Origin of the sequence: Vibrio sp. 10N.286.45.E10, from assembly GCF_002874195.2 — a bacterium.
Classification (GTDB): Bacteria; Pseudomonadota; Gammaproteobacteria; order Enterobacterales; family Vibrionaceae; genus Vibrio; species Vibrio crassostreae.
Map to the genome: position 1 here is coordinate 288,358 of NZ_MCWD02000002.1, position 57,671 is coordinate 346,028.

A 57,671-nucleotide genomic window follows, 5' to 3' on the forward strand; every position below is an offset into this window, starting at 1 on the left:
TGACTGGTTTGTCGACAAAATACGACCAGATATGATTGTAGACCGCATGTTGGTTAGGGAATGGCGCTAATGCTTTTGCCTCTTCTAGATTGCACCAACGGTACTCGGTATGCTCGTCATTCAGTTCAATCGCTTGGTTGGGCGGGCATAGCACTGCAAACACAGGGATTAGTTGAATCACATTCACGTGCGCCTCGTAAAACTGCTCTAGAAACTGCGCGTTATACAAAGCTTCTACTTCAATTTGGGTCTCTTCTTCAAACTCACGCACGATAGCCTGCCAGCCTGTTTCACCCGCTTCAATCGAACCTGCGACATGGCACCAAAACTCGCCCTTCACACGCTTCATTAGTAGCATTTTCATTTGTCCGTCGATCTCTGAAATAGCGACACCGGAGACAATGGAAGTATTGAGTGGAATCATAACGTTACCTTAGTTTTCATAAGAGGGCGGCAAGGCTAACACCCTTCGTTTGTTAAATTGTCTTCTATGATTAAAAACGAGAAGTTACTCATCAATTAATGGCGTTCAAGCCATAACTCATGAGTTCAGTGTTAACCGTCTCGCTTGGCTATCCAATAATAGAACCATTTCTTATTTGAGGCGCTTTTCGATAAAGAGTAGAATCGCCGCCTTGTACTGTGTTTAACGTCTCTAAACATACACAGTAGACTCACAACCATTTATCACCACGATATAAGTATTAATACGACTATGCACTCATCAAAACCAACGCACGACTCAGAAAACAGCCACACACCTGAGCATTGCTTCACTCGTTTTCAACAGCCGATCGAGTCATATTCGTTGCCTGAGCGTTTCACATTCCCGTTCTACTACGAACCACACCCACTGTGTGAAATCGCATCTCATCAGCTTCAACAGCATCTAGAAACACAAACCGACTGGCAACACGACTTCGGGCTGGATTCTGATGAAGGTCGCGGCAAAATGTTTGGTGTGTTGCTGGTTAAAAGCCCTGAAGGTGAGCTTGGTTACTTTTCTGCTTTCTCCGGAAAAATCGCAGACCAGAACCTATTGCCCCACTTTGTGCCACCAGTATTTGACATGCTAAGCAGCGACAGTTTTTTCCATCAAGATACTGCCGACATGATGGCTGTGAATGCAAAATTCAAAGCACTACAAGCTAACGCAGAATACCTTGAGTTGTGCGAGCAACTGGCGCAGAAAAAAACGCAAGCTGAGCAAGAAATTGAAGCTCAACGTCTATTGATTATTGAAGGCCGAAAAACGCGTAAAGTACAACGTGAACAAGGTAAAGAAAACCTTGATGAGCAAGCCTTCGAGCAATTGAACAATGAGTTAAACAAGGCCAGTGTTGCCGACAAGAACCAGCAGAAGTACCTAAAACTCAACTGGGAACAGACCCTGCAAGTATTGCAGGCTAAAGTTGATGTTTTCACAACTCAACTGGCTGAGCTAAAAGAGCAAAGAGCACACATTTCTCATCAGCTTCAACACAAGCTGTTTTCACAATACGCTTTCCAAAATGCGGAAGGAAACGTTGAAGACCTTAACCAGATCTTTGAAAACACGCCAAACAAGATACCACCAGCAGGCTCTGGCGAATGCGCTGCGCCTAAATTACTGCAATACGCGTACTTAAATGGTTACACACCATTGGCATTGGCTGAATTTTGGTGGGGTCGTTCACCGAAATCGGAAATCCGAAAGCACAAGAAATACTACGCCTCTTGCCAAAGTAAGTGTGTACCGATTTTAGGCCATATGATGAAAGGTCTAGAAGTCGATCCAAACCCATTGCTAGAGAACCCTGCTGAAGGCAAAGAGCTGGATATTCTGTTCCAAGATGAGCACATCGTTGTAATACACAAGCCGGCAGGTTTTCTATCCGTGCCGGGTAAAACCATCAAAGATTCCGCCTACACACGCGTTCAAGAAATGCATCCCGACGTTGAAGGACCATTTGTTATTCACCGCTTAGACATGGCAACCTCGGGTATTCTAATTTTCGCTCTCACACGACGTGCGAACAAGAGCTTGCAGAAGCAGTTCATTACTCGTGAAGTCGAGAAGCGATACGTGGCAATGATTGAAGGCGTTCTAGCAGAAGATGAAGGCTATGTTCGACTGCCATTGCGTGGTGATTTGTATGACCGCCCTCGTCAGATTGTCTGCTTCGAACACGGCAAGCCTGCAGAAACCAAATGGGAAGTGATTGAGCGAAACGAGCAAACCACTAAGGTCTACCTGCACCCTAAAACAGGGCGTACACACCAGTTGCGTGTTCACTGTTCACATGAAGAAGGCCTTAACATGCCTATCGTCGGTGATGGCCTATATGGCAATAAAGCCGACCGATTGCACTTACACGCGGAAAGACTTGCGCTGCACCACCCGGTGACCAAAGAGTGGATGGAGTTTCAGTTCGACGCCGAATTCTAAAATATCTCATGAATAACGAGTCTTAATGAAAGGAGCCACAACGCTTGTGGCTCCTACCTCTTTTGGGTATATATCCGCGCTTATTGCACTACATCAAGATTCACTTTGTTGTGAAGAGTAGCATGCCCACCTTCTTCTCTCCTTGAGGCCTTTGATATGTCATCAGCTGCTTTGAACTTACAACCTAACAAACTGACTTCCCCATTAATTGCGACTCAAGCACCAAGCTTGAAGCCACTTACACCCAAAAAGCCAGACTTGAACTCGGCAATGCTTAACTTAATTGAAGAAGTTAAAAACGAGCTCCCACTTTACGAATCGGAGACGTTTATCTGTGGCCCAAAAGGTAACTGCTCTGGTTGCTCTAAGAAACTACTAGAGATGGTCGACAGTGAGTTAATGTACTGGGAACATAGTATTTCAATTGGCCAAGGGCCAAATTTCGAAGAACTGCGCCGCTTTGGCAAGCTATGCAGCAGCGTAAGACGTGGTTTAGAAAGAAACGGCCTAGTAGAAAAACGCCTTAGAGGCAGGTAACCAGGCTAGGCCGCTAGGTTCGGTACTCAAACACGATTTAGGGCGTCCTCGATCGTGTTTGAGGTCTCGTGATACCTAGCCTTAGCGCATATTAACTCCACTTACCCAATTGGAGTTAAAACCATGAAATACACACATTTACTGTTCACATCCCTACTTTTCCTTTGCAGTTCAGCCATCGCTTCCGGCGTCGGATTCACTCAAGTCACCGTAAATGACGATCCTAATCGCCCGCTAAATACTGCCATTTGGTATCCCACAAGAGATACATCAGGCGTAGCCTTAATTGGCGATAACCCCGTCTTCATCGGCACACAAGTCATCAAATATGCAAACATTCAACCTGGCACTTTTCCAGTAATACTGCTGTCGCACGGCTACCGAGGAAACTGGCGCAATCAAAACTGGCTGGCGACCAAACTAGCGAGTCAAGGTTATATCGTAGCGGCCACTGACCATCCGGGAACCACCTCTTTCGACCACTCCCCAAAGCAAGCAGCAAAATGGTGGGAAAGACCACGAGATGTATCACGTATTCTGGACTACTTGTTATCCGAAGCCCCGTGGAAGCAGTCTGCTAGCGCCGACAATGTTAGCGCAATCGGGCATTCATTAGGTGGTTGGACGGTGATGCAACTGGCGGGAGCGAAAATGGATAGACCAACCTTTGAGGCGAATTGTCTCAACTACCCTAACCCACGAACTTGTGGGCTTGCTAAAGAGCTAGGGCTAGACAAAGTCCAAGATGAAGAGCCTGACCCAAAAGACCTTTCAGATCCTCGGATTCAACGTGTCGTTAGCCTTGACCTGGGGCTTGCTCGCAGCTTTTCAGCCAATAGCTTAAAAGGCATCAATGTACCAGCCTTGATACTGGCGGCCGGGATAGATATAGGAGATCTCCCCCAGGCATCGGAGTCTGGCTATATTGCTGAGCACATGCCACTGAACTCAAGACGCTACAAAGTCTATGAGAAAGCCACCCATTTCAGCTTCATTCAAAGCTGTAAACCCGGTGCTATAGCCATGCTGAATGAAGAAGTGCCAGGAGATGGCATTATTTGTAAAGATGGCATTGGTACATCACGCGACCAGCTACATCAATTGATCTTAAATGACATCATTAGCTTTCTGAATTGATAAACGGAAGCAAACACACTCAATCTAACACTTGTGGCGAACTTCGATACTCACTCGGAGTTTGCCCAGTTATCCTTGAAAACTCGCGATTGAAATTGGACTTGGTCTGAAAGCCGGAACTAAAGAAGATGTCAGTTATCGCTTCATCACTTTGCATCAGGAGAGTCTTAGCGTGTTCAATCCGATAGGCGTTAATCACCTTCGAAATGTTCTCTTGGTGAGTTTGATTAACCGCAGACGATATCTTGCGAGCAGGAATGCCTAGCTTTCGTGCCAAGCGATTGAGAGACAGATCAGGATCTTTAAATAATTGATGATCCCTCATTAATGCATCGAACTTAGCCATGATCTGCGCGGTTTCTTCAGCTTGGTCGTCATCTAAGCTGCTCGCTAGTGTGGTCGATGTATCGACCTCTTCTGGAGAGCGTTGTGACATAGAAGGTAAAGCCTGCACTTGCTTGGTTTTTTCTTCGGCAGGCGTGCTAATACTGACCACCATCACAGCGGACACAATGGCTGGAATAAGAACAAGGTAGCTAATCGATAAGATCAGATTGGTGTGCTGCGCATTCAACAGCAAGATATCGTAAGAGAGCACACTGTCGACCAAAGCGGAGAATAGTAGCATTACACCTGCAACCCGTTCAGCAACCAACACTTTCGAGATATCGGTTAGCCGCACTTGTTCCGGCACTCGCAGCGACGACTTCAGCAGCAAGACACCATAACCGAGATAGAGCAAGATCAGCAATACATCAAGAGTTCCCGCCCAGAGATGCACATAAAAAAGTGAGCCAACTAAAACAGCAATCGGACCTAGCCAATGCAAATGTGTACTGGATTGGCTTCGATGAGCTCCCGAGAAACAGAGCCAAGCCGCCACAGGAACACAGGCACCGAGAATGGGTTGTAAGAAGCGAAACAACTCAATATCAAACGTCCATCGCAGGCCTACTACCGTAACCATTAACGCGCACAGAATGATAAACCAAAATGGCTTTTGACTGGTTTGTGGGTAACGGCATCGAAGCAGCACACCTGTCATCAATAACAACAGCGCTGCGACAAATGGTAAAGGAATGGCAAGCATCAATAGTCCGTTTGAGTTCGAGAAAATATCACTCCGCTTCAAGCACTTCATTAGCGAAGTAACTGAGCGAACCAGTGATAGATATTGAATATCAATCTATGGTAAATCATTCCTCAGAGAGAAATCTAGAACGAAATCTTGATGGTGTTAAGCCAACGATTTTCATGAAGACTTTTCGAAAGCTGTTTACGTCCTCATAGCCAACTAGGTAACTGATCTGCTCAACCGATTTATGGGAGCTTTCCAATAACTCACATGCACTTTGAACACGCACATGTTGGATATAATTGATCGGCGTGTAGCTGGTCGCTTTGGTAAATTGACGAATAAAGGTTCTTCGCGTCATAAACGCTTCTTCAGCCAATTGATCAAGAGACAACGAAAGGTGATGGTTCCTTTGAATAAAACGCTGCACCGATACAATCTTGTCATTGCCGTGAGCATAGTTTGGCACAAAGCTCTGATAGTAGCGTTGTTCTCTCAACCCCGTATCAAGCACGAGGTATTTACCTAGATTACGAGTATTGGTCGGCGTTGTGTATTTGGTTAGGATAAACAGAGCCAAATCCATCCACGACATCAAACCACCAGCGGTCATCACATCCGCATCATCAATCAAGATTTTGTCGATATCGACTGCGATCTGTGGGTAAAGCTCCGTAAACTTCTGCTGTGCTTGCCAGTGCGTGGTCACGGTTCGCCCTTCTAACAAACCTGTTTTTGCCAAAATGAACACGCCTGCGCAAGCTGAGCAAAGTATCGCTCCCCTTTGGTGAGACTCAATCAGGTATTCAAGCAAGGTGTCATTCGGCTCTAGATAGTAACAACCATCTAAATTCGGTGGGAGTATGATGACATCGGCGTTTGATACGCTAACACTGTCATACGCTTGGATCTGAACGTTGAATTGAATCTTCTCAGTCGAAGGTTCAAGAGAATTTGCCATCTGCAGAAACTCTTTCACGCCAAACACAGCGCTCTGCAGAGAGCCTGGGTAATCGATAATTTCAACCTTTACTGATTTTGTCACTATTGCCATATAGTCTGTCATTTTTGACGTTCATTAAAAAACACAGAGTAGTCATAATAGCCCCACACCACAAGACATTAACAACAAAGGTATGGATTATGAGCAATACTGCACTACTACTTATTGATTTCCAAAACGACTACTTCCCTTCATACGAAGGTGCGAAATGGGCACTCTCTGAAACAGAAAAATCGGCAGAAAAAGGCGCGCAATTACTCAAGACATTCCGCAATAAAAAACTGCCAATCGTTCATGTGCGCCATGAGTTTCCAACCAACGAAGCACCCTTCTTCTTACCAAATTCTGATGGTGCTCAAATCCATAACAGCGTGGCTCCTCTAGAAGGTGAACCTGTTATCGTAAAGCATCAAATAAATAGCTTTAGAGATACTAAACTGAACAAGGTACTAAAAGATCAAGGCATTAAGAAACTGATCATCGTTGGCGCAATGAGCCACATGTGTATTGATGCTGTGACTCGTGCAGCAACCGATTTTGGCTATGAATGCCACGTAGCACATGATGCTTGTACTACGTTAGATATGGAATTCAACGGTGTTGAGGTTCCAGCTGCGCATGTCCATGCAGCTTTCATGGCTGCGCTTGGCTTTGGTTACTGCAATGTCGCAACGGCCAGTGAGCTTGAAAGTCTTCTTTAACAAGGAAGCCTAGATTTTCTAGTCTGTTCATTACACACACAAAAAAAGGCTCCTATTAAGGAGCCTTCTTATTAGAGCCTGTGATAGCTCAGTTTGGTCAATTATTACTAAGCTTGTGCCACTTGGCGTGCTGGGTGTTTGATAAACACAGCAACAACAGCCACGATAGCCAGTGCAAAACAGTAGTACGAGTTAGAAACAATCTCTAGCGGAGATAGGTTGAACACAGAACCTAATAGCAATACCTGAGCACCATAAGGCAACACACCTTGAATCACACAAGAGAAGATATCCAACAAACTTGCCGAACGACGCGGAGACACGTTGTTCTCTTCCGCCAGTTGGCGAGCCACACTACCAGATACAATGATCGCTACGGTGTTGTTTGCAGTACACATGTTAACCATTGATACCAAGCCAGCAATACCTAGCTCACTCGCACGGCCATTTGCTTGCTTAGAGTGTGAAGAACCAAACGCACGAATCAAACCGCTCACTAGGTTAGTCAGAAACGCTAATCCACCTTGGCGACGCATCAGCTCACTCAAACCACCAATCAGCATCGACAGTAAGAAGATCTCTTGCATGTTGCCAAAGCCTGCGTAGATGTCTTGAGCGTAATCCGTCAAGCCGTAGTTCTCAACAGAGCCAAAACTCACACCACCCGCCAGCAAGATACCGATCGTCAACACAACGAATACGTTCATGCCTGATACCGCAAGAATTAGGATAGTGATGTACGGCAGGACTTTCAGCCATTCAATTGGGCCTGTTTCAGGAACTTGAGTTGCCGTGCTGTTGAAAGCAAAGATAACAATCGCGATAAGTGCAGCAGGAAGTGCAATGCGGATGTTCTCTTTAAACTTTTCTCTCATCTCACAGCCTTGCGAGCGTGTCGCGGCAATCGTGGTATCAGAGATGATTGAAAGGTTGTCACCAAACATAGCGCCACTTAGCACCACACCAGCGGTTAGAGGAATGCTCATGCCAGCTGAGTCAGCAATGCCTAGTGCCACAGGGGCAACCGCAGCGATAGTACCCATAGATGTGCCCATTGCGGTCGCAATGAAAGCAGAAATAAGAAAGATACCCGGTAGGATCATGCTCGTCGGGATCGCCGACAAACCAAGGTTGACCGTTGCATCAACACCACCAGAAGCTTTAGCCACGGCCGCAAAAGCACCCGCCAGTAGGTAGATCATACACATTGCGATAATGTCTTTGTGACCTACTCCACTTAAGAACTGTTCGATAGCACGGTTCAATTTATCTTTGCTTAGCAACAACGCCAGCATCACTGCAGGCAAAGCCGCAATCGGAGCTGGAAGCTGATAGAAAGCAAAATCGACGCCTTGCAGTGACAAGTACGTACCTACGCCAATAAACAGCGCAAGGAACACGATCAGAGGGATAAGCGCAACTGCCGAAGGGGCAATTACCGCATTAGAATTTTTCGAATTGGACATGGAACGACAACGCTATAGAACAGGAAGGAGAGCAGACTAATGTCACACTTAGAACTTGTCAACGTCTAGACGTCTAAACGCCCAATTTAATGCAAAGTAATAAGAACCTTATTGAGCATCACATAATAGAAAAGGCTATTTACTCACCAGTAAATAGCCCTTCGAGAATAAATTGCCAATACGCAAAGCAGAGTTCTAGAGAGCTGCTTTCTTAATGAATAGAGCTTATAAATAGCTTAGCGCTTTTGTGTGAAAGTCACTTGGTACTCTCCGATACCATCATAAGCAACGGTTGTTAGCTCGTCGAAGTCAAGCTCAACCACACCACAGTAAGACCCTGTAATAATCGCCTCGCCCGCTTCAAAACTGATTCCACGCTTGGTCATCGTATCGATCAACCAGTAGACAGGGTTTTGAGCTAATGCGTTAGGGTGAGTGCCAGAAAATGCCTGAACTTTTCCAGCTTGGGCTATAGCCACTTCGACCTTAGCAGCAGTAAACGCTTTATCTTTCTCTATTTCAGGACCAAGAAACAGGCCTTGGTTTGCCAAGCAATCGGCTAAAACTTCGTAAAACTCCGCACCAATTCCATCGGCAAAGCGAGATTGAATTAACTCAAGTGCCATATGGCAAGAGCCAATTGCATCATTGATTTGTGCTTCACTGTAACCATTTAAGTTCGCAGGCAAAGGCTTAGTCAGTACAAAAGCGATTTCTGGTTCTACTCGGGCTACCTCTTTGCCTAGCACTGAGCTTGTGTCTGCGAACAATTCACAAACTTCACCTTGCTGTACGTTGTCAGTGAAAATAGGCGCTACGATAAATTTATTTTCTGCAAGAGGTAACAGACACTTCCAGCCCCCCACTCTATCTGCACGAATTTCAATCATTGATTCTTGAATGGCTAACGCATCATCTAAACTGGTTGGGCGATATTGTTCGATTAATCTTGGCGCTTTAGTTCCCGCGGTGCGACGGCTTAATAACTCTTTAGCCGCCTGCTCAAATACACTTGTCATAATATACCGTTTAAATTTAGAACGATTGGAAATAGGTTTAGGTAATTGCATCACTCATACGATGGTTTCACCGTAAAGTGTTCAAAGGCTTATTGTCACATGTACCGCAAGTAAACACATACCGCTAAGTCAATATATCAAAAGAAAAGCCAGCACCTGATGATCGGTTGACTGGCTTGTTGAATGTGTCATTGTTGAAGAAACGCTACTCGCCTTTTAACGTCTTCTTAAGATTTTGCATGAAATTTCTGAAGTGAGGCATGAAATCAATAAACAGAGGGTGTTTTCTATCTTGCATCATCAACGGTCCCAGTAAGCGAATACTTACACCTAGTCTCGTTGCGGATTGCTCATCTAGGCCACTGTCCTGCTTGATCTTCTCTACAATCGCGAACATGTTTTCTCTGTCTTCAATTTCAAACTGCATGGTTTGCAGTTCACGATCTTCCTTGATGTTCACTTCTTCGATAGTGATACGGTAGTGATTGTGTTTGCCTGTGATTGTTTGCATCGTCATTACTGTCTCCTAACTTGAATTTACGAACAATTAAGTTGACAATATCAACCATAAATACAATAGTTGACAGTGTCAACTATATTTCTAAGGATCGTTTATGTCTGATAACACATCGTTAGAGTCTATCTTTCGTTTAGTACACTCTTTGAAACGTCAAATGAGTGAACAGATTGAGAGCTTGGATTCTGAGATCGCACCCATGAACATTCGTGTCATGAAGATCATTACTAAGAAATCTCCATGTACGGCTATCGATATCGCGCACTACTTAAACCGCGATAAAGCGCAGGTCACGAGATTAGTTAATGCACTGATCAATCAAGAGCTTGTGAAGAAGTCTCCAAATCCAGAAGACAAGCGCAGCCAGTTATTGATTCTGACCAATAAGGGTCAAGAGGTCATGAGTAAAGTTTCGGATATAGATCGAGACATGCTGAAGAGAATGACCAAAGGCATGGCTGAAGATGAGTTAGAGCAATTCAGAAAAATTGCAAAAAAAATGGCGCAAAACTTAGAGAACTGATTTTCAAAATAAAACGAAAAAGCGCCATCGAATCAAATACTCGGTGGCGTTTTTTGTAGAATTTGGTTTTACCTACATATCAGTATGCCAAAATCGACTTTGAAAACGCTTTATCCTACTCGTTAAGAAATTAATCAGCAGACCATACATTCTTGAAGTCGGGCCATCCCCAGTTGGTGATGGCGACGTTTTTCAGAATCCCTTGGAAACGAACGGTCTGCAAGTGATGGAACATAGGCACTAACCAATAATCTGAGATCAGAGTAGACGCGATAGGTTCTAGCTCTGCCAAGTAATTAGGCAGTTCAACGGATGCTTTATGACTATCCAAGCGCTGTTTAAGCCAGTCGCTGTTCATCTCTCCTAAAGCAGAGTGCAAAACAGGATCGTTCATCATCCACGAAAATAGCGAAGACGGGGCATTATCATCGAGATTCAGGTTACACAGCACCAGATCCTCCTTTAACTCGCCACTCTGGGAGAGCAGCGCCAGTTCGCGAAAGCTGTAGGTATTGACCTCAACTTCCACGCCATATCGTTTGAGTATGTCGGATACGCAAATCGCACATCGGTACAACGCATAATAGTCATAAACCGCAATGCTCATTCTTTTCGGAAGTTGAGCCTCTTTCGAAGGCGTTCGATACAATTTCTGCCAACTTGGCAGTATGTTTTGAGCTAAAGAGACGCTAAACAAACCCTTGTTATGTTCCAACTGAGACAAAATCGCTTGTGGGTTGGTCAGTTCTGAAAGGTATTTGCGCTGCTCATTATTAAGCGGAGTTGCCGCTGAGTTCTGATTAAATAGGATAAACAGGCATCCATCCTCGACTCGGCTACGAAGGCCGTCTGTATCTGCAGAAACGAGTTCTACGTCACTTTTCCCTAACTGGTGAAAACAAGACGAATCTTCATAAGGCGATACGTGCATTTGGCTATCATCGAAACGAGCAGTGCCCGTCATTGATTCCTCAAACTGCCAAATGGTCACTTCATCGGTTAACGAGCGACAACCATAATAGTGCTCAAATGCGGCGAGTTTGATGCGTTCATTATTGGTTTCGACCACTTTGAATGGGCCAGTGCCTACTACCGTGTGAGGCACAGAGCTTAATGGTGACGGCTCACGGGTCACTTGCGCTGCGGGTTGCATTGAATACTTAACGCCAGCCAACAAGCCTGCGAAGCCGGTGTCAGCTTTAGTGAGTTGGAAGCTGATCCTTAACGGCTGCTCACTGTAAACCGAAGCAACATGAGCTAACTCTGTTTGATAGAAAGGTAAGGTTTGCAAGGCTGAAAACAGCGAGACTAACTGTTTAGCATCAACAGGTTGGCCATCGTGGAAGGTTAGTCCTGGGCGCAAATAGAAAGTCCAAACTAACTTCTCAGCATCATATTCCCAATGGTGCGCTAGCTCAGGCTTCAACTCGCCCTTACCATTACAAGTGACGAGGCAACTGAATACTTGTCTGATCAAAAATCGTTCGCTGCTGCGGTGAATATGGTGTGGAAACAGGTCTTCAAACTTACGTTTATAGGTTAATTGAACGTGCAGCAGCCCTTCGCGCATCGTCGCACCGGATGTTTCTTGGAGAAGAGAGCCAAACACTGCGCGGTCATTATCCAAAATAGAGAGCGCTTTTTCGTACTTGCCCTGCTCTATCAGCTTGCTGGCAACATGTTGAGTCAGTTGTTGATTGCTAAAGCGCAATGTCAGGTTAGAACGTTGATTCCTGCCGACTTTTGGCTCCCACACCACCCATTCAGCCTGATGCATCTTGCCGAGTAAGGTTCGTGCATGGCGCAAACTGGTAAACAGCTTGTCTGCCACCTCAGTCAAAGTCACCGAATGTGAGATGTTTGGCTCGAACGAATCCAGCCGAGTGTAGTAACGCATCATGTTTAGATCAGACAAATAATGAACCTTTTAGAAATAACCCTTCCTCATAAAGCCGATTATAAAACACATTTGTCTTTGAGTGACGATAAAAGTCAAAAACAGGAACACCCTATTAAAAACCCATCTGTTTATTACTTCCTATTAAACAACCATAATTAATGGGTCAGCAGGGAATGTTGAGTTCCCACCAAAGCCTAATACAAGAGAAGTAATCATCATGAGAAAATACTATCTTAATAAGTTAAAAAGCACCTGTAGCAAGCTCGAAAGAGAAGCACTACGAACACTTATAGAGCTATGTAACTGGCGTTATTAGTACACTTTTTAGCACCGAGTTAACGCGAGTTGAGCACAACCTAATATGCTCCTACCCCCAATATGAGTTAGGTCTCAACTCGCTTTTCCATTCCAAATCCCCTCTCAACCCAGCTGTACCAATCACTCACACATTCGATAAATTTCTGTTGTCGACTCGACAAATTTAATTCGTTTTCTTAGTTAAGCGAAAAGCCTTAAGGTTCGCCCCGAAGCAAGCAAGGAGCCTCAGAAAAAACTGAAAGCTCAGCTAACAACTAATTTATTTGCAGTTACCAATCAGGTATTAACTAAGGAAACGCCATGCGTATCGCAATTCTTTCTCGCAACGAAAATCTATACTCTACTTCTCGCTTAAAAGCGGCTGGAGAAGCACGTGGTCACCAGGTCGATGTTATCGACACGCTGCACTGTGATATAGATATCGCGAGTAACAATCCGAAGATTCGCTACATGGGTGAAGAGCTACCTCAATACGATGCTGTTATTCCACGTATTGGCGCTTCCATTACCTTTTACGGAACTGCGGTTGTTCGCCAATTCGAAATGATGGGCACTTTTTGTATCAATGAGTCAGTAGCAATCAGTCGTTCTCGCGACAAACTGCGCTCACTACAACTGTTGTCTCGCAAAGGTATTGGCTTACCAAAAACAGGTTTCGCTAGCCGCCCAGACAAGATTCAAGACTTGATCAAAAACGTAGGTGGCGCGCCACTAGTGATCAAGCTTCTTGAAGGTACTCAAGGTATCGGCGTGGTTCTGGCTGAAACAAATAAAGCAGCAGAAAGCGTTATCGAAGCATTCATGGGCCTAAAAGCGAACATCTTGGTTCAAGAGTTCATTGAAGAAGCAAATGGCGCAGACATCCGTTGTTTTGTTGTTGGCAACAAAGTAATTGCAGCGATGAAGCGTCAAGCTGGTGAGGGTGAATTCCGCTCTAACCTGCACCGTGGCGGTACAGCTCAACTGGTTAAACTAACCAAAGAAGAGCGCGCTACAGCAATCAATGCTGCGAAAATCATGGGTTTAAACCTATGTGGTGTTGATATTCTACAATCTAAGAATGGCCCTGTTGTAATGGAAGTGAACTCTTCTCCTGGCCTAGAAGGTATCGAGAAAGCGACAGGTAAAGATGTAGCAGACATGATTTTCGAATTCATCGAGAAAAATGCAAAACCAAACGCTAACCGTACTCGTGGCAAAGGCTGATTTAACACCGTTAACTCATGATTGGAAATGATATGAACAATAAAATGATCATAGGGAATACTGAAGCACTTTGCTTACCAGAGTTAGGGATAACTGGACTACATACACGTGTTGATACAGGGGCTAAAACCTCTTCTCTACACGTAGACAATCTACTATGTGTAAAAACAGACGGTGAGAACTTCGTGGAATTCGATCTTCATCCAGATGTGTACCACCTAGAAGAGACTGTGCGCTGCAAAGCGAAGCTGAAAACAAGTAAGAAAATCAAATCATCTAACGGTGAAGTTGAACACCGTTGTGTGATTGAAACCATGCTAAAAATGGGTGGTCAGGAATGGCCTATCGATATCACGCTAAGCAACCGTCAAGATATGACTTATATGATGTTGCTTGGTCGTCAAGGCATGAGTGACAAAGTGATTGTTGATCCAGCGGGTGAATTCCTGCTGACTCACTAATCCGAGTCATCGTAACCGCTCCACAGGTTATAGCTAAAGTTAGTCACAACGATATAAGACCAGTCTCATGACTGGCCTTATTGCGTTCTATTCTTTAATTTCGAGTTGCCGATCTTACTTTGAGCTTATCTATTTCTTAGATTTACCATGAGATTGAAAACCAAATCGCCAAATCGATAACAACAATTTCTTGGTTTTAACTTTTGTCACTCGCCAATGTGTAACAGGCCTTCTTGGCGCACTCATTAACAGATGTTCAAAAGCTTTCTGACTGAAATCGACTTGGCCACCATGCGCCACCAGCAAGGTATCAAGCTGCATCTCATAGATACGAGATACTGACGCTCGGTACTTGTTAGGGTGAAATATAGGGAAAGGCGGAATCAGTTTCTTTTTCACTTCCACCATTAAGTCTGCCACATAGGCAACGCTGTGAGATGGACAATAAACCGAAAGATCTCGGTCAGTGTGCCCCGGCGTTTCTAGAACCAACCAGTCATCAAAACCCGGAATACTCTCACCATCCGACAGCTTGTAGTCCGGCTTTAACTTTCTCGAATACCATAGGTTTGCTTTAGGCTTCCCTAAGCGATTCGCCATCCATCGTGCCAGCGCCAGATCCGTCAAATGCATCAAGATACCATCAATACCGTGATACCAGTCTTTGTCTCGGTTTGCTGCCACCAAGTTACAGTTCGTTAGCTTTCTGAGCTTGTGCGCGGCCCCTGCGTGATCGGGATGCATGTGTGTAACCACAACCGTGTGTAGATCGGAAAAATCACGCAGAAGCTCGGTTTCGATAAAAGTTTTCAAATGGGGGATGTCGGCTCGACATGCGCCATCAAGTAACAGTAATTTGTCTGGATACTCCACCAAGTACATGTCTTGGATGTAACCTTTAATGGTATGCAGCTGCAAAACCGCTCCTTGTGATAAAATAACTGGTCAGACCTATACAATAGCAAATCCAATTTGAATTGTGATCATTTTGTTAAAGTTCACAATCTAAAACTAGAAAGAGAGCTACAATCAAGATTTCTATTGATATCCACTAAATTACTCAAATCCAATGTTACTCAAATCGAATTCAACTCAGAACAATGAGTACACATTCCAAAGATAAGCATCAATTTAATCCGATATTTTCAGCATTATTGAATGCCTGCATTGCCGTAAACCTTGCTCTATAAGCCATACAACTCAAGCATTCAGCACCATTTATCGTGACGACAAAATACGCGATTTGTTGACCTAAGTTATTAGGACTATATATGCGCTTCTAATTTATTGTCTGAGTGCTATACATGAACCAATTAATCGATGCTCTTTCTACCCAAGGTTACTTTGTTTGGGATGACTTCTTAACGCATGAAGAAGTAGTGGCATTGAGGGATTGCATTCCAGAGAACTGGAAAAAGGCTAGGATTGGCCGTAACGATGAAGTAACGCGAGAGTCGACCATTCGTAGTGACAAGATTCAATGGGTGCGCCGCGACATGGGCGAGCCAGCTTCTCTGTTCCTAGACAAAATGGAGCAAATTCGTTTAGAAGCAAACCAAGCGTTCTTTTTGGGTCTGTTCGAGTACGAAGCGCACTTTGCTAAATACGAAAAAGGCGACTTTTACCAAAAGCACTTAGACTGCTTCAAAGGCAATGAAAACCGCCGCCTGACTACCGTGTTCTATATGAATGATGAGTGGACAGAAGAAGATGCCGGTGAACTTGTGGTTTACGATCTAAAAGACAATCACATCGCTACCATTCCACCAAAGTCAGGCCGCTTATTCGTGTTCTTGTCTGAACAGTTCCCACATGAGGTACTGCCGACAAACACAGAGCGATTCAGTATTGCAGGTTGGTTCCGCATTAACGGCGTGAAAGACAACCAACTCGATATCGCACACTAGAACTGAGCTGATTTTTACAAGCTCTAGCTTATTCAAAGCCTCTCCTTCGAGAGGCTTTTTTATTGAACAAATATTGAGCGAGCATTGAACAACAAACCTCTTAAAAACCGCACACAGTAAATATCAAAACTATCAATAACTTTTCTCTTAAATGAAATCGAAATGAATCTTTCATATCAGTGAAACGGTTTAGCCACGTAAGTGAAATACGTCCTGTTCAAGATAGCTTCAAACGACACCCCTACTGTCTCGTTAAAACTCTAATCCAATACCTCGATATCGATTTCATCCAAAAGGAAACGAAGATGAATAAGCTAATTTTGGCAGGCGTTCTTTCCGCGACAACGGCAATGCCAGCGTTCGCAACGACTCAAGTCACTTGGTGGCACGCAATGGGCGGCCAGCTTGGAGAAACAGTAAACAAAATTGCGACCGACTTTAATGCGTCTCAAGATGATTACGAAATCACGCCAATCTACAAGGGCTCATACACAGAGACCTTAACCGCGGGTATCGCGGCATACCGAGCAGGTGAAGCACCCAATATTCTACAAGTCTTCGATGCAGGCGCAGCAACCATCATGAACGCCAAAGGCGTCGCGAAACCGGTACAGGATATTCTGGTTGAGTCAGGCTACAACTTTAATTCAAACGACTACCTAGCTGGCGTTCGTAACTTCTATGCCGACAACCAAGGCAAGATGGTTGGTATGCCTTTCAACAGTTCGACGCCGGTTCTTTACTACAACAAAGATCTTCTCGCAGAAGTAGGAGCCGAAGCGCCTAAAACTTATGAAGAACTCGAAGTGGTTGCTAAGAAGCTAAAAGCAGAAGGTCACATCGCCTTTTCTCAATCTCTGACGCCGTGGATCATGTTCGAGAACTTTAAGTCTCGCCACAATCTGCCAGTCGCGGACCAAAACAACGGCTACGATGGCTTGTCCACTAAGATCATGTTCAACACCAAAGACATGATGATGCACGTCAGCAAAATGAAAGAGTGGTCAGATTTAGGCTACTACAAGTATTACGGCAGCGACTGGGATGCAAACCAAACACCTTTCGAGCGCCAAGAAGTGGCGATGTGGATGGGTTCTTCTGGTTCATTCGGTGGCTTACGTAACCGCGTACCTTTCGAGTTGGGCACCACCTACCTTCCCTACTGAAAATCAGTTAACCCAGATGCAGGCTTAACCTTCATTGGTGGTGCCGCTCTGTTTGCACTCAATGGCCACGATCAACAGCAAGACAAAGGTGTCGCCGCGTTCTTTGATTACTTAACTAAGCCTGAAACTCAAGTTTACTGGCACAAAACTACTGGCTACGTTCCGGTAACGACAGCGGCTTATGACTTAGCGAAAGAGTCTGGCTACTACAAAGAGCAACCAGACGCAGAAGTGGGTGTTAAGCAGCTAAGCCTAAAATCGGGTGAGTGGACTAAGGGTTATCGTTTAGGTTACTACCCTCAGATTCGTGAAGTGATGCATCGTGAATTCGATAACATCTTCGCTGACCGTTCTAGCGTCGAGAACAGCCTAGACAAAGTCGAAGATGAAAGCAGCAAGCTATTAAAACGCTTCGCTCGCACCATGAACTAGATAGGTTGATGAGCTAGCTCTGTTTATGGACTGGATCTGTTAATGAAATAGAGCGGTTCAACAGCTTAAAACTTAGCGAACCAAAGCAGTTCATTCCTCCTCACTACTTGTCCGTCACCTTGAATCAATAGAGTGATAACGAGTCGAGAGGAGGTTCTTCACTCACGCCATCTCTTGCTCCAAAAACTACAACTCAACTGGAAGCATGCCTTGTTATAGCGCGAGTGGTCACGGTAACTAACAGTGGTTCAAGCCACTCATTTGGGGACTACCCTGTGGAACGACGTCAGCAATTTTTTCACTCTCCACTGCCTTACTTATTTTTGGCGCCTCAGATACTCATCATCGCGGTTTTCTTTATCTATCCGGCGGCAAAGGCGGTGTATCTCTCCTTTATGCTGGAAGACCCTTGGGGCACATCTTCGCTCTTCGTGTGGTTTGAGAACTATCAAATGTTATTCGAATCGAGTGAGTACCTAAGCTCGATTAGCTTCACTCTGATGTTCGCGATCGTGGTGTCTTTCTTGTCGCTAGCGTTGGCGCTGCTGCTCGCCGTCAAAGCCGACAACATCATTCATGGCCAAGGGGCTTACAAAGTCACCCTCACGTGGGTATATGCCGTTGCTCCCGCGATTGCAGGCGTTATCGGTGCCTTCCTGTTTAACCCGCACATTGGTGTGTTCACAGAGATATTTGCAGTGGTGGGTTGGGATTTCAGCTTCCAGACGGATCCTGTGGATGCCACATTTGCTCTTATTTTGGTTTCGGTGTGGAAACAGGTTTCGGTAAATTTCATCTACTTTCTGGCAGGGCTTCAGTCGATCTCTTACGCAGTAAAAGAAGCGGCGATGCTGGATTGTGTCAGCGACTCGAAACGTTTCTGGACGATTACCTTCCCGCTACTCGCACCAACTGGTTTTTTCCTGCTGGTCATCAACCTTACTTACTCGTTCTTTGAAACTTTTGGCGTCATAGACACCATGACCAACGGCGGCCCTGGTGGCGGCACTACTTCGTTAGTGTACAAGGTGTATCGAGATGGGTTTGTTGGCGCAGATTTAGGCGGCAGCTCTGCACAATCTGTTGTGTTGTTACTACTGGTACTCACTCTTACATTTATCCAGTTTCGCGTTGTAGAAAAGCGTGTTCATTACTAGCCCACTACAGCTAGGTTTTAACGCGACAGGAGTTATTTATGAAAAGTAATAAGATCTCTGACCACCTAATTTTAATTGCTGGGATGCTGTTCATGTTGGTCCCTATTTGGCTAATCTTCGCCAGCTCGACGCATAACCCAAACACCATTGTCAGCGATGGCTTGCAGTGGTTACCGGGCGATAACTTTACAGCCATTTATAGCGAAGCTTGGAACAAAAGCATGGGCTTCAGTGGTGAAGTCACCGCTAGCAAAATGATCGCCAATTCGATGATCATGGGACTAGGTTTTGCGATCGGTAAGATCATCATTTCGATGATGGCCGCGTTTGCTTTGGTCTACTTCAGGCTGCCTTACGCCACGGCTTGGTTTTGGCTGATCTTCGTAACCCTGCTGTTACCACTAGAGGTTCGTATTATCCCATCTTATGAAGTGGTTGCTGGGCTTGGGCTGCTTAATAGCTACATAGGTTTAATTCTACCTCTGATCGCATCAGCCACCGCAACCTTCTTTTTTAGACAGTTCTTCAAAACCATCCCCGATGAATTATTAGAAGCTGCACAGTTGGATAACGCAGGTCCGTTTCGATTCTTTGTCGACATCTTACTGCCACTGTCTAAAACCATGATCGCCGCGATCTTCATCATCATGTTTGTGGTGGGTTGGAACCAATATTTGTGGCCAATCATGATGACCACGGACGAAGGCTACAACACCATCGTGATGGGCATCAAACAAGTACTCAACAACATCAATGAAACCAGTTTACCGCGCTACGACTATGTTTTTGCCATGGTGATTTTAGCTATGTTGCCACCCGTTTTAGTGGTGGTTGTATTTCAGCGTTGGTTTGTAAAAGGGCTAGTAGAAAGTGAAAAATAGCAACGACACAACTCAAATGACCGATAACCGCATTCAATCACTCGATGAGTACAAGACGTCTCACCCAGCTTCTCCGCAAACATCAGAGGACACCCCGATGCCAAAGTTAAAACAAACGTTAGGGCACACCCAAGCCACTCACGATCGTACGCACAAAGCACCTACCATGTTAGGCATCAAAAACTTGGTAAAGACTTATGAGAACGGTCATCGTGCAGTGAAAGATGTCTCACTTGATATCGCAAAGGGTGAATTTCTTGTGTTGGTTGGCCCATCGGGCTGCGGCAAGTCTTCTATCCTACGTTCAATTGCGGGGCTGGAAAGCATCTCTGGCGGCGAGATTCACTTGGGTGGGCGCCGTGTTGATAACGAAAAGCCAGCTCAACGAGATATCGCAATGGTCTTTCAAAATTACGCACTCTACCCTCACATGACAGTGTACAAAAACCTCGCTTATGGTTTAAAGAACCGAGGTGTAAGCCAACACGTGATTGAAGAGAAGATTGAGAAAGTCGCCAAGACACTGAGAATCGAAGAGTACCTAGACCGCAAGCCAGCCAAGCTTTCGGGTGGTCAGCGCCAGCGTGTTGCTATGGGACGAGCGATTGTACGCGACCCTCAACTGTTCCTGTTTGATGAGCCTTTGTCTAACCTAGATGCCTCATTGCGCGCTCACATGAGATTAGAAATCAAAAAGCTGCAACGCGAGCTAGGCGTAACCAGTGTTTACGTGACTCATGACCAAGTTGAGGCTATGACACTGGCAGATAGAATTGTGGTTCTCAACAAAGGCCAAATAGAACAAGTCGGCACACCAAGAGAGGTCTACCACCAGCCTGCCAGTACCTTTGTAGCAAGCTTCATTGGTAGCCCCGCGATGAACTTCTTAACTGCCACGCTCGATGATGGCTATCTTGAAATCGGCGATCAACAAATGTATCTACCCGAATATGCGCACGTTAAGGACGCGACTATCACTCTTGGCATTCGCCCTGAACATTCTGAGGTTTGTAGCGATTTAATCATGAACGCACTGCCGCTGGAATTACGTATCAGCGTGGTTGAGCCTTTAGGGCCTAATCAGTTAGTTCATGGCTTTGTGAACGAACAACCCTTTATTGCAGTCACACCCGAAACAACTTTGTGCCAAGCTGTCCCCCTCGGTCTAAGCATTGATAAATCGAACCTGCATATTTTTGACAGTCGTGGGAAGCGTATTCAACCAAATAACTTTACTTCACAAGAGTCACGCGAAGAGGTAACAAGCTTAACGACGGCTCTCGCTTAATCGAGTACACTGATATTTAATGCGTTTTTACGGTGCGTCTTTAAGAAGGATTAATTATGTCGTCTATCATCGTAGGTCATCGGGGTGTAGCAGGTACTCACCCAGAAAATACCAAGGCAAGCATTGAACAAGCCGCTAAACTCGGTTTGAAATGGATTGAAGTAGATATTCAGCCAACTCAGGATGATCAACTTGTGGTTTGTCACGACCACACCCTTGAGCGCTGCAGCGATGGCAAAGGTCGTGTCGACGAACACACCCTTGCAGAACTGCGTCAGCTTGATTTTGGCAGTTGGAAGTCTGAGCAGTTCGCTGGTGAAAGAATATTGACGCTGGAAGAATTGCTCGCGCTTGTTGAGCAGCATGATCTCAGCGTCAACTTAGAGATTAAAGTCGACAGTCGACATCAAGCCCCTCATGTCGTTGATTTGCTACATACAGAGTTGATTCGTTCAAATGTAGACACCGACAGAGTGCTGCTTTCAAGTTTCAGCCATCAAGTGGTTTCTGAAATGGCTCGTCACCTGCCGAGATACCGCGTTGGTGTAATTACAGAGCAACTGACTCAAGCCGACTTGATGTTGATTGACGAAGTTAAAGCGTTCAGCTGCCACATGAACTACGAACACGTGATTCAGAGCGATCTCGATACACTAGGTGAAGCAAAAATCCAAACATGGTGCTACACCGTAAACGATCCGTCTCACTTCAAATTCATCTCAAAAGTAGATGCCGTATTCACTGATTTCCCGAATCAATTTACCTCTATAAATTGACCAAGCGAATACTGTAAAAACAACCCCGAGAGGCTTTAAAACTAACTCTCGGGAAACCTCAAAATTAGGTAGCAAACACAAGTGAGTAGGAGTACATTCCGCTACTCACTTGGTTTCATTAGCTCGCTCTATTTAGACAGCTTCATTGGTTACTTAATTTATGGATCTCATTTTTAGTCCAACCTTCCCAATTTTGGGTGCAATCTTCATTTTCGCCGCTATTGTTCGTGGCTTCTCAGGTTTCGGTTTCACCTTAGTGGCATTGCCATTAAGTGCGTTATTCGCCCCTGTTATCGAACTGGTTCCCGTTTTCATGCTAATCGACCTATTGGGCAATATTCAATTGCTGCCTAAGGTTCGAAAACACGTCAACTGGCGCTGGGTTTCAAAGGTATTTATCCCTTGCCTAGCCTTTACGCCTGTCGGCTTACTTCTACTTAAATCCGTTAACCAAGACACGATCATCTTGATCATCAGTGTCTTCATTTTTGCGTCTGCACTTATGATCTACAGAGGTTTCCAGTACAAAAATGAACCTAGATTTGCTCCCTATATTCTAGGCAGCCTTGCAGGGGTAATGAACGGCGCAGCATCGATGTCAGGGCCTCCGATTGGCACGCACGCATTGGCAAGCCCAGTCGCACCACACATTGCTAGAGCTGGCCTGATCGCATTCTTTGTATTGGCGGATTCCACCGCGTTTGTTTCAGCATCGATCGCAGGATTGGTCGTTCGAGATATGGTGTGGCTAACTCTCGCGCTCTTACCAAGCAGCATGTTTGGCGGTTATGTGGGTTCTAAACTATTCGAGAGATTTGGTGGAGCAAAGTTTAAGCCAGTCACCATTGCACTGCTCATCGTGATTGCGATATTCAGTGCAGGTCGAGTTTTACTGTAACTGGCTTTAGCGGTTGACTTTGGAAGTTGGTTTCGCGAATTGACTGCGCTAATTGATTCCGGAAAATGATTGAGAAAATTGGGTACCAATGACTACCATTCGATATGGATAGGGGTACCCATTTTTACAAGTTGGAGAAACTCATCCATATCTTGATTAGTTAATGCGATACAGCCATCCGTCCAATCAAAGCTTTGAATAAAGCTAGGTGAACGGTGCTCTCCGTTTTTGATGCCGTGGATTTTGATGTTCCCGCCAGGATCCACATCATTTTGCTCTGCCCATTGCATATCCGAAGGTTGCGGGTAATTAATATGTACTGAGCGATAAAAGTCCGACTCTTTCATCACATAATCGAGTTGGTATTCCCCTTCAGGCGTTCGGTTGTCTCCCTCAAAGCGTTTATGCCCTTTCGGTTGTTTGCCTAGCGCAATACGAAATTCCTGAATCACCTCTTCACCCTTGAGCAGGTACATTCTGCGTTTAGACTTATCAACTTTGACCAAGGTGACCACTTGCAGCAACGAATCTGTATCAGAAGAGGAAGCTGGTAGAGTATAAAACTGTCGAGATGAGCTTTGAGGTGGACGTATAGATGAACCTTGAGACAACTGGGCAACTTGTTCGCCAGAATTACTGCTAAGGACATCATCCACAATAATCACATGTTTGGAGTTTGAATTAGATGAAGACGTTGAGACACGTTGAGAGTGAGCTGGTGCCGACTCGAATACAATCGTCTCGATCGCCGTCGCGTCAGAGACTATTTTCTCGACTACGACCTGCTCAGCATTCGCGTTCGGAACCACAAACAGTAAACACAGTAATAAAGACCAAAACAGACGCACCCTCAAATCTCCTCAAAACGCATGGACATGGTTCGTGACTGAGTTTCCATTCCTAACGACTCATAGAAACCCTTAGCTTGCTGATTAAACTCCATCACTTCTAACCTAAGCTCGATAGCACCACTCGCTTGCGCCCATTGATTGAATGACTTCATCAGCGCTCTGCCGACGCCTTGACTCTGAACCTGATCGTTCACCACAATCGTATTCACCCTTGCCACCTTATGCGACTGAATAAAGCTAACCCCTTTATTCTGCGTTACCTTCCCAGCTAAGAAGCCAACCACCTGTTGATCGTCAACCGCAACAAAGAAAGCGCCAACCGAATCAAGCATCAATCCCAACCAATATTCTTCACTATCACCTAAACCCTGTGAGGCTGGCGCAAACACCATAGGAGCACCAAGGTGGTGTTGACGGTTTATCTGTTCAGAGAGCTCCAAGATCGAGCTAATATCAGTTACCTTGGCGGTCCGGATTTGCATATCATCACCTTGTTTGAATTCAATAACACCTTAGCAAAAATGGCTTAATTGTGCACCGTTACACTGGTCAACTCAGACGCTCTGTGAAGGCGGGTTATTAATATTAGGCTCTAAGTTTAGGTAAATTGTTCCGCAAATCTCAGGCACATTGCCAGCCTTTGAGTGCTACTATCTCTGTAGAATCAATACACTAACGACGACTAACGACTGGATACCCATATGATTAAGTTTGCTGTAATTGGAACCAATTGGATTACACAAAAATTTGTTCAAGCTGCTCACGAATCTCAATCGATGCAACTTGCTGCGGTTTACTCTCGAAATCTAGACAGTGCGGTAAAGTTCGCCCAAGAATTTGACGTTGAAGCGACGTATGACTCACTCGACGCATTGGCAAATGACAAAACGGTTGAAGCCGTGTACATCGCTTCACCGAACTCACTTCATTGCGAGCAATCTATCTTCATGATGGAACACGGTAAGCACGTTATCTGTGAAAAGCCGGTTGCATCAAACATTGATGAAGCAACACGCATGTTCGAAGTGGCTGAGAAAAACGGCGTAGTGTTGTTCGAGGCGTATAAATCTCAATTCCTACCAAACTTTAAGCAAGTCCAACTCGGCCTAGAAAAGATTGGCAAGGTACATAAAGCGCACATCAATTACTGCCAGTATTCATCACGCTACCAAAAATACCTAAACGGCGAGAACCCAAACACCTTCAACCCAGCTTTTTCTAACGGATCGTTGGTTGATATTGGCTTTTACTGCGTAGCCGCAACAGTCGCGCTATTTGGTGAGCCGGAGAATGCACAAGCTTCTGCGAAGCTGCTTGAGTCAGGTGTCGATGCTCATGGCTGTGCGATCTTCCAGTATCCTGAGTTTGACGTAACGCTTGCTCACTCTAAAGTCAGCGACTCTTATGCTCCAAGTGAGATCCAAGGTGAATTAGGGGCGATCATCATCGATCACATTGCTGAATGCACCGACGTTAAGATCCGCTTCCGTGATGGCAAGGTAGAAAACCTTACTCAAGTACAAAGCGAGAACTCCATGAGTTACGAAGCACAAGCCTTTGCTAGCTGCATTGCTGGCGACCACACGACACAAGCGCAAGCCCAACAGCGTGCTTTAACCGTTGCCAAGTTAATTACAGAGATGCGTCAGCAAATTGGTGTCGTTTATCCAGCGGATAAATAACGTCACAGCGTAAGTTAACAAACTGATTTTTAAGACATACTGATTTATGCATAACTAAATTTAATCTTTACGACAAATAACTGGATTAGTTGATTGGGGTGCCATCTGTTTAAATCCGCGTTCGATATCTATCGTATTTATTTAATTTATTGAAGGTGTGTAAAGTGTTTTCAGTTGATGATCGCGTTGTAGCAACAAAAGGTGTTGAACTAGGTGAAATGGTAGTAACTGGCCTAAGTGCTGGTGGTGGCTACGTTCACGTTACAACGGTAGAAGGCGCAATGACGCTTACTTACCCAGCACAAGATCTTAAAAAAGCATAGTTTAACCACTCTGCCCTTTTAGTAGTCACTCTGCTAAAGATAACAAAATTGAGGCTTTGGCTGACTTCACTCTTCTGCATTAGAGTGAGCAGCCAGAGCCTTTTTTATGCCTGCAATTCCTTACCAGTCTTCCCATTAGTATACTCGTCGCAGTAAAACCGAATCCAACAGACAATAGAATCAATCAAAGAGTATTTACACTAAGTACTTATTGTCTGTTGATACACACCGTCTATTAGCGCTTAGTTTTAGCAAGACTTTCTGTTACATTAGCATTAACTTATATTTATAATAACCTGAACTGAGGGAAGCTATGAAGCTTTACATTTACGACCACTGCCCTTTCTGCGCAAGAGTCGCCTACATTGCTCAATCTCTAGGCTTGGACATCGAGCTTGTCTCTGTCGATTATGATGACGCCCAAACTCTTATCGATTTGATCGGTAAAAAGATGGTACCCGTCTTACAAAAAGACGACGGATCTATCATGGCAGAGAGCCTAGATATTATCGCGTACTTCATGGACCTAAAATCAAGCGACGAGCAGCGTGTACCATCAGAGCAAGCTGCTCATTTCCAAAGCCGTGCTTTCCCTCTTACTCAACAGATTGGACGCCCACGTTGGTGGAACCTCGACTTGGCTGAATATCGCTCTGCAGGAAGTAAAGAAGCTTGGCGTGCCAGTAAAGAGACCGAAGATTTTAACTTTGAAGAACTCTTAGAAAAGACGCCTCAGTTCGTTCAACTGATTAACCCATTACTGAAAGATGCCGAACTCTTACTGGATATAGAGCATGGTGAGTCATCACAGCCTCTTATCGATCAAGCGGTGTATTTCTCGATGCTTCGCGGCTTTTGCGTAGAACCAAGCATCAGTTGGCCACCAGCACTTGAACGCTGGTTAGAAAAGAAAAGCGAAACGCTAAAGCTGTCTTTACTTCGCTAGAAAGCTATCTCTGATTAAGAAAACTAGCTCTGATTCACAAGCGACTACAACGAGCGCAAACAAAAAATCGAAGCTCTCTGGTGTAAAACTGCGAGCTTCGATTTTCTTTTATCTGGCCATTCTATTTCTCTAAGGCTTTGTCTTACAGCAGACGCCTTCTCAAACCGGTTCGCTCTAAGATTCGGGTCGAGATCTCTTCTACCGATAATGAAGACGTGTTGATATAAGGTATCGCTTCTCGGCGGAACATCGCTTCTACCGTTTGTAGCTCATACAAACACTGCGAATCACTCGCGTATTCACTGCCCGCTAAACGGTTCTCACGAATCTCAGTCAGCCTTTCTGCGTCAATCGTTAAACCAAACAACTTGTGTCGGTATATCTCAAACTCAGGCAGCAGCTTCAAACGCGCTAAATCGTCATGGATGAATGGATAGTTCGCTACGCGTAGACCAAACTGCATCGCCATATACAAGCTTGTTGGCGTCTTGCCACTTCGAGATACACCCAACAAGATGATGTCGGCTTCTTCCAGTCCTTTGAGCGTGATGCCATCATCGTGCGCGAGTGTGTATTCAATCGCAGCAATACGGTCGAAATACTTAACCGAATCTTTGTTCACACTGCGTGAGCGTTGCAGTTTAGGCACAGGTGCCATCTGAATATCATCCTGGACCTTCTGAACGATACTCTCTAACACGTCATAACAGTGCGCAGGCGCTTCAAGTAATTTGGCTTTGATATCAGGGATCACGATTGAAAAGAACACCAATGGTTCGACTCCGTTATCGCGATACGAAATTTCAATCTCTTTTAATAAATCAGAAAGTTTGTCCTCACTTTCCACAAACGGAAAGGTTTTTTCATTGGGTTTGAAGGGAAATTGACCTAGAACAACATGCCCTAAAGTCTCACATGTTATGGCCGTTCCATCAGAAACATAGAATACATCACGACTTTGAATATCAATTTGCATTTTTTATTTAATGTTTAAAATTATTTTGAGTAGGATGGGAACCATAATATATATAACGAAACCCTGCTGACTATTACGTCCCCCACAGCTTTAGAAAATAATTTACATTTTTTTAAACTGATACGTAATCGTTTGCCTTTAAATCCCTACAATGCTTGCTATGTTTCTGGAGAAATAAATGCAAAATAATACCCTATGGTTCAATGGCCTATCCATGGAAGATGTCGACAAAGTCGGCGGTAAGAACGCCTCACTGGGCGAGATGGTTTCTAACCTGTCCAATGCTGGTGTTTCTGTACCTAATGGTTTTGCTACCACTTCGTATGCGTTTAACGACTTTCTTGACTACAAAGGTCTTGATGAGCGCATCCACCAACTACTTGATGAACTTGATGTTGAAGACGTTGATGCACTGCGTAAGACAGGTGCAACGATTCGACAATGGGTTCTAGAAGCTCCCTTCCCAGAATCACTAGAGCAAGACATCCGTGATAACTACCGCGAGCTAATCGAAGACAACGAAGAATTGTCTGTAGCTGTGCGTTCATCTGCAACTGCAGAAGACCTTCCAGATGCTTCATTCGCAGGCCAGCAAGAGACCTTCCTTAACGTAAAAGGTATCGATGCAGTACTCGAAGCAACCAAGCACGTTTACGCGTCGCTGTTTAACGACCGCGCGATCTCTTACCGTGTACACCAAGGCTTTGACCACCGTGGCATTTCATTGTCTGCGGGTATTCAACGCATGGTTCGCTCAGACAAAGCTTCTTCAGGTGTGATGTTCACCCTTGATACAGAGTCTGGCTTCGACCAAGTGGTATTCATCACCTCTTCTTGGGGCTTGGGTGAAATGGTTGTACAGGGCGCTGTGAACCCAGATGAGTTCTACGTTCACAAGCCAATGCTAGAAGCGGGTCACTACCCAATCGTTAAGAAGACGTTTGGTTCTAAGCTGATCAAGATGATCTACTCAACCAATCAAGAGATCGGCAAGCAAGTTGATATCATCGACACGGACACTCAAGAGCGTAACGAGTTTTCTCTCAACGATGAAGAGATCAAAGAGCTAGCAAAACAAGCGATGATCATCGAGAAGCACTACCAACGTCCGATGGACATTGAGTGGGCGAAAGATGGCATCGATGGCAAGCTTTACATCGTTCAAGCTCGCCCAGAGACGGTATGTTCTCAAAGCGACCAAAACGTTATCGAGCGTTACGAGCTAAACAACAAGGCCGATGTGCTAGTTGAAGGCCGTGCTATCGGTCAACGCATCGGCTCTGGTCCAGTTCGTTTGGTTGACTCTCTAGACCAAATGTCACTAGTTCAAGAAGGCGATGTGCTGGTAACAGACATGACAGACCCAGATTGGGAACCTGTTATGAAGAAAGCGTCTGCGATTGTCACTAACCGTGGCGGCCGTACTTGTCACGCTGCAATCATCGCTCGTGAGCTTGGTATCCCAGCGATTGTTGGTTGTGGTACAGCAACAAGCAGCCTAAATGATGGCGATACCGTGACAGTGTCATGTTCTGAAGGTGAAACTGGCTACGTTTACCAAGGCGAACTTGACTTCGAGATCAAACGTTCTGAAGTTGATGAGCTACCAATGCTGCCAACCAAAGTAATGATGAACGTAGGTAACCCAGATCGTGCCTTCGATTTCGCGCAAATTCCAAACGAAGGTGTTGGCCTTGCTCGTCTAGAATTCATCATCAACAAGATGATCGGTATTCACCCAAAAGCCTTATTGAACTTCGATGCACAAACTGACGAGCTAAAAGCAGAAATCAGCGAACGTATTCGAGGCTACAAAGATCCTATCGATTTCTACGTAAGCAAGCTAACGGAAGGCATCGCGACTATCGCTTCTGCATTCTGGCCCAAGCGTGTGATCGTACGTATGTCTGACTTCAAGTCGAACGAATACAGCAACCTTGTAGGCGGCAAAACGTTTGAACCACATGAAGAGAACCCAATGTTGGGCTTCCGTGGCGCATCTCGTTATATCTCGCCAGTATTCGAAGACTGTTTCGAGCTAGAAACTCAAGCGATCAAGCGTGTTCGTAACGAGATGGGTCTTAAGAACGTTGAAATTATGATTCCATTCGTTCGCACTCCAAGCGAAGCGGCATCGGTTATCGACATTCTGGCTAAGTTTGACCTACGCCGTGGCGACCAAGGTCTGAAAGTTATCATGATGTGTGAACTACCATCGAATGCAATTTTGGCTGAAGAGTTCTTGAAGTACTTCGATGGCTTCTCTATTGGTTCGAACGACATGACACAGCTGACGCTTGGCCTAGACCGAGATTCAGGTGACGTGGCACACCTCTTCGACGAGCGTAACCCTGCAGTGAAAGCGATGCTGAAAATGGCGATCGATGCAGCAACCAAAGCAGGTAAATACGTGGGTATTTGTGGCCAAGGCCCATCTGACCATGACGACCTAGCGGAATGGTTAATGGAACAAGGCATTAGCTCTGTTTCGTTGAACCCTGACACGGTTATCGATACATGGTTGAAACTGGGTAACGTAGCAAATAAATAAGTAACGCTTCTCGTGATACCTAAACGACAAAAGCCAGTCACGACGACTGGCTTTTTATTCTCCGAAAGCGAACAAAAATAATCTACCTATCACAACAAACATTGGTATCGAGCTGACCTTACGTTATGCTTTACGCAATTCTTCATTGAGATAATTGTCACCACGACAAACCTACCTTCAAGACCAATAAGACAGATATGAATTCGACTACCGCAACTCCCTCGCCTTCTCTTGGCCGACAACTCTATACAATGACATGGCCAATGTTGTTTGGGGTACTTTCCCTAATGAGCTTCCAGCTTGTAGATAGCGCCTTTATAGGTCAGCTAGGCGTACTGCCGCTCGCGGTTCAAGGCTTCACACTGCCAATACAGATGATCATCATAGGTATTCAGGTTGGGTTAGGCATCGCAACCACAGCAGTCATTGCAAGAGCCATTGGTGCCAATGAATTACGTTACGCGAAACAACTGGGCGGGCTAGTGATTGCAATGGGTAGCGTGAGTGTTGCGCTTTTTTCCGTCATCATTTATCTGCTTCGTGGACCCATCTTACAACTACTCGATGCGCCACCGACGGTTTTACCGATCATTGATTCTTACTGGATCTATTGGCTAGTCAGCTCTTGGACAGGTGCGCTACTCTATTTTTACTACAGTGTGTGTCGAGCTAATGGTAATACCATGCTGCCCGGTTCAATGATGATCGCAACCAGTATCATCAACTTGATATTGGATCCAATCTTCATCTTTACTCTCGACATGGGCATCAATGGTGCAGCTATCGCGACCATCTTAGCTTTTGGTGCGGGCATCTTTATCGTGGCTCCCAAAGTGACCAAGAAACATTGGATGACGTTCGATTGGCACGATCTTGATATCGGCAAGAGTGTTCGATCAATTGGCAACATCATGGGGCCAGCGATGATCAGCCAACTACTGCCGCCAGTCTCTTCTATGTTAGCGACTAAGCTACTTGCTGGTTATGGCACCGCAGCCGTCGCAGCTTGGGCGTTGGGTTCTCGTTTTGAATTCTTCTCTATTGTGGCTGTGCTAGCACTGACGATGTCGATGCCACCTATGATTGGCCGCATGTTAGGGGAAAAGAACCTTGGGAACATACGTAGTCTTGTGAAGATTGCCGTTACCTTCGTGTTAGGTTTCCAATTGGTGATCGCACTGGTGACCTGGTTGTTCTCTGGCGGGTTGGCGAATCTCATGACTAGTGACAACGAAGTCTCAACGATTTTAAACTACCACCTACTGATCGTGCCTATTAGCTTAGGGCCTTTGGGTACCTGTATGCTTATGGTTTCTATCTCGAACGCTTTGGGCAAGTCTTACACCGCCTTGACGATATCTGCATTGCGTCTGTTCGCTTTCTTCTTACCTTGCTTGTGGGTTGGTTCGCAGCTCGCTGGCATTGAAGGCCTATTCTGGGGAGCTATGGTAGGTAATATACTTGCAGGCACCTGTGCATGGTTTATGTACCAGCGAGCTCTTGGGCAAGTCAAGGATAAGCTGGCCAAATAGGCAATTCACGAACTCATCAGTCAGCCATTTCCAACTAAACAAGCAGCTAATTTTAAGGCTGCTTTTTTGTACCTGAAACTTCAGTATATCTTCCATCCATTTAATGAATTTCACATCCCTTTAATTTCGAGAGTTTTTATAACTTGCCCTAGATCATTAAAACCTTCAAAAACGCAACCTTTGGTTTTAAATATGTAAACCTTGATGGGGTTTAAGAAATTAAACCACATCGAAGATGGTTTAGTGATCCTGTTCAAATTTCACTCTTAATTTTGGTTAAATTTCCGCTATTTGTTGGCGTTTTATACGCTTTTATCGGTTTACAGAAGTTTACTGCATCTTGCCTAAATACCACCAAAGGAGTAGATTTCAGTCATTGAGTTCAAAAATGTAAACCGAAATCATGAATGTAAAACAAGTTCGATTCACCGATGAAGACAGAGAATGTTTAAGCAATTACTTCCGCTTGGCGGACACGATTGCCGACTTGATTGGTCCCTACTGTGAGGTAGTTATTCACTCATTTGAAAGCTTAGAAAACTCTGTCGTGAAGATCGTCAATGGTCATCATACTGGTCGTGAAATCGGTTCACCTATTACCGATTTAGGTTTACGTATGTGGAGCACATTCGAAAAAACTGGCGAAGTTTCACCGAAGAGCTATTTCACCAACGCCGCTGATGGTTCCCTACTAAAATCGACCACCTGTGTACTAGCTGGTCCACAACAAAAGCCGATCGGTATGCTGTGTATCAACATGAACTTATCTTTCCCATTCCCAGAAATCGTCAAAACGCTCATGCCACAGTGCAATGTCCCTCAAACCATTGTCAGCGAGACATTCAGCAACAATGCGAACGACGTCATTCAACAAGCATTGAGCTCAGCCATTAACGAGGTTGACCAAGATGAGTCGGTTTCTTCCAAAGGTCGCAACAAAGCCATCATTCGTTGTTTGTTTGATAACGGAGTATTTGAGCTAAAAGAGACGACAACACAAGTATCAGAGCAACTTGGGATCAGCCGACAGGCGGTTTACAAGTTTATCCGTGAATTTAAATCAGAATAAAACCAATAATTTAGGAGTTACATCGTGAAACAGATCATTGCCACTGAACAAGCACCTGCAGCTATCGGCCCTTACTCACAAGGTACGTCTTACGGCGACATGGTTTATACATCAGGTCAATTACCTCTCGTTCCAGAAACGATGCAGTTTGTTGAGGGCGGCATCAAAGAGCAAGCTCGTCAGTCTCTAGAAAACTTAAAAGCGGTATTAGAAGCAAGTAATGCGGGACTGGACACCGTGCTGAAGACAACCTGCTTCCTGTCTGACATGGAAAACTTCGTTGCCTTTAACGAAGTGTACACAGAAGTGTTTGGTACAGAGAACGCACCTGCTCGCTCTTGTGTTGAAGCAGCACGACTACCAAAAGACGCACTGGTTGAAGTTGAAGCCATCGCATACAAAAAATAACCGATTTAGGTATTAATGGGTATCATAGGAGATTCTCATGAGCGTTTCATTTATCGCATTAAGCGTACTGTTCTTTGGGTTCTACGCACTGCTGTCGAACTTCAAAAAGCAAAAGAAAAGTTTTAACTTCCGCGTACTGAGTGCGCTTGCTGCTGGCTTACTGTTCGGTGGTGCAATTCAACTTGTTTTCGGTGTCGGTAACGTTGCAACATCTGGCTTTGCTGAACTAATTTCAGTGTTCGGTAAAGGCTACATCAAACTTCTACAAATGATCGTTATCCCACTTGTATTCGTGGCGATGATCTCTTCGATCATGAACGTTGAAGGCGGTGGTGCGCTATCTCGTATCGCACCAAAGATCATCGGTATTCTACTTTTCACTTGTGCAATCTCAGCAGCCGTTGGTATCGCAAGTATTTACCTATTTGGTATCGATGCGAACGCGCTAGTAAGCACTATCGGCACAAACAGTGCGATTGAAGCTCGCGGTGATTCGCTGGTAGCAACACAAGATGCAATGGCAAGCAGTGGTCTGTCTGGTATGGCTCTGTCTATCATTCCAACCAACATCTTTGACATGCTAACGGGTTCTCAACGTACTTCAACATTATCAACTGTATTGTTCGGTATGTTCCTTGGTTACTGTATCCTTCAAGTGAAGAACCGTAAGCCAGAGAAAGTGCAAAACTTCGTTGATTTCATCAACTCTGCAAAAGAAGTGGTTCTTTCAATGGTTCGTGAAATCCTGAAGCTAACGCCTTACGGTGTATTTGCTCTGATGACCACGTTCATGATGACCAACGACCTGTTCGCACTCGCTGAAATGGGCCGCTTCCTTCTAGCGAGCTACGTAGCAATCGGCGTAATGTTCGGCATCCACTTCGTGATGGTATCTATGTTCGGCCTTTCTCCAGCGAAGTTCATGAAGAAAATCTGGCCTGTATTAGTATTTGGCTTCGGTTCTCGTTCGAGCATGGCGGCTATCCCACTAAACGTTGAAACACAAACTCAACGCCTAGGTGTAGACGAAGAAACAGCAAACATGTCAGCGACTTTCGGTACCAGTATCGGTCAAAACGGCTGTGCGGGCATCTACCCAGCAATGCTCGCTATCATGGCGGCACAAGTAATGGGCATGCCTGTAGACTTAAGCTTCATCCTACAACTGATTGCTGTTATCGCGATTGCTTCATTCGGTATCGCGGGTGTTGGTGGCGGTGCAACGTTCGCTGCAGTAGCAGTACTGACCATCATGGGTCTAGACATCACAGTAGTAGCGATTCTCGTGTCTATCGAAGCGCTAATTGACATGGCTCGTACTGCGCTAAACATCTCTGGCTCTATGTTGTCTGGTGTTCTAACAGCGAAGAAGAATGGCTCACTGGATACTGAACAATACGACGCTGACGTTACAGCGACAGTATCAAAAGAAGCAGCAGTATAATTCTCAAACTTAATTAAGAGCACTCCACTTGAGTGCTCTTCTGTTTTTCCTGAGTTCAGGTTATTTAGGTAGTAAATATGAAAGTTGTTGTTATAGGCGGTAGCGCCGCTGGTATGAGTTTCGCAGCAAAATACAAACGTAATCAACCATCAGACGAAGTCATCGTTTTAGATAAGCGTAGCTACATATCTTTTGGAGCATGCGGTCTACCCTATTTTGCAGGTGGCATGTTTGATGACACAGAACGCATGATTTCTCGTACGCCAGAACAAGCGATTAAATCTGGCTTAGACGTTCGTGTTGAAACAGAGATGGTCGCACTAGACCGCATTGAAAAGCAGATTAAAGTCCGTCACCAAAACGTAGAGACCACTATCGATTACGATATGTTGGTGATTGCGACAGGCGCACGTCCGATCGTTCCATCATTCGGTGAATTCAATCCAGAGTACGTATACACACTCACAAGCATGGAAGATGGCTTAGCAGTAAAGGAAGCGCTTAAAGACGATAGCAAACAACGCGTGTGTGTCATCGGGGCAGGCTTTATCGGGCTGGAAGTCTTCGATGCGGCACATGGCTTAGATAAGCACGTGACGATCATCGAACGTGAACAGCACATCATGAGCCGTCAGTTCAGTCCAGAAATCATTGAAGTAGTCGAAGGTGCTATTCGGGAATCAAGTGCAGATCTTAAAACAGGTTGCAGCGTGTCAGCTATTCGTGATGCTGATCAAGGTGGTTACATCGTTGAAACCGATAACGGCAACGTCGAAGCTGATATCGTTATCCTATCACTCGGCTTCAAACCAAATACTGAAGCATTCGAACTACCAAAAGCTGCAAACGGCGCTCTGTTGGTGAATGAATATGGTGCCACTGAAGATGCTTACATCCATGCTGTCGGCGACTGTGCCGTTGTCCATCATATGGCACTAGGCAAACCTGTTTATGTTCCTCTAGCAACCACAGCCAACAAGCAAGCGCGCATGATGGCCGACAAGCTAGCAGGCAAAGATACTTATATGTCGGGCTTCTTGGGGTCATCTTGTTTGAAAGTGCTCGATTACGAACTGGCGTGTACCGGCATATCTGAACTTCTGGCGAAAGAACATAGCTTAGATGTGAAAGTATCAACGATTTCAGACAAGAACCAAACCGATTACTACCCAGGCCAAGAAGACATCAAGGTCAAACTGGTTTATCACCCGGATACTAAGGTTCTTCTAGGTGGTGAGATCGTAGGTAAGAAAGGAGCAGTTGGTCGCATCAATGCATTAGCAGTTGCTATCACCGCTAAGATGACCACCCAACAGCTTGGTTATATGGACTTCTGCTATGCGCCACCATTTGCGCGTACTTGGGATGCCCTGAACGTGGCTGGTAACGTCGCGAAGTAAACGAAATGACATAGAAGTCCCAATAAACAAAAAGCAGAGCGATTACGCTCTGCTTTTGGATGGACTAAAACCTTAACGTTCATCTGATGGAAGAACAAAGTCGACATATAACGCAAAATTTCCGATTCCAGAAGCTTTAATACCACCCAAGTCTAAATCATTTGTCGAATAAATCATGGCAGAAACCCCCATGTTGCTTAGTTCTATCGCCTTCTGATACTCGCTCCCAAGCGAGCCAAGATTATCACCCCGATACGTCACAGCCTTAATTTTATTTAAATCAATCCACTCAAGAATCAATGGTGTATTTAGATCTATATTTAATGCGACATTATTAAAACCTAACTCTATTGCTTCATTATATTTATCTGTGCTGAATACTTCGATAATAGATTTATCTTTATCTATTATATACTTTGAAAGCAAGGCAAGATTTTTTATTTTATCCGTAACTAATACCACATCATTTTTATCTAGAATATCAATAGCTGTCGATATATTTAATGTTTTATATTGATCATAAATTATCTTTGATTCAAACTCTTTAGAACTAATAGACCCAGTATTATTAGAATTTGTCATTTCGTGAAAAGTCTTCCAATCATGAACAGCAACAATCCTTCCATCCGATGAGATAAGTAGATCTAACTCTATCATCTTGAATCCATGTTCAATTGATTGCTCCATCGCTTCTAACGAGTTTGTATATTTTAATCCGTTGATTCCCCCACCGGCATGTGCGATCAAACCACCAGAATTACCGATAATTTTAGGGATGTTATTATGTTCATTTGGGTATGCCTTTACATTGCCTCTCCATACATCAATGACTACACTCATCGAAGGGCCGATAACAAAAGCTACCCAAAAACATATGAGAACTAGACAAAATATTGATATTAAGACTCTGATTCCTTTGAGTATCATGACATTTTACCTGTTGAGAACTGGGGTTGATGATAATGTTTGGTTTACCCTATCAATATTGAGTTTAAACATATTATTTATAGCAACTATAATAGCATTTGTCGGTAATAGATTTGTATTTCTTCTTCTAACGGTAATAATGACTTTTGATTTCTACTTAAGATTAAACTCTCTAAGCTTAGACTTAGGTGTCTTAGGTTCGGTTTTAGAGTCTAATAGAGGTGAGGCACTTGAACATATACAAAGCATTAGCGTCATAACATATGTAAAAATTATTATATTTTCCATTCTACTTTTTTTATCATTTCACTTTACCTTAGGAAAGGTTGGTAAGTCATTTTCATTAATTATGTTGATATTATTTTCCAGCATATTAGTCACAAAATTTTATAGCTTACATGATAATAAAAAGACGACATACATCAATGAAGAATACTTAAAAACAATCCATCATGAAGTGTGGTTTAGTTTTTTAGGGTTAATTACAGTTATTAAACCTATTTCTTTATATTATGAGCTGTCTCTTCTCGAAGGGGGAAAATCCGTAATCTCTTCAAAATGGGAGAATGTTCATACAAACAAAGTATTAAAAGATATTTACATCGTAAATATTGGTGAATCTGTGATCAAAAATCACTACCCATCGTATAACGAAAAAAATGGAAATATAAAAGGAGCATCCATATTTAATGGTGTTATTTCCCCATCCGTTGTTACATATTTCTCAGTCCCTCGAATATTATCAAAGAGCCTAGATGTAAACAGGCATGATAAAAACTTAAATGTGATAGATCTTGCTAATGATGCTGGAATGAAAACTTATTGGATATCAAATCAAGCAAAGATCGGGCAATACGAGACACAGGTATCCGCAATCGCTAGTAGAGCACATTACCAATTTTATAAGAATACGTCTTATGATAAAGCTGAACCCGATAACATTCTCCTACCAGAAGTGATCAAAGCAATTCGTGAAGAGACTAAAAGGCCAAAAGTGATTTTCATCCACACTATGGGGTCTCATTATGATTTTTGTAAGAGATTTGATGAAGAAATTTCACTAAAACCCTCAGATAACAAGTACCTCATATGCTATTCAAAATCAGTGGCTTATGGCGTAGCTTTTATAGAAAGGCTTAGAGACTTACTCACGATCCATGATAAAACATATAAAATCATTTATTTTTCTGACCATGGCCTAACGTCTGTAAACGTTCCACCGTATCTAATTCACGGTACTGGCTCACATTTTACAAGGCAGGCAGTAGAAGTACCTTTCATAGCAATGAGTAATGACCCACAAGAAACGAAAATACATTCGGTCAAATACAATCTGAGAGACTTTTCAGACACATTTGCGCAATGGGTAGGTATATCTTCAGAACAGACAGAGCAACATAAAAGTATCTTCAATACCAAGTACATAGGAAAGGAGTACGACTCAGTGTTAACAAGTGAGTTTAAGATAAGAAAAATCGACTAAGCGAGTAGCTCTGTTACTAAAAAATCATGAATCATCAAAGGTTACGTAGTAAATATCGGCTTCCTAACATTAATCTGACTCTTATTTCGCTCTGTGTAAGCTGATATCAGTTAAATGTCACTTATATAAGACATTCATTGACCTTGTTGGCAACCAACCTAATAAGATGATTTAGGAGCTCTTATAGTATCGGTGAGTGAATAACTGAAAGTTCACTATTTGACTGGATATATAAAGGTTTGAAACGTTAAAACGAAAAAAAGCCCGCTGATTTCTCAGCGGGCTTTTCAATGGTGGTGGAGGGATAGGGATTTGAACCCTAGAACCGCTATTAACGGTTGCCGGTTTTCAAGACCGGTGCTTTCGACCACTCAGCCATCCCTCCAACAAATTGTCGTCAACAGATTTGTGCACTGTTGAGGTTGTTACTTGCTATGCAAATAACGAAGCTTTTTGTCTTCACTTTTAAAAAGTGAAAATAAATTTGGAGCCTGGCGATGTCCTACTCTCACATGGGGAAGCCCCACACTACCATCGGCGCTATTGTGTTTCACTTCTGAGTTCGGCATGGAATCAGGTGGGTCCACAATGCTATGGTCGCCAAGCAAATTTTGCTTTTACTTTCAGCTTTTAAAAAACTGAAGGAAAAATAATCTGGAAAGCTGTTTCTGTTCTATCAAACTCATTCAAGCGTTTGTACTTTGTTTCTGCTTTTAAAAAGCGGAGACAAATAGTTTTGAGTCCACAAAACCCCTTGGGTGTTGTATGGTTAAGCCTCACGGGCAATTAGTACAGGTTAGCTCAATGCCTCGCAGCACTTACACACCCTGCCTATCAACGTCGTAGTCTACGACAACCCTTTAGGACGCTTATAGCGCCAGGGAAAACTCATCTCAAGGCTCGCTTCCCGCTTAGATGCTTTCAGCGGTTATCGATTCCGAACTTAGCTACCGGGCAATGCCATTGGCATGACAACCCGAACACCAGAGGTTCGTCCACTCCGGTCCTCTCGTACTAGGAGCAGCCCCTTTCAATTTTCCAACGCCCACGGCAGATAGGGACCGAACTGTCTCACGACGTTCTAAACCCAGCTCGCGTACCACTTTAAATGGCGAACAGCCATACCCTTGGGACCGACTTCAGCCCCAGGATGTGATGAGCCGACATCGAGGTGCCAAACACCGCCGTCGATATGAACTCTTGGGCGGTATCAGCCTGTTATCCCCGGAGTACCTTTTATCCGTTGAGCGATGGCCCTTCCATTCAGAACCACCGGATCACTATGACCTGCTTTCGCACCTGCTCGAATTGTCATTCTCGCAGTCAAGCGGGCTTATGCCATTGCACTAACCACACGATGTCCAACCGTGTTTAGCCCACCTTCGTGCTCCTCCGTTACTCTTTGGGAGGAGACCGCCCCAGTCAAACTACCCACCAGGCACTGTCCGTAATCCCGATTCAGGGACCAACGTTAGAACATCAAAACTACAAGGGTGGTATTTCAAGGACGACTCCACCACATCTAGCGACGCGGTTTCAAAGTCTCCCACCTATCCTACACATGTAGGTTCAATGTTCAGTGCCAAGCTGTAGTAAAGGTTCACGGGGTCTTTCCGTCTAGCCGCGGGTACACTGCATCTTCACAGCGATTTCAATTTCACTGAGTCTCGGGTGGAGACAGCGTGGCCATCATTACGCCATTCGTGCAGGTCGGAACTTACCCGACAAGGAATTTCGCTACCTTAGGACCGTTATAGTTACGGCCGCCGTTTACCGGGGCTTCGATCAAGAGCTTCGACCGAAGTCTAACCCCATCAATTAACCTTCCGGCACCGGGCAGGCGTCACACCGTATACGTCATCTTACGATTTTGCACAGTGCTGTGTTTTTAATAAACAGTTGCAGCCACCTGGTATCTGCGACTCTCGTCTGCTCCATCCGCAAGGGACTTCACTGATAAGAGCGTACCTTCTCCCGAAGTTACGGTACCATTTTGCCTAGTTCCTTCACCCGAGTTCTCTCAAGCGCCTTGGTATTCTCTACCCGACCACCTGTGTCGGTTTGGGGTACGATTCCTTACAATCTGAAGCTTAGAGGCTTTTCCTGGAAGCATGGCATCAATGACTTCACTACCGTAGTAGCTCGACATCGTATCTCAGCGTTAGTAGCGGTCCGGATTTACCTAAACCACCCGCCTACGTACTTGAACCTGGACAACCGTCGCCAGGCCCACCTAGCCTTCTCCGTCCCCCCATCGCAATTGTAAGAAGTACGGGAATATTAACCCGTTTCCCATCGACTACGCCTTTCGGCCTCGCCTTAGGAGTCGACTTACCCTGCCCCGATTAACGTTGGACAGGAACCCTTGGTCTTCCGGCGAGGGAGTTTTTCACTCCCTTTATCGTTACTCATGTCAGCATTCGCACTTCTGATACCTCCAGCAGCCCTTACAGACCACCTTCAACGGCTTACAGAACGCTCCCCTACCCCACATACCCTAAGGTACGTAGCCGCAACTTCGGTGTATAGCTTAGCCCCGTTACATCTTCCGCGCAGGCCGACTCGACCAGTGAGCTATTACGCTTTCTTTAAATGATGGCTGCTTCTAAGCCAACATCCTGGCTGTCTGAGCCTTCCCACATCGTTTCCCACTTAGCTATACTTTGGGACCTTAGCTGGCGGTCTGGGTTGTTTCCCTCTCCACGACGGACGTTAGCACCCGCCGTGTGTCTCCCGGATAGTACTTACTGGTATTCGGAGTTTGCAAAGGGTTGGTAAGTCGGGATGACCCCCTAGCCTTAACAGTGCTCTACCCCCAGTAGTATTCGTCCGAGGCGCTACCTAAATAGCTTTCGGGGAGAACCAGCTATCTCCAGGTTTGATTGGCCTTTCACCCCTAGCCACAAGTCATCCGCTAATTTTTCAACATTAGTCGGTTCGGTCCTCCAGTTGATGTTACTCAACCTTCAACCTGCCCATGGCTAGATCACCTGGTTTCGGGTCTAATCCTAGCAACTGTACGCCCAGTTAAGACTCGGTTTCCCTACGGCTCCCCTAAACGGTTAACCTTGCTACTAAAATTAAGTCGCTGACCCATTATACAAAAGGTACGCAGTCACACCACGAAGGTGCTCCTACTGCTTGTACGTACACGGTTTCAGGTTCTATTTCACTCCCCTCACAGGGGTTCTTTTCGCCTTTCCCTCACGGTACTGGTTCACTATCGGTCAGTCAGTAGTATTTAGCCTTGGAGGATGGTCCCCCCATATTCAGACAGGATATCACGTGTCCCGCCCTACTCGTTTTCACTGATTATGATGTGTCGGTTACGGGGCTATCACCCTTTATTGCGAGACTTTCCAGACTCTTCACCTGCATCATTAAAAGCTTAAGGGCTAATCCAATTTCGCTCGCCGCTACTTTCGGAATCTCGGTTGATTTCTCTTCCTCGGGGTACTTAGATGTTTCAGTTCCCCCGGTTTGCCTCCTGTTGCTATGTATTCACAACAGGATACGTGCTTATGCACGTGGGTTTCCCCATTCAGAAATCCCAGACTCAAAAGGTTATTACTACCTAATCTGGGCTTATCGCAAGTTATTACGTCTTTCATCGCCTCTGACTGCCAAGGCATCCACCGTGTACGCTTAGTCACTTAACCATACAACCCGAAAGGGTCTTGTGTATGATACAAATTTGCTTTCACTTTTAAAAAGTGAAGACAAAAAGCAACCAAGGTTTTTGGTTGTCATTAAGAAGGGTTAATTCTCAATGACTGTTTGCCGGACTCAATTGTGATTCAAACAAGTTTGAATCGAATACAAGACACTTGAATGTGTTTGTTGTGTTTATACCGTTCTTATTAAATAAGAGCAGATAAACATTGAGAACTTTTAAATTTGATTAACTTAATCACAGCTTGAGCTGTTTGATTTCACTTTTTAAAGTGAAAACCAATTAAGTAATCAGTCAGCTTTCCAAATTGTTAAAGAGCAAGAGTTTTTAAAGTATTAAACTTTCAAAACCATTTTTAAATACACTCTGCTTTCTATTACTAAAAAGTGTGCTTAAAGATGGTGGGCGATACCGGGCTCGAACCAGTGACCCCCTGCTTGTAAGGCAGGTGCTCTCCCAACTGAGCTAATCGCCCATGATAGTTTTGATTCCTTCATGGTGAAAGAATGGTGGAGCTATGCGGGATCGAACCGCAGACCTCCTGCGTGCAAGGCAGGCGCTCTCCCAGCTGAGCTATAGCCCCATATTTTTATTTCCTTGGGAGGAAATGGTGGGCGATACCGGGCTCGAACCAGTGACCCCCTGCTTGTAAGGCAGGTGCTCTCCCAACTGAGCTAATCGCCCCAAATTTTATTTCCTTGGGAGGAAATGGTGGGTCGTGCAGGATTCGAACCTGCGACCAATTGATTAAAAGTCAACTGCTCTACCAACTGAGCTAACGACCCAATGGTATCCCGTAGGGGAGTCGAACCCCTGTTACCGCCGTGAAAGGGCGGTGTCCTAGGCCTCTAGACGAACGGGACACTGCTAATTCATCTCCACTTTAAAAAGTAGAAACAAACTTCGAAGAACCTTGGGAGTTCTTCATCTCTTTGCTTTTCTAAACCTAATCAATCTGTGTGGACACTCATCGTGGTATCTTCGTATAAGGAGGTGATCCAGCCCCAGGTTCCCCTAGGGCTACCTTGTTACGACTTCACCCCAGTCATGAACCACAAAGTGGTGAGCGTCCTCCCCGAAAGGTTAAACTACCCACTTCTTTTGCAGCCCACTCCCATGGTGTGACGGGCGGTGTGTACAAGGCCCGGGAACGTATTCACCGTGACATTCTGATTCACGATTACTAGCGATTCCGACTTCATGGAGTCGAGTTGCAGACTCCAATCCGGACTACGACGCACTTTTTGGGATTCGCTCACTATCGCTAGCTTGCTGCCCTCTGTATGCGCCATTGTAGCACGTGTGTAGCCCTACTCGTAAGGGCCATGATGACTTGACGTCGTCCCCACCTTCCTCCGGTTTATCACCGGCAGTCTCCCTGGAGTTCCCGACATTACTCGCTGGCAAACAAGGATAAGGGTTGCGCTCGTTGCGGGACTTAACCCAACATTTCACAACACGAGCTGACGACAGCCATGCAGCACCTGTCTCAGAGCTCCCGAAGGCACACCTGCGTCTCCGCTGGCTTCTCTGGATGTCAAGAGTAGGTAAGGTTCTTCGCGTTGCATCGAATTAAACCACATGCTCCACCGCTTGTGCGGGCCCCCGTCAATTCATTTGAGTTTTAATCTTGCGACCGTACTCCCCAGGCGGTCTACTTAACGCGTTAGCTCCGAAAGCCACGGCTCAAGGCCACAACCTCCAAGTAGACATCGTTTACGGCGTGGACTACCAGGGTATCTAATCCTGTTTGCTCCCCACGCTTTCGCATCTGAGTGTCAGTATCTGTCCAGGGGGCCGCCTTCGCCACTGGTATTCCTTCAGATCTCTACGCATTTCACCGCTACACCTGAAATTCTACCCCCCTCTACAGTACTCTAGTTCACCAGTTTCAAATGCAGTTCCGAGGTTGAGCCCCGGGCTTTCACACCTGACTTAATGAACCACCTGCATGCGCTTTACGCCCAGTAATTCCGATTAACGCTCGCACCCTCCGTATTACCGCGGCTGCTGGCACGGAGTTAGCCGGTGCTTCTTCTGTTGCTAACGTCAAGAGATAGCGCTATTAACACTACCCCCTTCCTCACAACTGAAAGTACTTTACAACCCGAAGGCCTTCTTCATACACGCGGCATGGCTGCATCAGGCTTGCGCCCATTGTGCAATATTCCCCACTGCTGCCTCCCGTAGGAGTCTGGACCGTGTCTCAGTTCCAGTGTGGCTGATCATCCTCTCAGACCAGCTAGGGATCGTCGCCTTGGTGAGCCATTACCTCACCAACTAGCTAATCCCACCTAGGCATATCTTGACGCGAGAGGCCCGAAGGTCCCCCTCTTTGGCCCGTAGGCATTATGCGGTATTAGCCATCGTTTCCAATGGTTATCCCCCACATCAAGGCAATTTCCTAGGCATTACTCACCCGTCCGCCGCTCGACGCCCATTAACGCACCCGAAGGATTGTTAGTGTCGTTTCCGCTCGACTTGCATGTGTTAGGCCTGCCGCCAGCGTTCAATCTGAGCCATGATCAAACTCTTCAATTTAAGATTTTGTGACTCAACGAATACTGACTTCAAAACTAATATTCATTCGCTCTTTTCGAAAAAGGAACATGAACATGTAATTCTAAAGCTATTACCATTCCAACAGAATGATAATGAATTGACTGTGCCAAATAACCGAAGTTATTTGTATTGGTCACTCAGTTCATTGAAATCAATTTTGTTACCGAAGTAACTGTTACTACCTAAGTAATAACGTTTTGATATTCATCAACGAGTGCCCACACAGATTGATAGGTTTAAATTGTTAAAGAGCTTTGCTTGTCGAAACTTTCTTTTTACAAAGAAACCCTTGAAAGCGGACGTGAATTCTAGCGATTTAATCTTAAGTGTCAAACACTTTTTAAAATTAATTTCTTTCGAACTTTTCGTCTTACTGATTACCGCTGAAGCCTTATGGCATCTGCCGTGTCAGTGAGGCGGCATTATAGAGATCATCGAAAACATGGCAACCCCTTTTTTGATAAAAATTCAAAAAAACTTGCTTAAGTGGCTACTTTTACGTCAAAAGGCTCTTTCATAGCTCAAAGCTCATACAATAATGGGTGTATTACTTAAAACTTTGCGATTAGATCTTTCGAAAAAGCCTCTATATCTAGCTCAATGCTCCATTTCTCACTCAGTTCTAGGATGTTATCTAGCGATTGCTGAACTGTTTTTATCGTCAATGTGTTGTTATCTAGGTCGTATACCTGTTTTTGCGTGGTGTAATAGAAATAAAGGATGGTCAGCGCGTCTCGGTCGCCTTGCTCAGCTTTGGGGTGAATACGCTTGAGCTTACGATAGATTTGATTATGGATTTGTTTAAGGTTCCATATATAAAGCGCTTCTTTGAAGTAATCATGCCCTTTTACACGACTCGCGATAAATGCATTCAATGCGACTGATAAGATCACACCTAATACGTTCAAGTGGAAATTACCTGTCGATTCGCCTGCGATTGATTGCCCTGAACCGAATAGCTCGATCAGTATGGTTCCGAATACAATGGCGAACACTGCGAGTGACCCAACCAACGAAACCAACAGCAGGTTCATCTTCTTTCTATATTCTTCTTTATTAATCTTCTGTAACTTCATCGACTACTTCCTTATGTAAGTCACCTAATAATTTGCGCATACTATCTACGTAAACATTGGGTCGCTTCAACCCTTACCATCTTGTAATGTGGTCATTCTCTATTTAATACGCAGAGTTCTTCTGGTTGGCGCTATACGCAACTCTATTTGACTTCATTAATAGAAAAGAGTTACATACCGCCACAATTTTGGTTATTCATCAATTCATATTGATAAAGCCCGTTTCGCTTTATCACATACTGACAAGGTACATTCCATGCGTTCATTTGTATTACGCGCTCGCGCAGCCCCTACAGAGAGCAAACTTATCTTAGAAGGTGTTGGGCAAGATGCTCATACTGAGATTCTGGCTCATACTCTTATGAACACGATCTTCGTTGCTCAATCTCACCGTGAGAATGTCACCGTGCACCTTGTATTAGAAAGTACTAAAGACTTTTCACGTACGATTACATTCGATTCAAACGAGATCACCAATATTGGTGGCTTCCATGAGTCAGCATTGTTGTCTGCGGTAGTAAGAGCGGTTGACGCTTCTCAAGGTATGACAAAAGAACAGACGCGTCAGGTTGAATCGGGTATCACTGTTCGTACTATGAGTTTTGAAAAGCTAGTTAAAGAGCTAGCTGAAGACCACCAGCTCTACATGATGGATAAGAAAGGCGACTTTATCCGTGATGCAGAGATTGCTGAAAACCCATGTTTCCTTCTGACTGACCACATCCCTATGCCGAAGAAAAGCTACAACAGCTTAAAACGTCTAGGAACAGAGAAAATCAGTTTGGGTCCAAATATGCTGTTCGCTTCTCAGTGCGTCGTGTTGATCAACAATGAGCTAGATATTCGCGGTTTCTAACTCGAAAACACAATTACAGTTAACAAACCACAGTGAACAAAGCCCGGTTATTCACCGGGCTTTTGATTTTGGTGTGCCGATAATCAATTGTAGTTTATCGCCAGCTTGTTCCGTCACATGAGATCTCGCATTAACGTCTCATATTGTTCAGACACCAACACCACCAGATGATTAAGCTCTTTTGCATCTTCCTCTGCCAATAAAAGTTGCCAATCTGTCTGTTGACCACTTTCATCTCGTCCAAGCACTTTAGTCTTCCCTTTTTCAGCTTCAAAAGACAAGTGATTAAAGTCGGTATCATGATGTTCATGAGACTCTAAAATCTCAAACTCTAAGTTTCCGGTTGGCTTTACTTGAATGTGGGCATGAAAATGTTGCTGATTCTGTAACTCATATTCCCTATGTATTGCGAACATACTCCCTCCTATAAACCTCAATCTAAGCTCGTAAGCGATCTGTTATAAATTACCCGAAATTCATAGGTTGCCCCTGAACAACAAGTATCTATACAAAGTGTAGGCTTCAGATTTCGGTACTAGAGCAAAATCAGCCTGCTGTTTGATACTAGACAAAATAGCGTTGAGTATTGTGACACTTCGATTGATCTTTCTTGACGGGTATAACCGAGCTCAAGAGTCCAATAGAACTGACCAAACAACTCATTTATAAAACTTGCGCTTGGTTCCATTTCTAATGCCTTTGGGTCTGACCTTTGCGAATAAATAGACATTTCTCTCCAACCTTTTGATTCGACAGTTATACTTCCGATAAATCCGGTGAATTAATTTAAGGGAATGTATGTCAATTTTCACCGTATTCTTCTGTGGAACAGGGTCCAACTCAGAAGACAATAATCATAAAAACTACGTGTCAGGCGAGTTGATTTCTACGTTAGCGAAGAATACGACTGGCAGAGGCATGATTGACTACATTCAAGTGGATGGAGTTGGCAGTGGGAATCAAAACGAATGGTTGAAGCAAGGCAAAGATGACACTTACTCCGGAGTTAAAGGAACGTTGCTAGGCAAAGGTATCGACAGCAACATGCGCTATGTGCTGAATATCTTGCGCGGGAGCCAACAAGATAAAAATGACTACATGAAGCGAGCCAAAGGACTGCTTAGTGAATCTCGCCCTGCAAAATCGGCTTGGCCTTTTGCAACCAACCAAAAATATCAAGATTGGTTAAAAGATTCACAGGAATTAGCGGCTGACCTGAAACACGGTATGGCAGCGCGCCAACAGAACATTGCGATCGAGCGTCAAAGCGAGAATGCCACGCTTGTCCCCTTCCACTAAATATTACACAACCTACATGCCAGGCCGACACGGTACTTTGGTGGGTAATGCGAATACCTCAGGAGGAAGTAAAGGCGCGGGGTTACTTACTGGCCCAGGACTAATGACAAGAGATTTCATGGAAAAGGTATTAACGGGTTGGGGCACGCAGCTTAAAGCGAGCACGACATTGAACTTCTCTCGACAACGCATTATCGAACTGTACGAGCAAATGCGCAGTCATGAAGAGTATTTCAATAAAATGCACGGTATGACTTATACGGCAAAGAACCGACTGCTGTGGACAAGCAAAGATCGAATCGGTCAGCAAAGAGAGCGCCGCTACGGTATCCCGATGTATCGTTTTCAGTTTCCCGTCATAACCAACAACTACGGCGATACGATTAATCGTCACCACTGTGATGTGTTAGCCACTAATGCTTTTGCTGCACACGGTACTTCTGCCGCGCTACCAAACCCAGTCTGATATTCCTATTTGATAAGCAGTTAAACAAAAAAGAACTCAACTAAGTGAGCTCTTTTTTATTATCTATATCTTGCTATCAATGGAGTTATCTAGGAATCAGACCTGATTAACCAAAGATAAAGCTGTATAGGAAGCCTGCACCCATCGCCATGCTTAGGATAACGAATAGGAATGCTGCAATCATTTGGTTCTTGAAGATTGATTTAAGCAGGATAACTTCTGTCAAACTTGCACCTGCACTACCAATGATCAATGCCATTACCGAACCTAGCGCCATACCTTTTTGTACCAGAGCTGCACTTAATGGGATTACCGCTTCAGCACGAATGTACAATGGGATACCAATCACAGCTGCTACTGGAATCGCATACCACATACCTTCGCCAGCATACTGTGCAATTAGGTCTGTAGGAATGAAGCCGTAGATAAATGAACCAATCGCAATACCCATCATTAGGTAAGGGAAAACTTGTTTGAAGTCTTTCCAAGTTGAGAACCAAATTCTCATCCAACGGCTAGGCTCTTTCTTCTCTACGATTTCAGCAGTTGCGCTTCCATCTGCTGAACAGCATGAAACGGTCACTTGTGGCTCTTCTTTTTTCGAATCACTGCAAGATGTTTCTTTTGCCATTACTGGTGCAGGTTCACCACATGCACTTGTACCACATGAAGACGCTGCCTTCGCTGGCGCTGCTTTCTTAGGAGCAGAATCACCACAGCTAGTGCCACAGCTTGAAGCAGAACCTGTCGATTCATACGCTTCAGGTTTTACGTAACGCTCAAAGCCAAGCTTCTCAAGTGCGTAACCTGCGACTACCGATACTGTCATTGCGACTAAGAAGTAGAACACAGCGACTTGCCAACCAAACGTAATCACGAACAAACCAATGATCACTGGGTTCAATAGTGGGCTACCGAATAGGAACACCATCATTGGCCCAAAACCCGCTCGTGCACGCAGCAACCCTTTAAGGAAAGGAATCGTCGAACATGAACAGAAAGGCGTAATCGCACCTAGTAGCGCTGCAACCACATAACCCTTGCCGTTACGCGAGCTCAGAATCGATTGAATCTTTTCTGGCGTAAGAAACTCTTGCAGAATCCCAACAATGTAGCTGATCGCCAAGAAAAGGATGATTAGCTCTACTGCTAAGAAGGCGAACATATCAAGTGCGTCTTTTAGCATTGTTAACATTTCATTGCTCATAATTAACTCCAAACTGGATTGAAGGCCGGACTCTATGAGAAAAGTAACCAACCCTTAATTTCGAATATTCTCGAATTATAGAAATATCTCGGAACAGATCAAGTTTTACTTCGATAAAAATCGAAATAATTTTCAAAAAGTTTATTTTTCAATGATTTAATAAATTACGGTCTTTACATTTGTATTTAGACCACATTTCGACTAATATCGAAATTAAATCTTGAGGAGTTAATATGAACTTAGAAGTCGTAGCGAAAGCACTTAAAGAGTTGGGACACCCTATTCGCCTAACTATTTATAAGAGTGTCGTTAAAGCTGGCTACCAAGGCATTGCAGTCGGCGGCCTACAAGAAGAGCTAGGTATCCCTGGTTCCACCTTGTCTCACCACATTTCAAGCCTAGCGTCTGCAGGCCTCATCAGCCAAAGACGAGAAGGAAGAACCCTATTCTGTGTAGCAGAGTATGAGTGCCTAGAAGGTGTGATTGATTTCTTACAAGACGAGTGTTGCGTAAATGAACAGTGTAACTGATGCACCTTTGAATAGAGCATCTTTGAACTTAGAACAGGTTTGGGCTGAGTATCAGCAAGCGTTAAAGTCATTCTTGCATTCTAAGGTCAACGACACCGCCGATGTAGACGACTTGCTTCAAGAGATCTTGATTAAGACTTATCAGAACTTAGAATAAGGTACAAGATGCGAGCAGCGTAAAGTCGTGGCTATTCCAATTAGCCAATCACACGATCATCGACTTATACCGTAAGCACGCTCGACAACAACGTGATAGCCAAATTGATGCTGAAGATCTTTGGTTTACCGATTTAGACCACAATTCTGAGTTCAAGCAGAAGCTTTCATTATGTATTGAACCCTTTATTCAGGCGTTACCAGAACAAAGTTCATCATTACTGCTTGCTGTCGACATCAAAGGCCAAAGCCAGAAAGAGATCGCAGAGGCTCAAAAAATTAGCTACTCAACTGTTAAGTCTCGTGTTCAGAAAAGTCGTGGGGATCTTAAGAACTTATTCGAACAGTGCTGTAACTTGTCACTGGATAAGCAAGGCAATGTGATTGATTGTGAGCTTAAGTCGGACGCTGATTGCGGTAAGTGCTAATAAAAGTACTGATAGTAATTAACTCAAACCCGTTATTTAAATAGAACAAAGCCAGCAATTGATGCTGGCTTTGTTGCTTTCATAATCTGTAAATCACTTGCTTAAGCGAACCTAACTACTCTGCTTCCACTTACTACGCCGCTTCCGCTTTTACGACCGGTTGATAGCGCCCCGGTTTATGGTTCATCGCTAGAATCAAGTTGGTGACTATCGCACCAAGCACAGACAGAAGAACCAATGACACATCAACAATGAACAGAGAAAGCACAACAATCGTGCAGTCTAATGCCATCTGAACCTTACCTGCTCGAATTCCAAAACGTTCTTGTAAGAACAACGCCAGAATGTTGAAGCCACCTAAGCTCATCTTATGACGGAAGATCACCAGCATGCCGGTACCAATCAAGCCACCACCAAGTAAAGCTGCATACAATGCATGAATTTCGGCAATCTGAATCACGTGATACAAGTGATCCACAGCGAACGAAACAATCGAAACCGCGATAAAGGTATTGATGGTGAAGCGCCAGCCCATACGAGCAACCGACAAAATATAGAAAGGTAAGTTAAGTGCGAAGAACACTTGGCCAAAGCTTAGGTCTGTTACTTTGGTAATGAAGATCGCTAGACCAGCCGTGCCTCCGGTGAGCAAACCGACTTGGCTGAAAAAGATAACGCCGAGTGAAACCAGTGCGCTACCTAAGATCAGTGCCAGTAAGTTTTCGCGAAGGTTATGATCTTTATCCATGTGAATGACTCTCCCTGAATCTTTTAACATCGCGTTTCAGTAGTTTTGAAACGATTTATGCCCAAATTTACGATGTTTGACAGATAAGTCGAGTGAATGGCCAATGTTGATTAGTGATTAGTTTGTATATTAGTTTTTACAGTTTTTTGAAATCTTCAATTAAACAGACAGTTACGATCTTGCATTTGGAATTCAATGCTTAATTACATACTTCTATCTATTAACCAGCAAACTTCGAGTTTTCCTATTTATTGGTGACGTTTCGCCCAAATTCTAACGACGCATAAAATCATGCATAGATCTATGCATAAAACGCATAGACTAAATCACAAATGGTCATTTGATACATACCTCACTCGTCATTATGATGCGCGACTTCTTACAACATTGAGCGCATGTAAACACCGTATGTTTTCACAATCTCTTTTTGCCCAACTGGCCAGAATGACACTATTTCTCGTCATTAGTTTGGTCATTGTGCATCACAGTCAGCCATTGATTGATCTCTTGGCTCAGCATGCCGTGAGCAGTGGATGCCACCAGCAGTCAGCTCATGAGCATTCTGGGCACGAACATCACCATGAGATGACTGACCAACACATGTCAGCGCAAGACCACTCACATCACCACCATTAATTTAAGAGTATTAGAATGAGCATTTTCCGTTTTCCTTTACTGGTATGGCTTGGGATCGGCACACTTATTATCAGTCTAGGGATCAGACAATCATTCGGCATTTTCATGATGCCAATTTCAGATCATTTCGGCACGGGTCGAGAGTTTTTCAGCTTCGCGATTGCGCTACAAAACCTGTTGTTCGGTATGTTCCAACCTTTTGTTGGTATGGCTGCTGACAAATGGGGAGCAAGACGCATCATTATCGCTGGTGCATGTGCTTACGGTTTGGGTTTACTTCTTACCTCAATTTCTACCGAATCGAGTATGCTTTACGTTTCACTAGGCGCACTCGTTGGCCTTGGGTTAAGTGCGACGAGCTATGTGATCGTATTAGGTGCCGTAGCAAAAGTAGTACCTGCAGAGCACGCAGCGAAGGCATTTGGTTTAACCACAGCAGCAGGTTCATTTGGTATGTTCGCGGTAATTCCGGGCGCGCAATACATGTTGAACGAATTTGACTGGCAGAGTGCGATGCAAGTATTTGGCGTACTTTGTTGTTTCATGATCTCTTTTGCGCTGTTTATGCGAGCGCCGAGATCGGCAACCAATAAACAAGTAGAAGACACTCAGACACTAAAAGAAGCACTGTCTGAGGCGTTTGCGAACAAAAGCTACTGGTTAATTCACGCGGGCTTCTTCGTGTGTGGTTTCCACGTAATGTTCATTGCGACGCACCTACCAAGTTACTTAGCAGACAAAAACCTACCGGCGAGCAGCGCAGCAATGGCACTGGCTTACGTTGGCATCTTCAACATCTTCGGGTCTTACTTCTGGGGTGTAATGGGCGATAAGTTCAGCAAACGCCACGTTATGTCCGCACTGTACTTAGTACGTACTGTGGTTATCGGTGCGTTTGTAACTCTACCAGTAACGGAGTCAACGGCTGCTATCTTTGGTGCGGCGATTGGTTTCTGCTGGTTAGGTACAGTTCCGCTAACGTCTGGTTTAGTTCGCCAGATCTTTGGTGCTCGTTACCTGTCGACGTTGTACGGTTTGGTGTTCTTTACTCACCAAGTGGGTAGCTTCTTAGGCGCTTGGGTTGGCGGTCTTATTTACGATTACTACGGTTCTTACGAGCCAATCTGGTGGTCAACCGTAGTACTTGCATTTGCGGCAGCGCTTATCCATTTACCAATCAATGACAAGCCGATTGAGCGACTGAAATTGGCAATGGCTTAACGTTTAACGCTGACTCCCCCCACCAGCGAAAATCGATAAGCAATCCAATAAGAGAGTGGATATTGAAAGGAGCACATCCTGAGATATTCACTCTCTTTTTTATTGGCCGTTGAAATCGAAATTATAATTAGGGGCTGTTGACCTTTCGAGCTGGCTTTTACAGCACTTTGTGGGAAGTTTATACTAGGCAGAGGGTTTGACGTGTAGCTAGCCTACATAAAAAGCCGATAACGCAGTAGAAATGAACCACAAATGCTGCCCGAAGGGTTCGGCTAAAATCGTTTTATGCATTGTTGAAGAATATTTGCTTAGAATGACTAGGCCACATACTCTTCGCCGCGCCTAAAACGATTTTATCTCGAACAAAATTCAACCACGAAAGTTCAATAGCCCCTAGCGAAACTTGCATAAACCTCACTGAATAATAAGACTATTCCTGCTGTTTTACTTTATAGTATTCGTTCGCTCCTTTAGAACTTATCCGCAGGCTTATGGAATACATAGATCAGACCGCTCTTATCGCGATGGCACTCATTTTTGTCGGCTCGTTTGTGCAAACCGCAATCGGCTTTGGCTTGGCTATTGTGGCTGCCCCGTTATTGTTTTTGGTCTCGCCTGACTATGTACCCGCGCCTATCTGTCTTGTTGGTCTTTTCATTTCTGTATTCAACGCGTTTAAACACCGAGCAAATATCTCTATTGGCGGATTGAAAATCGCACTATTGGGCCGAATTCCGGGCTCATTGGCTGGCGGGGCTTTGTTGGTAATGGTATCAACAAGCGTTTTGTCACTGTGGTTAGGCTTATTGGTAGTATTTGCCGTGATTGTTAGCTTACTTCCGTTTAGGTTAGAACCGACGCCTGCCAAAATGGGCATCGCGGGGTTCTTCTCAGGCTTCTTCGGTACCAGTTCAGGCATTGGTGGGCCGCCAATGGCACTACTGCTTCAACACCAAGATGCCAATCAGCTTCGTGGTAACCTTTCTGCGTTTTTTGTGTTTAGTTCTATCATTTCATTACTGGTACAGATCCCGATTGGCTTCTTCACTGTGCACCATTTGATCATCACAATCCCGTTGCTTCCTGCGGCTTGGTTGGGTTACAAAGTGGCGTTATTGACTACGCAAAGCATTCCTAAAGAAAAGATACGTATCGGCTCTTTGTTGCTATGTTTTATCAGCGGCTTTACTGCCATTTGGCAAGGCTTAGCTGGCTAACTCGAAGCAGAAACATCGATAAAACAACAAACACACAGATCCACCACCAAACTATTGAAAGGGCGTTCTATGACATACGATGAGTTCAATACATTCTGTGAATCACAAACCGCCACCAGCTATGTGATGCAGTGGAATAACTCTCACGTTTGGAAAGTGGGAGGGAAAGTGTTTGCCATTGGAGGTTGGGGGCCGAAAGATGAGCCTGCGTTTATCTTCAAAGCGTCCGACCAGAATTTCGATTTTCTCAAAGAAGAACCGGGCTATAAACCCGCGCCCTACTTTGCTTCGCGTGGCATGAAATGGATTCAGCTTTTTGAGAGCACGTCAGAAAGGGATGAGGAGCTGAAATACTACCTCACAGAGTCACACCGAATTGTGTCCTTAGGTTTAACCAAAAAGAAACAAGCAGAACTCGGGCTCAATCAGTAACCAGAATTTCTGCTTGTTAAATATAGATTTATGCACATCTTAAAAACTTAGGCAGCTCTTAAAACCTTAAGACTCTCTTAATAACTGCGGCAATAAAGGTTCTATCTTTTTCGTTGGAATCAGTGGCACCAATAAATAAATTAACCCCGCAAAGGCAATAGACGCCGCTAAATCTTCAGGTCGATGCATACCAAGCCAAACACGGCTATAGGCGACACCACCAGCCCAAACCAACAAACCGCCGACTAGGTAAAAGCGTTTCGCCTCTAGGAACAATCCGCCAAAGAATGCCAAACACACACCGACGAAGATCATGTGTCCAGACGGGAAAGAGTAGTCCGTTTCACCCAACCAATGACGAGTTCTCCAATCGCTGACCTTATCTTGCACAGATTCAATCGCGGCGTTTTTTTCTACCAAAGGCAGCTCATAAAACAGCTCTGGCATTTCAACTACTTCTTGGGTAACCAAATACTCAGTATATGGGCGTGGACTCTCTGTTGATGATTTGAGAAATGTCTTCGCTGCAAAGCTTAATACCAACAAGACACCGAGCTGCAGACAAAGGCTGACTAACTTTGCTTTTGAGAACTTTAGCGTCAACACCAATAAAGAAAGTACCGCGAGTGTGATTAGGAAGCCCTGATTACCCGCAGAGTAAGTCACAAATGTCATCACAGCACCATAGAAAGGCAGAACTGCACTTCCAAGGTCGAAATGAGATCCAAAGATCAGAAAGGGAACGAGAGAATACAGACTTAGAACGAGCAGTAATAAGCCTTTGGATTTGTTAGAGAACAGAGAAGTCATGGCTAAGATCTTTTAGATAAAGTGGTCGGATGCTATCGCAGCTTAGCATCGTCAATATCAATTTTATGTAAAAACGGTCAGTAAGACGTCATGACGTAACATTATTCGGCTATTGGAGATTATTGCCATTGATTCGGTGAACAATGATTTGATCATCAATAACCTTTGCCATCCACTTATACGCATACCGACAGTAAAACCGACCAAAGACCAGCTGTACCGCACTAAACACAACGGTATTGTGTTCTGCTGATAAAGTGAACACTCACCGGGTTAACAGGCCAAAATCTGAAAAACTTTGCTGTCAGTCCTTTAAATCCACTATTGAAAGGATTACCATCTGGTCTGCTTTCAAAGCAAAACAGATTATTAATTTTTATTCTCAGGGCGGGGCGAAATTCCCCACCGGCGGTATGTCCTTAGCAAAATCTAAAGATAAGCCCGCGAGCGCTCGATTCGTCGAGGTCAGCAGATCTGGTGAGATGCCAGAGCCGACGGTTATAGTCCGGATGAGAGAGAATGGAAACACACTCGTTTAAGTTGGAAAGGCGTACTCATTTATTGGGTTCATGCCTCCAACTCGAAAGGGTGCATTTCGTTTTGGATAAAACCATAATGAGCTAAGGTCGACTTATAATGAGTCGGCTTTGTCGTGCTCGGTTGAGATCCCTCATGCAGCCCTGATTCTGGTGATATTTTAGGAGTTTAACCATGAATCAGTCTTCACTACTTGCCGAATTTGGCGAACCAATCACTCGCGTTGAAAACGCACTGCAAGCCCTACGCGAAGGTCGTGGCGTACTTTTACTTGACGATGAAGATCGCGAGAACGAAGGCGACATCATCTACTCAGTAGAACACCTAACCAATGCTCAAATGGCACTTATGATCCGTGAATGCAGCGGCATCGTGTGCTTGTGTCTAACTGACGAGCAAGCAAACCAACTTGAACTTCCACCTATGGTTGTTGATAACAACAGCGCAAACCAAACTGCGTTTACTGTCACTATCGAAGCAAAAGTTGGCGTAACAACAGGCGTTTCTGCCGCTGACCGTGTAACAACGATCAAAACAGCTGCAAACCCAACAGCTAAGCCTACTGACCTAGCTCGCCCTGGCCACGTATTCCCACTGCGTGCTCGCAAAGGTGGTGTACTTGCTCGCCGCGGTCACACAGAAGGTACTGTGGATCTGATGCAAATGGCTGGTCTTCAATCAGCAGGTGTACTGTGTGAAGTCACCAACCCAAACGGCACAATGGCAAAAGCGCCAGAGATCGTTGCTTTCGGTAAACTGCACAACATGCCAGTACTGACCATTGAAGATATGGTGATGTACCGCAACGAGTTCGACCTTAAGCTTGCATAACGTTTAGCCCTCAATGCTGAACACTTAGCAGTTAAGGTAACTACACTGCGAAATGAACACTGAAAGGCCTCACTCTTACTGCTTTTTATAGTTAAAAGCATATAAGGGGTGAGGCCTTTCTAATTTCTGCAGCTTGAAACAAGCCAGAGGTGGATCGTCAAAGTGTCTCTACTTATCGAAACCTCCCCAACCTAATCGTTAGAAAAGCGTAACCTCTCAAAAAATCCTGCAAAATATGAGAAACATTCACCCGAATGGTGAAGTCATGCACCATGATTGATCATCCATGATTAAAGTAAAAACATAAATCAATGAAATATAACACTTATTTATTTTGGCACGGTGTCTGCACTACCACTAAGTAGGTATACAAATGTTAGGAGTTGAATATGTTTGTAGTTATTTCAGTGGGTTTATCCCTATTAGTACTTGCAGCCCTGTTTCATTTCTCAAGGAAGAGACAAACTGCGTTATCACACAGGTTTGAAACCTTAGTTCTACTTAGAGAGCTATTGTTGTTATCACGTAAACATCGCGCTGCAACGCATTACGCTCTGGCGTATAAATTGTCTAGCGACTCGATTCGTAAAGTGAACGA

50 protein-coding genes, 6 tRNA genes, 3 rRNA genes, 2 pseudogenes and 1 riboswitch (2 of these 62 only partly in view) are annotated in these 57,671 nt (G+C 44.6%); of the genes and pseudogenes, 34 read left to right on the top strand and 27 right to left on the bottom strand.

Annotation, left to right across the window (positions count from 1 at the left end):
• A protein-coding gene (locus BCU34_RS14425) for an NUDIX hydrolase (RefSeq protein ID WP_102431345.1) crosses the window boundary here: on the bottom strand, positions 1-424 show its 5' portion. 29 nt of this gene lie to the left of the window's left edge; only the first 424 of its 453 coding nucleotides appear in the window; the start codon lies at positions 422-424; its stop codon lies off the left edge, out of view.
• A gap of 291 nt (positions 425-715) precedes the next feature.
• Here BCU34_RS14425 and BCU34_RS14430 point away from each other — a divergent pair, with 291 nt between their 5' ends.
• The 3 genes from BCU34_RS14430 (at position 716) to BCU34_RS14440 (ending at position 4,102) form a co-directional block, all read left to right on the top strand.
• Positions 716-2,428 (top strand): RluA family pseudouridine synthase, encoded by a 1,713-nt coding sequence (locus tag BCU34_RS14430; RefSeq protein ID WP_102478941.1) that lies wholly within the window; start codon positions 716-718, stop codon positions 2,426-2,428.
• Between the two features lie 156 nt (positions 2,429-2,584).
• Positions 2,585-2,965, top strand: a complete 381-nt coding sequence (locus BCU34_RS14435; RefSeq protein ID WP_102431343.1) for a hypothetical protein — start codon at positions 2,585-2,587, stop codon at positions 2,963-2,965.
• A gap of 123 nt (positions 2,966-3,088) precedes the next feature.
• Positions 3,089-4,102 carry an alpha/beta hydrolase family protein gene (locus tag BCU34_RS14440; protein ID WP_102431342.1) on the top strand — a complete coding sequence of 338 codons (1,014 nt, stop codon included), beginning with the start codon at positions 3,089-3,091 and terminating at the stop codon, positions 4,100-4,102.
• Positions 4,103-4,121: 19 nt separating this feature from the next.
• On the opposite strand, the gene BCU34_RS14445 is transcribed toward BCU34_RS14440, so the two are convergent.
• Positions 4,122-5,192: a helix-turn-helix domain-containing protein gene (locus BCU34_RS14445; protein WP_102478940.1), complete on the bottom strand. Its 1,071-nt coding sequence runs from the start codon at positions 5,190-5,192 to the stop codon at positions 4,122-4,124.
• 106 nt (positions 5,193-5,298) lie between these two features.
• Entirely contained in the window at positions 5,299-6,231 is a 933-nt protein-coding gene (locus tag BCU34_RS14450; protein WP_102478946.1) for a GlxA family transcriptional regulator, read from the bottom strand.
• Between the two features lie 89 nt (positions 6,232-6,320).
• On the opposite strand from BCU34_RS14450, the gene BCU34_RS14455 reads away from it, so the two are divergent.
• Complete coding sequence (locus BCU34_RS14455) at positions 6,321-6,881, top strand: cysteine hydrolase family protein (RefSeq protein ID WP_048663280.1); 561 nt, start codon at positions 6,321-6,323, stop codon at positions 6,879-6,881.
• Positions 6,882-6,988: 107 nt separating this feature from the next.
• Here BCU34_RS14455 and BCU34_RS14460 read toward each other — a convergent pair whose 3' ends face one another.
• The 3 genes from BCU34_RS14460 to BCU34_RS14470 all read right to left on the bottom strand — a co-directional run bounded on the left by BCU34_RS14460 (position 6,989) and on the right by BCU34_RS14470 (position 9,877).
• Positions 6,989-8,347 carry a Na+/H+ antiporter NhaC family protein gene (locus BCU34_RS14460; protein WP_102478939.1) on the bottom strand — a complete coding sequence of 453 codons (1,359 nt, stop codon included), beginning with the start codon at positions 8,345-8,347 and terminating at the stop codon, positions 6,989-6,991.
• Between the two features lie 236 nt (positions 8,348-8,583).
• Positions 8,584-9,366 carry a hydratase gene (locus BCU34_RS14465; protein WP_102478938.1) on the bottom strand — a complete coding sequence of 261 codons (783 nt, stop codon included), beginning with the start codon at positions 9,364-9,366 and terminating at the stop codon, positions 8,584-8,586.
• A 205-nt stretch (positions 9,367-9,571) separates the two neighbouring features.
• Positions 9,572-9,877, bottom strand: a complete 306-nt coding sequence (locus BCU34_RS14470) for a DUF3861 domain-containing protein (RefSeq protein ID WP_048661639.1) — start codon at positions 9,875-9,877, stop codon at positions 9,572-9,574.
• A gap of 103 nt (positions 9,878-9,980) precedes the next feature.
• On the opposite strand from BCU34_RS14470, the gene BCU34_RS14475 reads away from it, so the two are divergent.
• Complete coding sequence (locus BCU34_RS14475) at positions 9,981-10,406, top strand: MarR family winged helix-turn-helix transcriptional regulator (protein ID WP_048661636.1); 426 nt, start codon at positions 9,981-9,983, stop codon at positions 10,404-10,406.
• 130 nt (positions 10,407-10,536) lie between these two features.
• On the opposite strand, the gene BCU34_RS14480 is transcribed toward BCU34_RS14475, so the two are convergent.
• Complete coding sequence (locus tag BCU34_RS14480) at positions 10,537-12,321, bottom strand: SgrR family transcriptional regulator (protein ID WP_102478937.1); 1,785 nt, start codon at positions 12,319-12,321, stop codon at positions 10,537-10,539.
• Positions 12,322-12,924: 603 nt separating this feature from the next.
• Here BCU34_RS14480 and rimK point away from each other — a divergent pair.
• Both rimK and BCU34_RS14490 read left to right on the top strand, forming a co-directional pair.
• Complete coding sequence (gene rimK, locus BCU34_RS14485; protein ID WP_019824669.1) at positions 12,925-13,830, top strand: 30S ribosomal protein S6--L-glutamate ligase; 906 nt, start codon at positions 12,925-12,927, stop codon at positions 13,828-13,830.
• A gap of 32 nt (positions 13,831-13,862) precedes the next feature.
• Positions 13,863-14,291: an ATP-dependent zinc protease gene (locus BCU34_RS14490; RefSeq protein WP_048661634.1), complete on the top strand. Its 429-nt coding sequence runs from the start codon at positions 13,863-13,865 to the stop codon at positions 14,289-14,291.
• Between the two features lie 129 nt (positions 14,292-14,420).
• Here the strand turns inward: BCU34_RS14490 and BCU34_RS14495 are convergent, their stop codons facing one another.
• Positions 14,421-15,209 (bottom strand): MBL fold metallo-hydrolase, encoded by a 789-nt coding sequence (locus BCU34_RS14495; protein ID WP_102431337.1) that lies wholly within the window; start codon positions 15,207-15,209, stop codon positions 14,421-14,423.
• Positions 15,210-15,595: 386 nt separating this feature from the next.
• Here BCU34_RS14495 and BCU34_RS14500 point away from each other — a divergent pair, with 386 nt between their 5' ends.
• The 7 genes and pseudogenes from BCU34_RS14500 to BCU34_RS14530 all read left to right on the top strand — a co-directional run bounded on the left by BCU34_RS14500 (position 15,596) and on the right by BCU34_RS14530 (position 22,796).
• Entirely contained in the window at positions 15,596-16,198 is a 603-nt protein-coding gene (locus BCU34_RS14500; RefSeq protein WP_048669551.1) for a 2OG-Fe(II) oxygenase, read from the top strand.
• Positions 16,199-16,503: 305 nt separating this feature from the next.
• Positions 16,504-17,796 (top strand): annotated as a pseudogene (locus BCU34_RS14505) (extracellular solute-binding protein).
• Between the two features lie 275 nt (positions 17,797-18,071).
• Positions 18,072-18,953, top strand: a complete 882-nt coding sequence (locus tag BCU34_RS14510; RefSeq protein ID WP_102478945.1) for an ABC transporter permease subunit — start codon at positions 18,072-18,074, stop codon at positions 18,951-18,953.
• A gap of 38 nt (positions 18,954-18,991) precedes the next feature.
• Positions 18,992-19,834, top strand: coding sequence for a sn-glycerol-3-phosphate ABC transporter permease UgpE (gene ugpE / locus BCU34_RS14515; protein ID WP_102478936.1), 843 nt, complete (start codon positions 18,992-18,994; stop codon positions 19,832-19,834).
• Positions 19,824-21,122: a sn-glycerol-3-phosphate import ATP-binding protein UgpC gene (locus BCU34_RS14520; RefSeq protein WP_102478935.1), complete on the top strand. Its 1,299-nt coding sequence runs from the start codon at positions 19,824-19,826 to the stop codon at positions 21,120-21,122. The genes ugpE and BCU34_RS14520 overlap by 11 nt, the downstream gene beginning before the upstream one ends.
• Before the next feature lie 56 nt (positions 21,123-21,178).
• The gene (locus BCU34_RS14525) at positions 21,179-21,898 is read left to right on the top strand and encodes a glycerophosphodiester phosphodiesterase family protein (protein ID WP_102431333.1); all 720 of its coding nucleotides are present in this window, start codon (positions 21,179-21,181) and stop codon (positions 21,896-21,898) included.
• Between the two features lie 160 nt (positions 21,899-22,058).
• The gene (locus BCU34_RS14530; RefSeq protein WP_102478934.1) at positions 22,059-22,796 is read left to right on the top strand and encodes a sulfite exporter TauE/SafE family protein; all 738 of its coding nucleotides are present in this window, start codon (positions 22,059-22,061) and stop codon (positions 22,794-22,796) included.
• A 92-nt stretch (positions 22,797-22,888) separates the two neighbouring features.
• On the opposite strand, the gene BCU34_RS14535 is transcribed toward BCU34_RS14530, so the two are convergent.
• Both BCU34_RS14535 and BCU34_RS14540 read right to left on the bottom strand, forming a co-directional pair.
• Entirely contained in the window at positions 22,889-23,644 is a 756-nt protein-coding gene (locus BCU34_RS14535; protein ID WP_057623890.1) for a L,D-transpeptidase family protein, read from the bottom strand.
• A 2-nt stretch (positions 23,645-23,646) separates the two neighbouring features.
• Complete coding sequence (locus BCU34_RS14540; protein ID WP_048661625.1) at positions 23,647-24,129, bottom strand: GNAT family N-acetyltransferase; 483 nt, start codon at positions 24,127-24,129, stop codon at positions 23,647-23,649.
• A gap of 219 nt (positions 24,130-24,348) precedes the next feature.
• On the opposite strand from BCU34_RS14540, the gene BCU34_RS14545 reads away from it, so the two are divergent.
• From BCU34_RS14545 to grxB, 3 genes are all read left to right on the top strand, one after another.
• On the top strand, positions 24,349-25,329 hold the full coding sequence (locus tag BCU34_RS14545; protein ID WP_102431331.1) for a Gfo/Idh/MocA family protein: 981 nt from the start codon (positions 24,349-24,351) through the stop codon (positions 25,327-25,329).
• A 164-nt stretch (positions 25,330-25,493) separates the two neighbouring features.
• Positions 25,494-25,652 carry a hypothetical protein gene (locus BCU34_RS14550; RefSeq protein ID WP_004733064.1) on the top strand — a complete coding sequence of 53 codons (159 nt, stop codon included), beginning with the start codon at positions 25,494-25,496 and terminating at the stop codon, positions 25,650-25,652.
• Positions 25,653-25,965: 313 nt separating this feature from the next.
• Positions 25,966-26,598, top strand: coding sequence for a glutaredoxin 2 (gene grxB / locus BCU34_RS14555; RefSeq protein ID WP_102478933.1), 633 nt, complete (start codon positions 25,966-25,968; stop codon positions 26,596-26,598).
• Between the two features lie 142 nt (positions 26,599-26,740).
• On the opposite strand, the gene BCU34_RS14560 is transcribed toward grxB, so the two are convergent.
• Positions 26,741-27,574 (bottom strand): pyruvate, water dikinase regulatory protein, encoded by an 834-nt coding sequence (locus BCU34_RS14560; RefSeq protein WP_102431329.1) that lies wholly within the window; start codon positions 27,572-27,574, stop codon positions 26,741-26,743.
• A 178-nt stretch (positions 27,575-27,752) separates the two neighbouring features.
• Here BCU34_RS14560 and ppsA point away from each other — a divergent pair, with 178 nt between their 5' ends.
• The 6 genes from ppsA (at position 27,753) to BCU34_RS14590 (ending at position 35,978) form a co-directional block, all read left to right on the top strand.
• Positions 27,753-30,125, top strand: a complete 2,373-nt coding sequence (gene ppsA / locus BCU34_RS14565) for a phosphoenolpyruvate synthase (protein ID WP_102431328.1) — start codon at positions 27,753-27,755, stop codon at positions 30,123-30,125.
• A 197-nt stretch (positions 30,126-30,322) separates the two neighbouring features.
• Positions 30,323-31,657, top strand: coding sequence for an MATE family efflux transporter (locus tag BCU34_RS14570; protein ID WP_102478932.1), 1,335 nt, complete (start codon positions 30,323-30,325; stop codon positions 31,655-31,657).
• A 403-nt stretch (positions 31,658-32,060) separates the two neighbouring features.
• Positions 32,061-32,726, top strand: coding sequence for a transcriptional regulator (locus tag BCU34_RS14575; protein WP_170960781.1), 666 nt, complete (start codon positions 32,061-32,063; stop codon positions 32,724-32,726).
• A 24-nt stretch (positions 32,727-32,750) separates the two neighbouring features.
• Positions 32,751-33,134, top strand: a complete 384-nt coding sequence (locus tag BCU34_RS14580) for a RidA family protein (RefSeq protein WP_017111552.1) — start codon at positions 32,751-32,753, stop codon at positions 33,132-33,134.
• 37 nt (positions 33,135-33,171) lie between these two features.
• Positions 33,172-34,578, top strand: coding sequence for a cation:dicarboxylate symporter family transporter (locus tag BCU34_RS14585; RefSeq protein ID WP_017102501.1), 1,407 nt, complete (start codon positions 33,172-33,174; stop codon positions 34,576-34,578).
• 77 nt (positions 34,579-34,655) lie between these two features.
• Entirely contained in the window at positions 34,656-35,978 is a 1,323-nt protein-coding gene (locus BCU34_RS14590) for a CoA-disulfide reductase (RefSeq protein ID WP_102478931.1), read from the top strand.
• A 72-nt stretch (positions 35,979-36,050) separates the two neighbouring features.
• On the opposite strand, the gene BCU34_RS14595 is transcribed toward BCU34_RS14590, so the two are convergent.
• On the bottom strand, positions 36,051-36,905 hold the full coding sequence (locus tag BCU34_RS14595) for a glycerophosphodiester phosphodiesterase family protein (protein WP_102460916.1): 855 nt from the start codon (positions 36,903-36,905) through the stop codon (positions 36,051-36,053).
• Here BCU34_RS14595 and BCU34_RS14600 point away from each other — a divergent pair.
• On the top strand, positions 36,904-38,388 hold the full coding sequence (locus tag BCU34_RS14600; RefSeq protein WP_198592492.1) for a sulfatase-like hydrolase/transferase: 1,485 nt from the start codon (positions 36,904-36,906) through the stop codon (positions 38,386-38,388). The two genes, BCU34_RS14595 and BCU34_RS14600, sit on opposite strands and share 2 nt — an antisense overlap.
• 294 nt (positions 38,389-38,682) lie before the next feature.
• Here BCU34_RS14600 and BCU34_RS14605 read toward each other — a convergent pair.
• The 10 genes from BCU34_RS14605 to BCU34_RS14650 all read right to left on the bottom strand — a co-directional run bounded on the left by BCU34_RS14605 (position 38,683) and on the right by BCU34_RS14650 (position 45,699).
• Positions 38,683-38,773: transfer RNA gene (locus tag BCU34_RS14605), tRNA-Ser, on the bottom strand.
• Positions 38,774-38,877: 104 nt separating this feature from the next.
• Positions 38,878-38,993 (bottom strand): 5S ribosomal RNA (gene rrf, locus BCU34_RS14610).
• Between the two features lie 160 nt (positions 38,994-39,153).
• Positions 39,154-42,047 (bottom strand): 23S ribosomal RNA (locus tag BCU34_RS14615).
• Between the two features lie 413 nt (positions 42,048-42,460).
• A tRNA-Val gene (locus BCU34_RS14620) sits at positions 42,461-42,536 on the bottom strand.
• Positions 42,537-42,568: 32 nt separating this feature from the next.
• Positions 42,569-42,644, bottom strand: a tRNA-Ala gene (locus tag BCU34_RS14625).
• Between the two features lie 25 nt (positions 42,645-42,669).
• Positions 42,670-42,745: transfer RNA gene (locus tag BCU34_RS14630), tRNA-Val, on the bottom strand.
• A 25-nt stretch (positions 42,746-42,770) separates the two neighbouring features.
• Positions 42,771-42,846, bottom strand: a tRNA-Lys gene (locus BCU34_RS14635).
• 2 nt (positions 42,847-42,848) lie between these two features.
• Positions 42,849-42,924 (bottom strand) — tRNA-Glu (locus BCU34_RS14640).
• A 123-nt stretch (positions 42,925-43,047) separates the two neighbouring features.
• Positions 43,048-44,602, bottom strand: a 16S ribosomal RNA gene (locus BCU34_RS14645).
• Together the 16S, 23S and 5S rRNA genes with 6 tRNA genes alongside form the textbook arrangement of a ribosomal RNA operon.
• A 572-nt stretch (positions 44,603-45,174) precedes the next feature.
• Positions 45,175-45,699, bottom strand: coding sequence for a DUF3087 family protein (locus BCU34_RS14650; RefSeq protein ID WP_102431737.1), 525 nt, complete (start codon positions 45,697-45,699; stop codon positions 45,175-45,177).
• Between the two features lie 256 nt (positions 45,700-45,955).
• On the opposite strand from BCU34_RS14650, the gene trmY reads away from it, so the two are divergent.
• Entirely contained in the window at positions 45,956-46,555 is a 600-nt protein-coding gene (trmY, locus tag BCU34_RS14655; RefSeq protein ID WP_102393465.1) for a tRNA (pseudouridine(54)-N(1))-methyltransferase TrmY, read from the top strand.
• Between the two features lie 113 nt (positions 46,556-46,668).
• Here the strand turns inward: trmY and BCU34_RS14660 are convergent, their stop codons facing one another.
• Positions 46,669-46,971 carry a hypothetical protein gene (locus tag BCU34_RS14660; RefSeq protein ID WP_076656387.1) on the bottom strand — a complete coding sequence of 101 codons (303 nt, stop codon included), beginning with the start codon at positions 46,969-46,971 and terminating at the stop codon, positions 46,669-46,671.
• A 382-nt stretch (positions 46,972-47,353) separates the two neighbouring features.
• On the opposite strand from BCU34_RS14660, the gene BCU34_RS14665 reads away from it, so the two are divergent.
• A complete protein-coding gene (locus tag BCU34_RS14665) occupies positions 47,354-47,854 on the top strand; it encodes a hypothetical protein (RefSeq protein ID WP_240698062.1) in 501 nt (166 codons plus the stop codon).
• 16 nt (positions 47,855-47,870) lie between these two features.
• Positions 47,871-48,320, top strand: a complete 450-nt coding sequence (locus BCU34_RS14670; protein WP_240698061.1) for a hypothetical protein — start codon at positions 47,871-47,873, stop codon at positions 48,318-48,320.
• A 106-nt stretch (positions 48,321-48,426) separates the two neighbouring features.
• On the opposite strand, the gene BCU34_RS14675 is transcribed toward BCU34_RS14670, so the two are convergent.
• Positions 48,427-49,527, bottom strand: coding sequence for a permease (locus BCU34_RS14675; RefSeq protein ID WP_102431865.1), 1,101 nt, complete (start codon positions 49,525-49,527; stop codon positions 48,427-48,429).
• A gap of 233 nt (positions 49,528-49,760) precedes the next feature.
• Here BCU34_RS14675 and BCU34_RS14680 point away from each other — a divergent pair, with 233 nt between their 5' ends.
• Complete coding sequence (locus tag BCU34_RS14680) at positions 49,761-50,057, top strand: ArsR/SmtB family transcription factor (protein ID WP_004733042.1); 297 nt, start codon at positions 49,761-49,763, stop codon at positions 50,055-50,057.
• A pseudogene (gene sigZ / locus BCU34_RS14685) lies at positions 50,041-50,641 on the top strand (RNA polymerase sigma factor SigZ). The gene BCU34_RS14680 and the pseudogene sigZ overlap by 17 nt, the downstream one beginning before the upstream one ends.
• Before the next feature lie 133 nt (positions 50,642-50,774).
• Here the strand turns inward: sigZ and BCU34_RS14690 are convergent.
• Complete coding sequence (locus BCU34_RS14690; RefSeq protein ID WP_102478407.1) at positions 50,775-51,389, bottom strand: YitT family protein; 615 nt, start codon at positions 51,387-51,389, stop codon at positions 50,775-50,777.
• 472 nt (positions 51,390-51,861) lie between these two features.
• Positions 51,862-52,011, bottom strand: a complete 150-nt coding sequence (locus BCU34_RS14695; RefSeq protein ID WP_170960876.1) for a hypothetical protein — start codon at positions 52,009-52,011, stop codon at positions 51,862-51,864.
• 29 nt (positions 52,012-52,040) lie between these two features.
• On the opposite strand from BCU34_RS14695, the gene BCU34_RS14700 reads away from it, so the two are divergent.
• The 3 genes from BCU34_RS14700 to BCU34_RS14710 all read left to right on the top strand — a co-directional run bounded on the left by BCU34_RS14700 (position 52,041) and on the right by BCU34_RS14710 (position 54,895).
• The gene (locus BCU34_RS14700) at positions 52,041-53,246 is read left to right on the top strand and encodes an MFS transporter (RefSeq protein WP_102478406.1); all 1,206 of its coding nucleotides are present in this window, start codon (positions 52,041-52,043) and stop codon (positions 53,244-53,246) included.
• A gap of 491 nt (positions 53,247-53,737) precedes the next feature.
• Entirely contained in the window at positions 53,738-54,463 is a 726-nt protein-coding gene (locus tag BCU34_RS14705; protein ID WP_170960797.1) for a sulfite exporter TauE/SafE family protein, read from the top strand.
• 69 nt (positions 54,464-54,532) lie between these two features.
• Positions 54,533-54,895 (top strand): MmcQ/YjbR family DNA-binding protein, encoded by a 363-nt coding sequence (locus BCU34_RS14710; protein ID WP_048659032.1) that lies wholly within the window; start codon positions 54,533-54,535, stop codon positions 54,893-54,895.
• 66 nt (positions 54,896-54,961) lie between these two features.
• Here BCU34_RS14710 and BCU34_RS14715 read toward each other — a convergent pair whose 3' ends face one another.
• Positions 54,962-55,705: a phosphatase PAP2 family protein gene (locus tag BCU34_RS14715; protein WP_102432025.1), complete on the bottom strand. Its 744-nt coding sequence runs from the start codon at positions 55,703-55,705 to the stop codon at positions 54,962-54,964.
• A 374-nt stretch (positions 55,706-56,079) separates the two neighbouring features.
• A riboswitch (FMN riboswitch) is annotated at positions 56,080-56,230 on the top strand.
• A 186-nt stretch (positions 56,231-56,416) separates the two neighbouring features.
• Between BCU34_RS14715 and ribB the strand changes: the two genes are divergently transcribed.
• Complete coding sequence (gene ribB, locus BCU34_RS14720; RefSeq protein WP_102320907.1) at positions 56,417-57,073, top strand: 3,4-dihydroxy-2-butanone-4-phosphate synthase; 657 nt, start codon at positions 56,417-56,419, stop codon at positions 57,071-57,073.
• Between the two features lie 389 nt (positions 57,074-57,462).
• Positions 57,463-57,671: the start of a hypothetical protein gene (locus BCU34_RS14725; protein WP_102432023.1), read on the top strand. The gene runs 640 nt beyond the window's last position; the window shows 209 of its 849 coding nt (coding positions 1-209); it begins with the start codon at positions 57,463-57,465; its stop codon lies off the right edge, out of view.

Bases quoted from the DNA above. Each gene is read 5' to 3' on its own strand.
- BCU34_RS14465 (WP_102478938.1), bottom strand. From the start codon at position 9,366: ATGACAAGTGTATTTGAGCAGGCGGCTAAAGAGTTATTAAGCCGTCGC.
- ugpE (WP_102478936.1), top strand. From the start codon at position 18,992: ATGAAAAGTAATAAGATCTCTGACCACCTAATTTTAATTGCTGGGATG.
- BCU34_RS14440 (WP_102431342.1), top strand. From the start codon at position 3,089: ATGAAATACACACATTTACTGTTCACATCCCTACTTTTCCTTTGCAGT.
- BCU34_RS14670 (WP_240698061.1), top strand. From the start codon at position 47,871: ATGCCAGGCCGACACGGTACTTTGGTGGGTAATGCGAATACCTCAGGA.
- BCU34_RS14650 (WP_102431737.1), bottom strand. From the start codon at position 45,699: ATGAAGTTACAGAAGATTAATAAAGAAGAATATAGAAAGAAGATGAAC.
- BCU34_RS14530 (WP_102478934.1), top strand. From the start codon at position 22,059: ATGGATCTCATTTTTAGTCCAACCTTCCCAATTTTGGGTGCAATCTTC.
- BCU34_RS14710 (WP_048659032.1), top strand. From the start codon at position 54,533: ATGACATACGATGAGTTCAATACATTCTGTGAATCACAAACCGCCACC.
- BCU34_RS14700 (WP_102478406.1), top strand. From the start codon at position 52,041: ATGAGCATTTTCCGTTTTCCTTTACTGGTATGGCTTGGGATCGGCACA.
- BCU34_RS14660 (WP_076656387.1), bottom strand. From the start codon at position 46,971: ATGTTCGCAATACATAGGGAATATGAGTTACAGAATCAGCAACATTTT.
- BCU34_RS14470 (WP_048661639.1), bottom strand. From the start codon at position 9,877: ATGCAAACAATCACAGGCAAACACAATCACTACCGTATCACTATCGAA.
- BCU34_RS14600 (WP_198592492.1), top strand. From the start codon at position 36,904: ATGACATTTTACCTGTTGAGAACTGGGGTTGATGATAATGTTTGGTTT.
- BCU34_RS14575 (WP_170960781.1), top strand. From the start codon at position 32,061: ATGAATGTAAAACAAGTTCGATTCACCGATGAAGACAGAGAATGTTTA.
- BCU34_RS14690 (WP_102478407.1), bottom strand. From the start codon at position 51,389: ATGGATAAAGATCATAACCTTCGCGAAAACTTACTGGCACTGATCTTA.
- ppsA (WP_102431328.1), top strand. From the start codon at position 27,753: ATGCAAAATAATACCCTATGGTTCAATGGCCTATCCATGGAAGATGTC.
- BCU34_RS14715 (WP_102432025.1), bottom strand. From the start codon at position 55,705: ATGACTTCTCTGTTCTCTAACAAATCCAAAGGCTTATTACTGCTCGTT.
- grxB (WP_102478933.1), top strand. From the start codon at position 25,966: ATGAAGCTTTACATTTACGACCACTGCCCTTTCTGCGCAAGAGTCGCC.
- BCU34_RS14590 (WP_102478931.1), top strand. From the start codon at position 34,656: ATGAAAGTTGTTGTTATAGGCGGTAGCGCCGCTGGTATGAGTTTCGCA.
- BCU34_RS14595 (WP_102460916.1), bottom strand. From the start codon at position 36,905: ATGATACTCAAAGGAATCAGAGTCTTAATATCAATATTTTGTCTAGTT.
- BCU34_RS14475 (WP_048661636.1), top strand. From the start codon at position 9,981: ATGTCTGATAACACATCGTTAGAGTCTATCTTTCGTTTAGTACACTCT.
- BCU34_RS14490 (WP_048661634.1), top strand. From the start codon at position 13,863: ATGAACAATAAAATGATCATAGGGAATACTGAAGCACTTTGCTTACCA.
- BCU34_RS14545 (WP_102431331.1), top strand. From the start codon at position 24,349: ATGATTAAGTTTGCTGTAATTGGAACCAATTGGATTACACAAAAATTT.
- rimK (WP_019824669.1), top strand. From the start codon at position 12,925: ATGCGTATCGCAATTCTTTCTCGCAACGAAAATCTATACTCTACTTCT.
- BCU34_RS14435 (WP_102431343.1), top strand. From the start codon at position 2,585: ATGTCATCAGCTGCTTTGAACTTACAACCTAACAAACTGACTTCCCCA.
- BCU34_RS14525 (WP_102431333.1), top strand. From the start codon at position 21,179: ATGTCGTCTATCATCGTAGGTCATCGGGGTGTAGCAGGTACTCACCCA.
- BCU34_RS14675 (WP_102431865.1), bottom strand. From the start codon at position 49,527: ATGAGCAATGAAATGTTAACAATGCTAAAAGACGCACTTGATATGTTC.
- BCU34_RS14570 (WP_102478932.1), top strand. From the start codon at position 30,323: ATGAATTCGACTACCGCAACTCCCTCGCCTTCTCTTGGCCGACAACTC.
- ribB (WP_102320907.1), top strand. From the start codon at position 56,417: ATGAATCAGTCTTCACTACTTGCCGAATTTGGCGAACCAATCACTCGC.
- BCU34_RS14540 (WP_048661625.1), bottom strand. From the start codon at position 24,129: ATGCAAATCCGGACCGCCAAGGTAACTGATATTAGCTCGATCTTGGAG.
- BCU34_RS14450 (WP_102478946.1), bottom strand. From the start codon at position 6,231: ATGGCAATAGTGACAAAATCAGTAAAGGTTGAAATTATCGATTACCCA.
- BCU34_RS14500 (WP_048669551.1), top strand. From the start codon at position 15,596: ATGAACCAATTAATCGATGCTCTTTCTACCCAAGGTTACTTTGTTTGG.
- trmY (WP_102393465.1), top strand. From the start codon at position 45,956: ATGCGTTCATTTGTATTACGCGCTCGCGCAGCCCCTACAGAGAGCAAA.
- BCU34_RS14455 (WP_048663280.1), top strand. From the start codon at position 6,321: ATGAGCAATACTGCACTACTACTTATTGATTTCCAAAACGACTACTTC.
- BCU34_RS14585 (WP_017102501.1), top strand. From the start codon at position 33,172: ATGAGCGTTTCATTTATCGCATTAAGCGTACTGTTCTTTGGGTTCTAC.
- BCU34_RS14665 (WP_240698062.1), top strand. From the start codon at position 47,354: ATGTCAATTTTCACCGTATTCTTCTGTGGAACAGGGTCCAACTCAGAA.
- BCU34_RS14705 (WP_170960797.1), top strand. From the start codon at position 53,738: ATGGAATACATAGATCAGACCGCTCTTATCGCGATGGCACTCATTTTT.
- BCU34_RS14445 (WP_102478940.1), bottom strand. From the start codon at position 5,192: ATGCTTGCCATTCCTTTACCATTTGTCGCAGCGCTGTTGTTATTGATG.
- BCU34_RS14680 (WP_004733042.1), top strand. From the start codon at position 49,761: ATGAACTTAGAAGTCGTAGCGAAAGCACTTAAAGAGTTGGGACACCCT.
- BCU34_RS14430 (WP_102478941.1), top strand. From the start codon at position 716: ATGCACTCATCAAAACCAACGCACGACTCAGAAAACAGCCACACACCT.
- BCU34_RS14560 (WP_102431329.1), bottom strand. From the start codon at position 27,574: ATGCAAATTGATATTCAAAGTCGTGATGTATTCTATGTTTCTGATGGA.
- BCU34_RS14460 (WP_102478939.1), bottom strand. From the start codon at position 8,347: ATGTCCAATTCGAAAAATTCTAATGCGGTAATTGCCCCTTCGGCAGTT.